The sequence below is a fragment of the Mycobacterium sp. genome (genome assembly GCF_049608025.1).
Lineage (GTDB): Bacteria > Actinomycetota > Actinomycetes > Mycobacteriales > Mycobacteriaceae > Mycobacterium.
The window spans coordinates 108639-165963 of record NZ_JBMYXC010000001.1 but is presented as its reverse complement, the minus strand read 5'-3'; the positions used below and the strand labels follow the sequence as shown (position 1 = coordinate 165963).

At 66.1% G+C, this 57325-nt stretch carries 55 protein-coding genes (1 of these 55 running past the window's edge); 15 read left to right on the top strand and 40 right to left on the bottom strand.

The window, feature by feature from the left end; translation table 11 throughout:
• Positions 1–118 carry the 3' portion of a haloalkane dehalogenase gene (locus tag ACPGXI_RS00770; RefSeq protein ID WP_526648782.1) on the top strand. It extends 743 nt beyond the left edge of the window, so 118 of the gene's 861 nt are visible here — the last part of the coding sequence; its start codon lies off the left edge, out of view; its stop codon occupies positions 116–118.
• 161 nt (positions 119–279) lie between these two features.
• Here the strand turns inward: ACPGXI_RS00770 and ACPGXI_RS00765 are convergent, their stop codons facing one another.
• The 6 genes from ACPGXI_RS00765 to rplS all read right to left on the bottom strand — a co-directional run bounded on the left by ACPGXI_RS00765 (position 280) and on the right by rplS (position 4783).
• Positions 280–1101 carry an acyl-CoA thioesterase gene (locus tag ACPGXI_RS00765; protein WP_526648780.1) on the bottom strand — a complete coding sequence of 274 codons (822 nt, stop codon included), beginning with the start codon at positions 1099–1101 and terminating at the stop codon, positions 280–282.
• Complete coding sequence (locus ACPGXI_RS00760) at positions 1098–2303, bottom strand: CoA transferase (RefSeq protein WP_526648778.1); 1206 nt, start codon at positions 2301–2303, stop codon at positions 1098–1100. The genes ACPGXI_RS00765 and ACPGXI_RS00760 overlap by 4 nt, the downstream gene beginning before the upstream one ends.
• 77 nt (positions 2304–2380) lie before the next feature.
• Positions 2381–2686 carry a DUF2469 family protein gene (locus ACPGXI_RS00755; protein WP_526648776.1) on the bottom strand — a complete coding sequence of 102 codons (306 nt, stop codon included), beginning with the start codon at positions 2684–2686 and terminating at the stop codon, positions 2381–2383.
• Positions 2683–3429, bottom strand: a complete 747-nt coding sequence (locus tag ACPGXI_RS00750; RefSeq protein WP_526648775.1) for a ribonuclease HII — start codon at positions 3427–3429, stop codon at positions 2683–2685. The genes ACPGXI_RS00755 and ACPGXI_RS00750 overlap by 4 nt, the downstream gene beginning before the upstream one ends.
• 16 nt (positions 3430–3445) lie before the next feature.
• Positions 3446–4393, bottom strand: coding sequence for a signal peptidase I (gene lepB, locus ACPGXI_RS00745; protein ID WP_526648773.1), 948 nt, complete (start codon positions 4391–4393; stop codon positions 3446–3448).
• Between the two features lie 48 nt (positions 4394–4441).
• Positions 4442–4783, bottom strand: a complete 342-nt coding sequence (rplS, locus tag ACPGXI_RS00740; RefSeq protein WP_526648771.1) for a 50S ribosomal protein L19 — start codon at positions 4781–4783, stop codon at positions 4442–4444.
• Between the two features lie 329 nt (positions 4784–5112).
• Here rplS and ACPGXI_RS00735 point away from each other — a divergent pair, with 329 nt between their 5' ends.
• A complete protein-coding gene (locus ACPGXI_RS00735) occupies positions 5113–6054 on the top strand; it encodes a serine hydrolase (RefSeq protein WP_526648769.1) in 942 nt (313 codons plus the stop codon).
• Here the strand turns inward: ACPGXI_RS00735 and trmD are convergent.
• The 5 genes from trmD to ACPGXI_RS00710 all read right to left on the bottom strand — a co-directional run bounded on the left by trmD (position 6051) and on the right by ACPGXI_RS00710 (position 8829).
• Entirely contained in the window at positions 6051–6737 is a 687-nt protein-coding gene (gene trmD / locus ACPGXI_RS00730; RefSeq protein ID WP_526648767.1) for a tRNA (guanosine(37)-N1)-methyltransferase TrmD, read from the bottom strand. The genes ACPGXI_RS00735 and trmD overlap by 4 nt on opposite strands.
• Positions 6738–6749: 12 nt before the next feature.
• Complete coding sequence (rimM, locus tag ACPGXI_RS00725; RefSeq protein WP_526648765.1) at positions 6750–7283, bottom strand: ribosome maturation factor RimM; 534 nt, start codon at positions 7281–7283, stop codon at positions 6750–6752.
• Between the two features lie 39 nt (positions 7284–7322).
• Entirely contained in the window at positions 7323–7565 is a 243-nt protein-coding gene (locus ACPGXI_RS00720; protein WP_526648763.1) for an RNA-binding protein, read from the bottom strand.
• An 8-nt stretch (positions 7566–7573) separates the two neighbouring features.
• Positions 7574–8155 carry a 30S ribosomal protein S16 gene (rpsP, locus tag ACPGXI_RS00715; protein WP_526648761.1) on the bottom strand — a complete coding sequence of 194 codons (582 nt, stop codon included), beginning with the start codon at positions 8153–8155 and terminating at the stop codon, positions 7574–7576.
• Between the two features lie 230 nt (positions 8156–8385).
• Positions 8386–8829 carry a nuclear transport factor 2 family protein gene (locus ACPGXI_RS00710; protein ID WP_526648759.1) on the bottom strand — a complete coding sequence of 148 codons (444 nt, stop codon included), beginning with the start codon at positions 8827–8829 and terminating at the stop codon, positions 8386–8388.
• A 60-nt stretch (positions 8830–8889) separates the two neighbouring features.
• Here ACPGXI_RS00710 and ACPGXI_RS00705 point away from each other — a divergent pair, with 60 nt between their 5' ends.
• The gene (locus ACPGXI_RS00705; RefSeq protein WP_526648757.1) at positions 8890–9783 is read left to right on the top strand and encodes a D-alanyl-D-alanine carboxypeptidase family protein; all 894 of its coding nucleotides are present in this window, start codon (positions 8890–8892) and stop codon (positions 9781–9783) included.
• 139 nt (positions 9784–9922) lie between these two features.
• Positions 9923–10699: a D-alanyl-D-alanine carboxypeptidase family protein gene (locus ACPGXI_RS00700; RefSeq protein ID WP_526648826.1), complete on the top strand. Its 777-nt coding sequence runs from the start codon at positions 9923–9925 to the stop codon at positions 10697–10699.
• Between the two features lie 18 nt (positions 10700–10717).
• Here the strand turns inward: ACPGXI_RS00700 and ACPGXI_RS00695 are convergent, their stop codons facing one another.
• The 19 genes from ACPGXI_RS00695 to ACPGXI_RS00605 form a co-directional block, all read right to left on the bottom strand.
• Positions 10718–11821, bottom strand: coding sequence for a metal-dependent hydrolase family protein (locus ACPGXI_RS00695; protein WP_526648755.1), 1104 nt, complete (start codon positions 11819–11821; stop codon positions 10718–10720).
• Positions 11821–13392 carry a signal recognition particle protein gene (gene ffh / locus ACPGXI_RS00690; RefSeq protein ID WP_526648753.1) on the bottom strand — a complete coding sequence of 524 codons (1572 nt, stop codon included), beginning with the start codon at positions 13390–13392 and terminating at the stop codon, positions 11821–11823. Before ffh ends, ACPGXI_RS00695 begins: the two co-directional genes overlap by 1 nt.
• 80 nt (positions 13393–13472) lie before the next feature.
• A complete protein-coding gene (locus ACPGXI_RS00685) occupies positions 13473–15902 on the bottom strand; it encodes a [protein-PII] uridylyltransferase (RefSeq protein WP_526648751.1) in 2430 nt (809 codons plus the stop codon).
• Positions 15903–15943: 41 nt separating this feature from the next.
• A complete protein-coding gene (locus tag ACPGXI_RS00680; RefSeq protein WP_099025406.1) occupies positions 15944–16282 on the bottom strand; it encodes a P-II family nitrogen regulator in 339 nt (112 codons plus the stop codon).
• 33 nt (positions 16283–16315) lie between these two features.
• Complete coding sequence (locus ACPGXI_RS00675) at positions 16316–17668, bottom strand: ammonium transporter (RefSeq protein WP_526648750.1); 1353 nt, start codon at positions 17666–17668, stop codon at positions 16316–16318.
• A gap of 241 nt (positions 17669–17909) precedes the next feature.
• Positions 17910–19247: a signal recognition particle-docking protein FtsY gene (gene ftsY / locus ACPGXI_RS00670; RefSeq protein WP_526648748.1), complete on the bottom strand. Its 1338-nt coding sequence runs from the start codon at positions 19245–19247 to the stop codon at positions 17910–17912.
• Positions 19248–19306: 59 nt separating this feature from the next.
• Positions 19307–22894 (bottom strand): chromosome segregation protein SMC, encoded by a 3588-nt coding sequence (gene smc / locus ACPGXI_RS00665; protein ID WP_526648746.1) that lies wholly within the window; start codon positions 22892–22894, stop codon positions 19307–19309.
• Between the two features lie 26 nt (positions 22895–22920).
• Positions 22921–23202 (bottom strand): acylphosphatase, encoded by a 282-nt coding sequence (locus ACPGXI_RS00660; RefSeq protein WP_526648744.1) that lies wholly within the window; start codon positions 23200–23202, stop codon positions 22921–22923.
• Positions 23189–23605 carry an OsmC family protein gene (locus ACPGXI_RS00655; protein WP_526648742.1) on the bottom strand — a complete coding sequence of 139 codons (417 nt, stop codon included), beginning with the start codon at positions 23603–23605 and terminating at the stop codon, positions 23189–23191. Before ACPGXI_RS00655 ends, ACPGXI_RS00660 begins: the two co-directional genes overlap by 14 nt.
• Positions 23606–23614: 9 nt before the next feature.
• On the bottom strand, positions 23615–24472 hold the full coding sequence (gene mutM, locus ACPGXI_RS00650) for a bifunctional DNA-formamidopyrimidine glycosylase/DNA-(apurinic or apyrimidinic site) lyase (protein ID WP_526648740.1): 858 nt from the start codon (positions 24470–24472) through the stop codon (positions 23615–23617).
• Between the two features lie 32 nt (positions 24473–24504).
• A complete protein-coding gene (rnc, locus tag ACPGXI_RS00645; RefSeq protein WP_526648738.1) occupies positions 24505–25197 on the bottom strand; it encodes a ribonuclease III in 693 nt (230 codons plus the stop codon).
• The gene (locus ACPGXI_RS00640; protein ID WP_526648736.1) at positions 25194–25832 is read right to left on the bottom strand and encodes a YceD family protein; all 639 of its coding nucleotides are present in this window, start codon (positions 25830–25832) and stop codon (positions 25194–25196) included. Before ACPGXI_RS00640 ends, rnc begins: the two co-directional genes overlap by 4 nt.
• Before the next feature lie 49 nt (positions 25833–25881).
• Positions 25882–26619, bottom strand: a complete 738-nt coding sequence (gene sepIVA, locus ACPGXI_RS00635; protein ID WP_526648734.1) for a cell division protein SepIVA — start codon at positions 26617–26619, stop codon at positions 25882–25884.
• Positions 26620–26812: 193 nt separating this feature from the next.
• The gene (gene coaD, locus ACPGXI_RS00630; RefSeq protein ID WP_526648732.1) at positions 26813–27295 is read right to left on the bottom strand and encodes a pantetheine-phosphate adenylyltransferase; all 483 of its coding nucleotides are present in this window, start codon (positions 27293–27295) and stop codon (positions 26813–26815) included.
• A gap of 54 nt (positions 27296–27349) precedes the next feature.
• Positions 27350–27916 (bottom strand): 16S rRNA (guanine(966)-N(2))-methyltransferase RsmD, encoded by a 567-nt coding sequence (gene rsmD, locus ACPGXI_RS00625; protein WP_526648824.1) that lies wholly within the window; start codon positions 27914–27916, stop codon positions 27350–27352.
• Complete coding sequence (locus ACPGXI_RS00620; RefSeq protein WP_526648822.1) at positions 27913–31365, bottom strand: pyruvate carboxylase; 3453 nt, start codon at positions 31363–31365, stop codon at positions 27913–27915. Before ACPGXI_RS00620 ends, rsmD begins: the two co-directional genes overlap by 4 nt.
• Positions 31366–31427: 62 nt before the next feature.
• On the bottom strand, positions 31428–32066 hold the full coding sequence (locus ACPGXI_RS00615; RefSeq protein WP_526648820.1) for a vitamin K epoxide reductase family protein: 639 nt from the start codon (positions 32064–32066) through the stop codon (positions 31428–31430).
• Between the two features lie 2 nt (positions 32067–32068).
• Positions 32069–32836 (bottom strand): DsbA family protein, encoded by a 768-nt coding sequence (locus tag ACPGXI_RS00610; protein WP_526648730.1) that lies wholly within the window; start codon positions 32834–32836, stop codon positions 32069–32071.
• 32 nt (positions 32837–32868) lie between these two features.
• Positions 32869–33951 (bottom strand): alpha/beta hydrolase, encoded by a 1083-nt coding sequence (locus ACPGXI_RS00605; protein ID WP_526648728.1) that lies wholly within the window; start codon positions 33949–33951, stop codon positions 32869–32871.
• Between the two features lie 189 nt (positions 33952–34140).
• Here ACPGXI_RS00605 and ACPGXI_RS00600 point away from each other — a divergent pair, with 189 nt between their 5' ends.
• The gene (locus ACPGXI_RS00600; protein WP_526648726.1) at positions 34141–34980 is read left to right on the top strand and encodes an aldo/keto reductase; all 840 of its coding nucleotides are present in this window, start codon (positions 34141–34143) and stop codon (positions 34978–34980) included.
• Between the two features lie 11 nt (positions 34981–34991).
• On the opposite strand, the gene ACPGXI_RS00595 is transcribed toward ACPGXI_RS00600, so the two are convergent.
• Positions 34992–35798: an enoyl-CoA hydratase/isomerase family protein gene (locus ACPGXI_RS00595; RefSeq protein ID WP_526648724.1), complete on the bottom strand. Its 807-nt coding sequence runs from the start codon at positions 35796–35798 to the stop codon at positions 34992–34994.
• Positions 35799–35901: 103 nt separating this feature from the next.
• On the opposite strand from ACPGXI_RS00595, the gene ACPGXI_RS00590 reads away from it, so the two are divergent.
• The 4 genes from ACPGXI_RS00590 to ACPGXI_RS00575 all read left to right on the top strand — a co-directional run bounded on the left by ACPGXI_RS00590 (position 35902) and on the right by ACPGXI_RS00575 (position 39908).
• Positions 35902–37209, top strand: a complete 1308-nt coding sequence (locus ACPGXI_RS00590) for a TIGR03086 family metal-binding protein (RefSeq protein WP_526648818.1) — start codon at positions 35902–35904, stop codon at positions 37207–37209.
• 186 nt (positions 37210–37395) lie between these two features.
• Positions 37396–37971 (top strand): hypothetical protein, encoded by a 576-nt coding sequence (locus tag ACPGXI_RS00585; protein ID WP_526648722.1) that lies wholly within the window; start codon positions 37396–37398, stop codon positions 37969–37971.
• Between the two features lie 187 nt (positions 37972–38158).
• The gene (locus ACPGXI_RS00580; protein ID WP_526648720.1) at positions 38159–38698 is read left to right on the top strand and encodes a copper chaperone PCu(A)C; all 540 of its coding nucleotides are present in this window, start codon (positions 38159–38161) and stop codon (positions 38696–38698) included.
• Complete coding sequence (locus tag ACPGXI_RS00575) at positions 38691–39908, top strand: Dyp-type peroxidase (RefSeq protein WP_526648718.1); 1218 nt, start codon at positions 38691–38693, stop codon at positions 39906–39908. Before ACPGXI_RS00580 ends, ACPGXI_RS00575 begins: the two co-directional genes overlap by 8 nt.
• A gap of 14 nt (positions 39909–39922) precedes the next feature.
• Here the strand turns inward: ACPGXI_RS00575 and ACPGXI_RS00570 are convergent, their stop codons facing one another.
• Positions 39923–41560, bottom strand: a complete 1638-nt coding sequence (locus tag ACPGXI_RS00570) for a PepSY domain-containing protein (protein ID WP_526648716.1) — start codon at positions 41558–41560, stop codon at positions 39923–39925.
• A 166-nt stretch (positions 41561–41726) separates the two neighbouring features.
• Here ACPGXI_RS00570 and ACPGXI_RS00565 point away from each other — a divergent pair, with 166 nt between their 5' ends.
• A complete protein-coding gene (locus ACPGXI_RS00565) occupies positions 41727–42092 on the top strand; it encodes a carboxymuconolactone decarboxylase family protein (protein WP_526648714.1) in 366 nt (121 codons plus the stop codon).
• Between the two features lie 28 nt (positions 42093–42120).
• On the opposite strand, the gene ACPGXI_RS00560 is transcribed toward ACPGXI_RS00565, so the two are convergent.
• Genes ACPGXI_RS00560 through fakA form a run of 3 tightly spaced genes read right to left on the bottom strand, consistent with a single transcriptional unit; the run spans position 42121 to position 46717 of the window.
• Positions 42121–42828 carry a GmrSD restriction endonuclease domain-containing protein gene (locus ACPGXI_RS00560; RefSeq protein WP_526648712.1) on the bottom strand — a complete coding sequence of 236 codons (708 nt, stop codon included), beginning with the start codon at positions 42826–42828 and terminating at the stop codon, positions 42121–42123.
• Complete coding sequence (gene recG, locus ACPGXI_RS00555; protein ID WP_526648711.1) at positions 42825–45065, bottom strand: ATP-dependent DNA helicase RecG; 2241 nt, start codon at positions 45063–45065, stop codon at positions 42825–42827. Before recG ends, ACPGXI_RS00560 begins: the two co-directional genes overlap by 4 nt.
• 2 nt (positions 45066–45067) lie before the next feature.
• A complete protein-coding gene (gene fakA / locus ACPGXI_RS00550; RefSeq protein ID WP_526648709.1) occupies positions 45068–46717 on the bottom strand; it encodes a fatty acid kinase ATP-binding subunit FakA in 1650 nt (549 codons plus the stop codon).
• A 291-nt stretch (positions 46718–47008) separates the two neighbouring features.
• Between fakA and rpmB the strand changes: the two genes are divergently transcribed.
• The gene (gene rpmB / locus ACPGXI_RS00545) at positions 47009–47203 is read left to right on the top strand and encodes a 50S ribosomal protein L28 (RefSeq protein WP_163889381.1); all 195 of its coding nucleotides are present in this window, start codon (positions 47009–47011) and stop codon (positions 47201–47203) included.
• 76 nt (positions 47204–47279) lie between these two features.
• Here the strand turns inward: rpmB and ACPGXI_RS00540 are convergent, their stop codons facing one another.
• Both ACPGXI_RS00540 and ACPGXI_RS00535 read right to left on the bottom strand, forming a co-directional pair.
• Complete coding sequence (locus ACPGXI_RS00540; RefSeq protein WP_526648707.1) at positions 47280–47957, bottom strand: uracil-DNA glycosylase; 678 nt, start codon at positions 47955–47957, stop codon at positions 47280–47282.
• Between the two features lie 28 nt (positions 47958–47985).
• A complete protein-coding gene (locus ACPGXI_RS00535; protein WP_526648816.1) occupies positions 47986–49008 on the bottom strand; it encodes a thiamine-phosphate kinase in 1023 nt (340 codons plus the stop codon).
• A gap of 156 nt (positions 49009–49164) precedes the next feature.
• On the opposite strand from ACPGXI_RS00535, the gene ACPGXI_RS00530 reads away from it, so the two are divergent.
• On the top strand, positions 49165–49713 hold the full coding sequence (locus ACPGXI_RS00530; protein WP_526648705.1) for a DUF3515 family protein: 549 nt from the start codon (positions 49165–49167) through the stop codon (positions 49711–49713).
• A 10-nt stretch (positions 49714–49723) separates the two neighbouring features.
• Here ACPGXI_RS00530 and ACPGXI_RS00525 read toward each other — a convergent pair whose 3' ends face one another.
• The 3 genes from ACPGXI_RS00525 to ACPGXI_RS00515 are packed head-to-tail and all read right to left on the bottom strand — an operon-like array spanning position 49724 to position 52988.
• The gene (locus ACPGXI_RS00525; RefSeq protein WP_526648703.1) at positions 49724–50827 is read right to left on the bottom strand and encodes a D-alanine--D-alanine ligase family protein; all 1104 of its coding nucleotides are present in this window, start codon (positions 50825–50827) and stop codon (positions 49724–49726) included.
• 60 nt (positions 50828–50887) lie between these two features.
• Positions 50888–52006: a cystathionine gamma-lyase gene (locus ACPGXI_RS00520; protein WP_526648701.1), complete on the bottom strand. Its 1119-nt coding sequence runs from the start codon at positions 52004–52006 to the stop codon at positions 50888–50890.
• Positions 52007–52010: 4 nt separating this feature from the next.
• Positions 52011–52988: an NAD(P)H-dependent glycerol-3-phosphate dehydrogenase gene (locus tag ACPGXI_RS00515; RefSeq protein WP_526648814.1), complete on the bottom strand. Its 978-nt coding sequence runs from the start codon at positions 52986–52988 to the stop codon at positions 52011–52013.
• Positions 52989–53163: 175 nt separating this feature from the next.
• Between ACPGXI_RS00515 and cofC the strand changes: the two genes are divergently transcribed.
• The 3 genes from cofC (at position 53164) to mutT1 (ending at position 57108) form a co-directional block, all read left to right on the top strand.
• Positions 53164–53847, top strand: a complete 684-nt coding sequence (cofC, locus tag ACPGXI_RS00510; RefSeq protein ID WP_526648699.1) for a 2-phospho-L-lactate guanylyltransferase — start codon at positions 53164–53166, stop codon at positions 53845–53847.
• A gap of 76 nt (positions 53848–53923) precedes the next feature.
• Positions 53924–56110 (top strand): RNA degradosome polyphosphate kinase, encoded by a 2187-nt coding sequence (locus ACPGXI_RS00505; protein WP_526648697.1) that lies wholly within the window; start codon positions 53924–53926, stop codon positions 56108–56110.
• Between the two features lie 68 nt (positions 56111–56178).
• On the top strand, positions 56179–57108 hold the full coding sequence (mutT1, locus tag ACPGXI_RS00500) for an 8-oxo-(d)GTP phosphatase MutT1 (RefSeq protein ID WP_526648695.1): 930 nt from the start codon (positions 56179–56181) through the stop codon (positions 57106–57108).
• The last annotated feature ends 217 nt before the right edge of the window (positions 57109–57325 follow it).

Genomic DNA, 57325 nt, shown 5'->3' with positions numbered 1-57325 from the left:
GCGAATGCAGGCCACGTTCCCCGATAACGTCCTGGTCGAATTGCCAGATGCCAAGCATTACATCCAGGAAGACGGACCGGACCGGATCGCCGAAGCGATCATCGACCGCTTCGGCTGATTTTCGACCGGCCCACATCGCGATACACCCACCTTCCCACTATCAGGTATATCCGCTGTTCGGCGACCACCGGCTCGCCGGCATGGCTACCTCGATCGCCATCGGCGTGGCGCTGACCCCGGCGGTGACGCTGCTGCGCAACCAGTTTCGCGAACGCAGGATCACTCGGAAGGTTTCGGCGCAGGCTCCCGCTCTGCGATGAGCCCCTCCTGGGCCAGGGTCGCGGCGACGATGCCGTCGTGGCGAATCAGGCTGGCGGTGACCACACCGCGGCCCCGCGCTGCCGCCGGTGAGCGGCATTCGAGCAGATTCCACCGATCAGCGCGCACGGCACGATGGAACCACATCGAGGATTCCGTGGTACCGCTGCGATGGTCTCGCGACCGCATCGAGTGCCCGTGCACCTGCAGTGCCGGATCAATCAGGTACACGTCCGTGACGTATACGGCTATGAGCGTGTGCAGCAGCGCATCGTCGGGAAGGTCGACCGTCGCCCGCCACCACATCCTCCGCACGAACTTCTCGCCCGCACCGTCGTCGGTGATCCTGATGTCGAGTTCGCCAAGCGGCATCGACGGCGCGGGACCGGCGGGACCGGTGCGGGCCAAGTCCTTCGGGTCGTCCGGCATCGTGTACCGGCGTCCGTGCTCAGGGCCGGCCAATGCAGCGGCGAAAGCGATTGTCGCCGTGGCGAGTAGGCGTTCACCCTGGATGACGTCGACTCGCCGGGATGCGGCCGTCCGGCCGTCGAACACCCGCTCCACCCGATAGTCGATGGATTGTCCGGCGTCTCCCCCGCGCAGGAACTGTAGATGCATATTCGTCGGCGCCTTGGCCGCCTCCACCGTGCGGGAGCCCGCGGCCAGAGCCTGGGCCATCAACTGGCCGCCGTACGCGCGCTTGCCCGTGGGTCCGCTGCCGCGTCCCTGCCACGTGCCCGCCGGTCCCGCGGTCACATCGAGGAGATCCAGCAGCGTGCTCATGCCACGATGCCCGAATTGATCAGTCCATCGATCTCGTCGACGGGCAGAGACAGCCACTCGGCCAGCACAGCGGTGGTGTCATCGCCGAGTGCGGGTGCAGAAACCGGCTGTGGGTAGGCGCCGTCGATCGACATGGGCAGTCCCGGTGCAAGGTAGCGCCCCACCCGCGGTTGATCGAGTTCGGCGAACATTGGGTTGGCAGTGACCCTATCGGCGGCAGCGGTCTCGGCGAAGGTCTGGTATCGCTCCCACAACACCGACGTCGACGACAGGCCGGCAATGATCTCCTCGCCGGTGTGAGCTGCGAACCATTCTGCGAACATCGCACTCAACGCGTCGCGATGGCGATAGCGCTGGCCCTCGTCGCTGAAGTCAGCACCCAGTGAATCAGCCAGTGCTGCCACAGCATTGGTCGTTGCGGTCAATGCAGTCAGGTCGCGGAAGTGGCGGCCGGTCAGCACGACGATCATGAACGCGACGCCGTCGGCGCTGACGAAGTCCTGGCCATAGGTGCCGTACACAGCATTGCCGATACGCTGCCGCGAGGCGCCATTGACCATTGCCTCGGTGAGCAGGCTGAGGTTTCCGGCCGTCGCCAACGCGACGTTCTCCAGTGGGATGCTGATGTGCTGGCCGAGGCCGGTCGCATCGCGGTGGCGCAGTGCGGTGGCCACCGCTAGTGCTACATAGATCCCGCAGGTGACGTCCCAGGCCGGCAGCACATGGTTGACCGGCTTGGCGAACTCGGCCGGCCCCGTGACCAGTGGAAACCCGATCGCGGCGTTGACTGTGTAATCGACTCCGGTGCCGCCGTCTACGCGACCCGACACCTCCACGTGGATCAGGTCCGATCGGATTCGGGATAGCTCCTCGTAGGAATGCCACTGTCGGCCAATGATATTGGTGATGAACACGCCACTGTCGGCGATCAGTCGAGCGACCAGCTCCTGGCCCCGTCCGGAACGCATGTCAACGGCCAGCGATCGTTTGCCCTTGTTCAGGCCCGCCCAGTAGATGCTCTCGCCTTCGTCGGTGAGTGGCCAACGATGGTAGTCAGCCGCGCCACCGATGGGATCCACCCTGATCACCTCGGCGCCGAGCTGGGCCAACGTCATCCCCGCCAATGGAACGGCGACGAAGCTGGAAATCTCGACGACCCGCACTCCGGCGAGCGGTTTGGTCGGGTCGGTTCGGACGGTCATCGGCTCTCCTTACGCGCGATTTGGGTGCACTTGGTCAACCTCAGGGTGACCAACTGCACCCAAATCACGGGGGGTGACTACTCGGGCAGCCGCAGCTCGGGCTTTTCGACCTCTTCGATGTTGACGTCCTTGAACGTGATCACCCGGACCTGCTTGACGAAACGGGCGGGCCGATACATGTCCCACACCCACGCGTCGGCCAAGCGCAGTTCGAAGTAGACCTCGCCATCGGCGTTGTGGGGCACCATCTCCACCTTGTTGGCCAGGTAGAACCGTCGCTCCGTCTCCACCACGTAGCTGAACTGCCCGACGATGTCCTTGTACTCGCGGTAGAGCGAGAGCTCCATCTCGGTTTCGTACTTCTCGAGATCTTCGGCACTCATCGGCTCAGCTGTCCTTCATATAGGTCGGAGTCCATCGGGTCCGATGGCCCAATCTTTCCGCACGCGAGTTCTGCATCCTCCCCGGGCTCCCCTTCCACCAGACGACGCACGTTGATGAACGAGTACCGGTGCTGGCGAGAGGGTCCGAGGCGGGCCAACGCAACGCTGTGGGCGCGGGTGCTGTAGCCCTTGTGGTCGGCGAAGCCGTAGCCGGGGTGGTCGTCCTCCATGGCGACCATCAGCCGATCCCGGCTGACTTTGGCCAGCACACTGGCCGCCGCAATGCATGCCGCCGCCGCATCACCGCCCACCACGGGCAGCGACGGCATCGGCAGGCCAGGTACCCGGAACCCATCGGACAACACATACCCGGGCCGCGACGGCAGGCCGGCCACGGCTCGCCGCATACCCTCGATGTTGGCGACATGAACCCCTCGGCGATCGACCTCGACCGACGGGATGAACACCACGTGGTGCGCGAGCGCATACCGCCGGATCAGGGGGTAGAGCCGCTCTCGTTCGTTCTTGTTCAGCTTCTTGGAATCATCAAGCGCCGCCAGACTTTCCCTCCGGTTGGGACCGAGCACACACGCCGCCACCACCAGCGGCCCCGCGCATGCCCCCCGACCGACCTCGTCGACGCCGGCTACCGGGCCCAGACCGGCGCGATACAAAGCGGATTCCAGCGTGCGCAGTCCCGAAGATCTGCGAATCACCACCCTGGGCGGCCACGCTGCGGGCAAGTGTCAGCGCCTCCTGTTAACTCTGCGGATCCACCGAGCTCACGCCGCCCCACCGCGATGGTGGCCAGGCGATGAACCGAGCCTTTCCAATGACATTCTCCACCGGAATCGTCCCGGCGACTGGATCACCGGTACACAGCAGACCCCGTTGAGCGTCCTCCGGCAGGTTGCTGCAATGGCTGCGGGAATCCGCGGAGTGGGTGCGGTTGTCGCCCATCACCCAGACCCGATCCTCGGGCACCTTGACCGGACCGAACTCATTACCCAGGCACGGGTACACCGCGGGGTCGGCCATCATCGTGTCCGCACTGAGGTACGGCTCGTCCACCGGTTTTCCATTAACGGTGAGCCCGGTATCTGCACGGCACTGAACCGTCTGGCCCCCGACCGCGATGATGCGTTTCACCAGGTCGTTTTCATCGGGAGGGACGAATCCGACGAACGACAGCGCGTTCTGCACCCACCTGATGGCGGGGTTGTCCGAGCGGATCGACTTGTAACCGATGCTCCAGTTCGGCGGACCCTTGAAGACGACGACGTCGCCGGGCTCAGGGGACGAAAACCGATAGGTGACTTTGTCGACCATTATGCGATCGCCGATACAGCCGTTGCACCCGTGCAACGTTGGCTCCATCGACTCGGACGGAATCAGGTACGGCCGAGCGATGAACGTCAGCGTCACGTAATAGATGACCAGGGCGACGGTGATCAGAATCGCGGCCTCGCGGACCGCACCGCGCTTCTTCTTGCCAGGCTCCTGCTCTTCGTCGGTGTCCGCGACTTCGGTGTCGGAAGCAGCGGCGCCGGAACCCGCGGTGTCGGAAGCCGCGGTGTCGGAAGCCGCTCCACCGGCAGCGGCTCCGCCGGCTGGGATATCAGTATCGGAGCTCTCGAGCGGGCGCTCGGCAGGCGACGGGTCGCCGGATGCCGAGCGGCCTTCTGGGCCTTCTGTGGGTCCGGTCACGAGATCAGCGTAGCCAGCACGCGGACGACCGCGACTCGACCTCGGAGGTCAGCGCTTTTCCTTGATCTTCGCCTTCTTACCGCGTAGCTCCCGTAGGTAGTAGAGCTTGGCGCGACGGACGTCACCGCGGGTAACGATGTCGATGTGGTCGACATTGGGAGAGTGCACCGGGAAAGTGCGCTCGACACCGACGCCATAGCTCTCCTTGCGCACGGTGAACGTCTCGCGGACCCCACCACCCTGCCGGCGGATTACCACACCCTTGAAGACCTGAATGCGCTCCTTGGAGCCCTCGATGACCTTCACGTGAACGTTCACGGTGTCTCCGGGGCCGAAGTCCGGGACATCATCGCGCAACGACGTCTGGTCGATGAAATCAAGAGTGTTCATCGGTGACACTTCCTTGCTGTTCGCGGCAGCTGGCAGGCGTCGCGAGGGCGCATGCAGAGCCGATATCTGTGATTCGGGCGTCTGGGGCGAGTCGTGCGGCGTTTCCGGCCGTGCACAGACAACTGCTCGATTGTGCCAGATGGAGTCCGATTCCCCGAAATCCGGTCCCGCGGCGCTGCGGTCCGGAGTTATCACTGCGACGTCGAACTTTCCCGGCCCGGGGGGGCTCGCGGGCAGCTGCCACGGACTACGCTGATTATCGGGCTACCCAGCGTTCGCCAACCTTTTCGGTTGACAACGCAGACCTAGCACTCACGGGAGGCTAACCGATGCGACGACACCCGTGGAGGCTGGTCAGGACCGCCGCCGCCGTTGTTGTCGGCGTACTGGCCTTGGTCGGGTGCGAGGCGCAGGTGCACGGTTCACCCCCTGCGCCGTCGAGTCCGCCGTTGACGGTGGTCGCCCCGCTGGGAGCGATGGCACCGCTCCCCGAAACACCTCCTGACGAGCCTGCTGCCGGGTTCAGCGGTCTGGAGGACCGCGAACGTCAGGCCACCGCCGAAGCCGCCGGGGCCGGCGCCGTCATCACCGTGGCGATCCTCGACCGAAACACGGGTCAGCTGGTGACCAACGGCAACGGCATGACGATGGCAATCGCCTCGGTGGCCAAGCTCTTCATCGCCGATGACCTGCTGATGCAGGTGGCCAGGGGGGACACCACGCTTTCGCCGGAAGACCGCCAGTCACTTGACGTGATGCTTCGTTCCTCCGATGACGGCGCCGCCGAGGTCCTGTGGAATCGAAGTGGAGGCAGTGCGACCATCGACCGAGTGGTTGCCCGCTACGGACTGGGTTCGACACAACCGCCGGCCGACGGGCGCTGGTTCAACACCACCAGCACGGCGACTGATCTGGTGCGCTATTACGACATGCTGCTGGCGGGCACCGGCGGATTGCCTGCCGAACAAGCCAACATCATCCTGTCCAACCTGGCGACATCGACACCGACGGCGCCCGACGGGATGGTGCCCGGCGGCGTCTATCCGCAACGGTTCGGCATCCCGGACGGCCTGTTCGCCGAACCTGTGGCAGTCAAGCAGGGCTGGATGTGCTGCATCGGTGCCGACTGGATGCACCTCTCGACTGGCGTCATCGGCCCCAACCGCCGCTACGTGATGGTCATCGGGTCGATGCAGTCGGCCAACAACGACACGGCCCGGCAGACCGTTACCCAGGCCGTCAAGACCATGTTCCCGGGCGGGCGAATCTAGCCCAGGAGATCCGGGCGGTTCTGCTGCGTGCGCTCAACCCCCTGCTCGAGGCGCCATGCCGCGATCCGGGCGTGGTCGCCTGAGAGCAGCACGTCCGGCACATCGAGTCCCCGCCAACTGGCCGGCCGGGTGTAACTGGGACCTTCCAGCAGTCCCCCCACCAGATCAGAATGTGAATCGTCGCGATGGGACTCGGGATTTCCGAGCACATCGGGCATGAGTCGGACCACGGCCTCGATCATCACCAGTGCCGCCGACTCCCCTCCGGGCAGCACGTAATCGCCGATCGACACTTCCTCGACCCGCATCCGTCGCTCTGCATCCTGTGCGACGCGCTGGTCGATACCCTCGTAGCGGCCACACGCGAAGACCAGATGACTTTCTCCGGTCCAGCGCGCCGCATCAGCTTGCGTGAACAGTCGGCCTGCTGGCGTCGGAATTACCAGAAGTGTCTCCTCAGAGCAGATCTCGTCCAGCGCCGCACCCCACACCGGCGCCTTCATGACCATCCCCGGGCCACCACCGTAAGGCGAATCGTCGACCGCCCGATGGACATCGTGGGTCCAGCCCCGCAGATCGTGCACAGCGAGTTCGATGACGCCGGCCTCGATGGCTTTGCCCGGCAGGGACTGCCGCAGTGGTTCGAGGTATGCGGGAAAGATGCTCACCACGTCGATACGCACGACTTCGCGTCCCTAATCCAGCTCTAGAAGGCCGTCGGGCGGGTCGATCTCGATGGCCTGATCCGCCAGCGACACCGACAGCACGATGGCCGACACGAATGGAATCAGTACCTCGGTGCCTGCCGCATCGCGCACCGCGAGGAGTTCGCCTGCTGCGGTGTGCAATACCTCGGACACGGCGCCGAGTTGCCGTCCGTCAGTCGTGGCGACGGTCATGCCCTCGAGTTGGTGATCGTAGAACTCGTCGGGGTCCTCAATGGGCGGCAGATCGGACGAGTCGACGACGAACACCGTTCCTCGGAGGCCCTCTGCCGAGTCGCGATCGGCGACTCCGGACAACCGCAACAACAGCCTGTCGCCGTGTGCACGTACCGACTCGATGACGTACTCCGTCTCGGCGGCAGTCTCGACTCCGCCCTGCCGCGCACGGCCCCGAAGCCTGGCGCCGGGGGTGAACCTGCCTGCGGGATCGTCGGTCCGGATGTCGACGGCAACCTCGCCAGTGACGCCGTGCGCCTTGACGATCCGCCCGACTACCAGGTCCATTCGGCTCCGCCCAAACCCGGTCGCTGCGCTCCTGCGCCCCTACTGGTCGGTGTCAACCACGTCAACGCGGATACCCCGGCCGCCGATACCTGACACCAGGGTGCGCAACGCAGTCGCAGTGCGACCCCCACGGCCGATGACCTTGCCGAGGTCCTCGGGATGGACGTGTACCTCAACTGTGCGTCCACGACGGTTGGTCACCATGTCGACCCGGACATCTTCGGGGTTGTCAACGATCCCGCGAACCAGATGCTCGACGGCGTCGACGACGACTGAACTCACGATGGTGCTCAGCTCTCGCTTGCGGCGTCGGTGTTCTCGGCCTTCTCCGCAGCAGGCTCGGCCTTCTCAGCCTTTTCTGCGGCGGGCTCAGCCTTCTCGGCCTTTTCTGCGGCGGGCTCGGCCTTCTCGGCCTTTTCTGCGGCGGGCTCGGCCTTCTCGGCCTTCTCGGCCTTCTCGGCAGCAGGCTCGGCCTTCTTGGCCGGCGTCTTCTTCTTCTTGGCCTGGGTGGCCTCGCCGGAGGGGGCTCCGTCTGCCTCGGCCAAGGCAGCGTTGAACAGGTCGAGCTTGCTGGCCTTGGGGTCCTTGACCTTCAGCGTGCCCTCGGCTCCGGGCAGACCCTTGAATTTCTGCCAGTCGCCGGTGATCTTCAGCAGCTGCAGTACGGGCTCGGTGGGCTGAGCGCCCACGCCCAGCCAGTATTGCGCGCGCTCCGAGTCGATCTCGATGAGGCTGGGGTCGTCCTTCGGATGGTACCGGCCGATGACTTCGATGGCGCGGCCGTCGCGGCGGTTCCGCGCGTCGGCCACCGAGATGCGGTACTGGGGATTGCGGATCTTGCCGAAGCGGGCGAGCTTGATCTTGACAGCCATGCTGGTGCGAATTCTCCTGTGGTTGCCACGTTGGCAATTCAAGCGACGCGGGCGGGCTGCCCGGTCCGGTTTTGCCTTACGTGTGTGACCACCGCAGGAGCGCCCAGTGAGGAGCGAAACAGATCGCTTCGGACGGGTCCCGCGGCAGACAGCCGCTCATTGTGCCAGAACGGGCCACACGGGAGGAAATCCTGCTGCCGGCACGCCCACTGGCGCCCTGGGCCTCCCGGCTAGACGAGTTTGTCGAAGCACTTCTCCTCGACCCGCCTGCTCATCCGCCAGCCCTGCGCGGTCCTGATGAACTCGTCCAGATACCAGATGCCGACAAAATAGACCTGCGAACCGCTCTGGGCGGAGTTCTGATCCAGGTCACCACCCATCACAATCGGGTTCAAGCAGATCGCCCGGGAGGTCGCGCTGTCGCCGATGACGCGGACGTCGACATTGCCCAGCATGTGGAAGTAGGCCGGAAAGTTCGGCAGCACCTCCTTCAGCCACGCCTTGACCTCTGGATAGCGGCCGTCAACCCCGCCGCTGACCCGGTAGTCGATGTAGGCATCAGCGGTGAACACCGAGTCGAGGTCGTCGAATCGCTTCTGGTCGATCGCCGTCGAGTAGTCGATCAGCAGCTGCTGTATCTCCAACCGATCGGAGATCTCCTGGATGCTCAACATGGGATGCCCGACATGGCTCGATTGAACACGATCGCCCCAGCGACGATAGGGTCAACCGTCATGACGAGGCTTCTCACGTCCCTAGGGGTCACGCTGTGCCTGTTCGCAGCGGGCCTTGGCGCTGCCGGACCGACTGCTCTGGCCGAACCCGTGTCCGGAATCATCCAGCCCATCGGCTCGCTACCCATCCCGGACGGGCCCGCCCAAGCCTGGATCGTCGCCGACATGGACACCGGCGAGGTACTCGCCGCGCGCGACGAGTACGGGCAGTACGCGCCGGCGAGCACCATCAAGGTGCTGCTCGCGATGACAGTTCTCGGCGAGTTGCCGCTTGATGCGACGATCGTCGCCAACGAGGCGGACACCAAGGTCGAATGCAACTGCGCCGGTGTAGCACCCGGTCGGACCTACACCACCCGCCAACTGCTGGAGGCACTGCTGCTCGTATCGGGCAATGACGCCGCCAACACGCTGGCCACCATGCTGGGCGGATACGACGTCGCGGTGATGAAGATGAACGGCACGGCGGCCCTGATGGGTGCTTACGGAACCAACGCGGGCTCGCCCTCAGGAATCGACGGACCCGGCATCGACATGTGGTCCTCGCCGCACGATCTGGCGGTCATGTTCCGTGCCGCGATGGCCAACCCGGTTTTCGCAGAGATCATCGCCATGCCCACCGCCGTCTTCCCCACCAAGACCGGCGACACCGTCCTGGTGAACCAGAATGAACTGCTCAAGCTCTATCCGGGTACCTTCGGCGGCAAGACCGGGTACACCGACCTCGCCCGCAAGACATTCGTCGGTGGCGCCCAGCGCAACGGCCAGCGGCTCGTGGTGGCGCTGATGTTCGGGCTCAACAAAGAGGGCGCCCCCAGCTACTGGGATCAGGCGGCCAGCCTGCTCGACTGGGGCTTCGCCCTCGGCCCCAACGCCGGCGTCAGTCGGCTCTGAACTGGGGTTGCGCACCCGACACCCGATGGAGACCTGATCGCACGCGCAACGAGTCCTGGCGCCACTAGCCTGGCCAACCGTGCGAAGAAGATTCGTGGGTCCGGCGCTCGTGCTGAGCCTGCTGCTGCCGGGCGCCTCAATGGCCGGCACATCCCCTGCGATCGCGCAACCTGAGCTCGGAACCGCTGCTGCACAGGGAATTCCGGATGGCCCCGCCAAGGCGTGGCTGCTCGCAGACCTCGACACCGGTCAGGTACTCGCCAGCCGCGACCCGTACGGAACCTACGCCCCGGCCAGCACAATCAAAGTGCTGCTCGCCACCGTCGTCCTCGATCACCTCCGGCCCGAGAGCTTCGCCAGGGCCAACAAGTCCCACACCGAGGTCGAGTGTTCCTGCGTCGGACTGAAACCGGGCCAGGCGTACACCACCCGTCAACTGCTCGAGGCACTGCTCATGGTGTCGGGCAACGACGCAGCCAACATGCTTGCCGACATGCTCGGGGGGCAACCAAGGGCGCTGGCCGCGATGAACCGAAAAGCCGCCCTGGTCGGAGCCCGCAGCACCAAGGCATCATCGCCTTCCGGACTGGACGGGCCAGGCTGGGAATCGGTCTCCACACCCCACGATCTGGCGGTCATTCTGCGCGCGGCCCTGAAATATCCGCTGATCGCCCACATCATGCGTCAGCCCTCTGCCCAGTTCCCCGGCAAGACGATCACCAACCAGAACGAGCTGCTCACTCGCTACCCCGGCGACCTCGCCGGAAAGACCGGCTACACAAACCTTGCCCGCAAGACCTACCTCGGCGCCGCCCAGCGCGGGAACCGGCGCCTCGTGGTGGTCCAGATGTATGGCACCGGTGATCTGTACGGACAAGCCATCAGCCTGCTGGACTGGGGTTTCAACCAACGCTGAGAATGCCTCGCCACCGGGTCAGTACACACAGCCACGCAGGATCACCAGCGTCGGGTCGGCCAGTACTGCCGCGCCGCCGCGTGGATCCTCGGCGTAGCACACCAGGTCCGCCGACGCCCCGTGCTCAAGCGCGGGACGGCCCAACCATTGCCGGGCATCCCAGCACGCAGCTCCGAGTGCCTGTGTCGGCGTCATACCGATGCCTTCGAGCGCTTCGACCTCGTCGCCGATGCGCCCGTGCGCGACGGCGCTACCTGCGTCGGTGCCCGCGTAGATGGGCACCCCGGCCTCCCGCGCGGCACCAATCCTGGCTGCGCAGGTCTCGTGGAGTGCCCGCATGTGGCGTTGGTAGCGGGGGTATCGATCGGCGGCCGCAGCGATGTTCGGGAAGTTCTCGATGTTGATCAGCGTGGGCACCAGCGCGGTGCCGTGCTCGACCATCAGCTCGACGGATTCGTCGGTGAGCCCGGTGCCATGCTCGATGCAGTCGATACCCGCCTTGATCAGACCCGGCAGCGCATCTTCGCCGAACACGTGCGCGGTGACGCGGGCTCCGTTGGCGTGTGCGGCATCGATGGCCGCCCTGAGCACGTCGTCGGACCACAGCGGTGTCAGATCACCGACTTCGCGATCGATCCAGTCCCCCACGAGTTTGACCCAACCGTCACCCCAACGCGCCTGCTCGGCCACCGCGTCGGGCAGCTGCCATTCGTCGTCGAGGTCGACGGCCAAACCACGCTGGTATCGCTTGGGCCGCGCAAGGTGCCGCCCGGCGCGGATGATTCGCGGCAAGTCATGACGATCGTCGAAGCTCCGGGTATCGGTGGGCGACCCCGCGTCCCGCAGCAGCAGCGCACCGACGCCCCGTTCGGTCTCGGCCTGGGCGACGGCCTCGTCCACGCCGATGGGTCCGCGAGCCCCGAGCCCGACGTGGCAGTGGGCGTCGACCAGGCCGGGGATGATCCATCCGCCGTCGAACACCGTGACCGCATCGGCGACCGGTTCGGCGCACAAGCGCCCTTGCCGCCCGTGCTCTTCGGGCTCATCGACGATCCACCACTCAACCGGCTCGCCATCGGGTAGGCCCCGGCCCCTGATGTGAAGAGCCGTGCGGTCAGCCATCAGTTCCCTTTGGGGAACTTCAGTTTCGACAGATCGATATCCGCGAGTCCGGGTGGGAGCTCGTCGAGTCCTTTGGGCATATTGGTCAGGTCGGGGAATCCCGTCGGCATTCCCGTCATCCCGGCGCCGAGTGGGTTGCGCACCTTCGGCGGAGTCGGGCCCCTACCCTTCTTGCCCTTCTGCTTCTTCTTGCCCTTACCGGCCTTCCGCGACGAGGACTTGCGGCTGAACGGCATACCCATCTGGCCGGCCATCTGCGACATCATCTTGCGCGCTTCGAAGAAACGGTCGACCAGTTGATTGACTTCCGACACCGTGACGCCGGAACCGTTGGCGATGCGCAGCCGGCGCGACGCGTTGATGATCTTCGGGTCGGTACGCTCCTGCGGCGTCATCCCTCGGATGATCGCCTGCACGCGGTCGAGTTGGCTGTCGTCGACGGCGGCCAGCGCGTCCTTCATCTGACCTGCGCCCGGCAGCATCCCCAGCAGGTTGCCGATCGGGCCCATCTTGCGGATCGAGAGCATCTGCTCGAGGAAATCCTCCAGCGTGAGCTCACCGCTGCCGATCTTCGCCGCGGTCGCTTCTGCCTGCTCGGCGTCGAAGTGCTGCTCGGCCTGCTCGATGAGTGACAGCACATCGCCCATACCGAGGATGCGACTGGCCATCCGGTCGGGGTGGAAGACGTCGAAGTCCTCGAGCTTCTCTCCACTCGACGCGAAAAGGATCGGCACGCCCGTGACCTCGCGCACAGACAGCGCTGCACCACCGCGCGCGTCGCCGTCGAGCTTGGTGAGCACGACGCCGGTGAAACCGACCCCCTCGCGGAACGCATCGGCGGTGCTGACGGCGTCCTGGCCGATCATCGCGTCGAGAACGAACAGCACCTCGTCGGGGTCCACGGCAGCACGAATCGCCGCGGCCTGACCCATGAGTTCCTCGTCGATACCCAGGCGGCCCGCTGTATCGACGATGACGACGTCGTAATGCCTGGCCTTTGCCTCGGCCAGCCCCGCCGACGCCACGGCCACCGGGTCGCCGTCGGTCATCTGCTCGAGGGTGGCGCCGCCCGGTGAAACCCCGGGATGCGGGGCGAAGACGTGCACGCCTGCCCGCTCGCCGACGATCTGCAGCTGGTTCACTGCTCCTGGACGCTGCAGGTCGCACGCCACCAGCAGTGGTGTATGCCCTTGTTCCTTAAGCCATTTCGCGAGTTTGCCGGCCAGGGTGGTCTTGCCCGACCCCTGAAGGCCGGCCAGCATGATGACCGTGGGAGGGGTCTTGGCGAAGACCAGCTGGCGGGTCTGGCCGCCGAGGATCCCCACAAGTTCCTCGTTGACGATCTTGACAACCTGCTGTGCGGGGTTCAGCGCGGCCGAGACCTCGGTCCCCTTGGCGCGGTCCTTGACGCGAGCCACGAACTCGCGCACCACCGGCAGCGACACGTCGGCTTCCAAGAGCGCCAGCCGGATCTCCCGGCCGGTGGCATCGATGTCTGCGCCGGTGAGCCGGCCCTTCCCGCGCAGACCCGAGAGCGCACCGGTCAACCGGTCGGAGAGGGATTCAAACACGGCCCAAGACTACTTGTCCGTCCGCTGGCACTCGACCTGCCCACCGAGCAAGCCTCGGCCGATCCCGATGATCTACCCGCTCAGCCGGCTTCCTCTGCTCGCTTGACCGGCGGAGTCGGCAGTACCGAGAACAGCTCGCGTTCCAGCGTCTGCCGCGCCGTGCTCTGCGCGCCGTCAAGGGGCAACACGATTCCGAAAACGTCGATCACCGAGGAACCCAATGTTGTGACCTTGGCCCACACGATGTCCACGCCGGCGCGCTCGAACACCGCCGTGAGCACTGATAGGAGCCCGGCGCGGTCGGTGGCCCGAATCTCGGCGACCCACTGCCCCCGCTCGCCGCCGTCATGCCAGAGAACCCGCGGACGGGCGGCCGGGGGGGTGATCGGAACCGAGGAGCGCACCTCACCGGCCCGGCCCGTCGCCGAACTCTCAGCCGCCCGCTGCTCCAGAGCTCCCATCACGTCGAACTCGCCCTCGACGGCAAGGATCAGCTGCTGACGCAGCAACTCCGCCGCCGGCGGCGTACCGAAAAGCGGCGAGACGACAAAGGTATTGATCGCCGAACCCTCATGCGAGTTGACCGACGCCGAGTGCACGCGCAGCGAGTTGAGCGCCAGCACGCCCGCCGCCTTCGACAGCAGACCCCGGCGATCCGGCACGATCATCGTGACGCGGTAGATGTGTACTGCTTCGGCGGGCGTGAGCTCGACGTGCACCCGTGCCTGCGCAGCCAGCGACAGGAATCGAGGATCAACGGGATCTGGCCTGGGCAGTGCGTCACCGGCCATCACCAACCGGCAGCGACGAACCAGATCACCGATCAACGAGGCCTTCCAGTCACCCCACACGCCAGGTCCGGTGGCCAGGGAGTCGGCTTCGGCGAGCACCTGAAGAAGTTCCAGCACCACCGAGTCGCCGCCCAGGCTGTCCACGACCGCAGCGATCGTCTGGGGGTCCTGCAAGTCCCGCCTGGTGGCGATTTTCGGCAGCAGCAGATGATGGCGCACCACCGCGGACAGAATCTCGATGTCACAGGGCCACAGACCCAGCCGGTTGCCGATCTGGGTAGCCAGCTCGGCTCCGATGACGCTGTGGTCCCCGCCGCGACCCTTGCCGATGTCATGGACCAGTGCCCCGAGTAGGAGAAGATCGGGCCGAGACACCCTCGTAGTGAAAGCACTTGCCCGAGAGGCGGTTTCGACCAGATGCCGATCTACCGTCCAGATGTGGACGACATCGCGCGGCGGCAGGTCACGGACTGCTCCCCACTCGGGAAACAGCCTGCCCCACAGTCCGGTGCGGTCGAGAGCTTCGATCGTGGCCACCGCAGACGGTCCCGCCGCCAACATCACCAGCAGATCCTTGAGTGCGTTGTCCGGCCAGGGCGTGCGCAATTCCGGCGCCGACTCCACCAGTCGGCCCAGGGTCGAGACGGCTATCGGCAGGCCGGTGGTCGCCGATGCGGCGGCCACCCGCAATATCAGGCCGGGGTCACGCTTGGGGCGGGCATCGCGGGCCAGGATCACCTCGCCGTTGAACTCGATGACGCCTTCGTCGATCGGACGGCGTACCGGCCGGCGGAGCGCGGACAGACCCCGACGGGGCAACGAATTGGCCGCTGTGCGAATGCCCGCGTCGACGTAATAGCTGACGGTGCGGGCCGCATCAGAGAGCATGCGGGCAAGGTCGAATCGATCTCCGATGCGCAGCGAGGCACCGATCTCGTCAGCATGCTGGGCCAGCAGTAGTTCACGGCCGCGTCCCGCCACTCTGTGCAACTCGGTACGAACATCGAGCAGGGAGAGATGCGCCTCTCCGAGGGTTTCGGTCGGCGAGGCCAATGACCGGCTGGGATACACGTCGGCCAGTTGCGCGATCGCCAGGGCGTTGAGCAGTTGAACATCACGCAGGCCGCCCCTGCCACACTTGAGGTCCGGCTCCGCGCGGTGAGCGATCTGACCGCTGCGTTGCCATCTCGCTCGGGTGTGTTCGATGAGTTCGTCGAAGCGCGCACCTACTCCGGTGCGCCACTGGCTGCGGGCTCCACTGATCAGTGATGCGGACAGGTCGGGGTCACCGGCGATGTGACGGGCCTCCAGCATCGCCATACCGGCAGAGATGTCGTCCCCGGCGACTTTGAGCGCTTGCGGCACGGTCCGGACGCTGTGGTCGAGCCGGATGTTGGCGTCCCACAACGGATACCACAAGAGCTCGGCCACTTCACCGACGGTCTCGGAGGGCATGTCGTCGTGCAACAGCATCAGGTCCAGATCGGAGTGGGGCAGGATCTCTCCTCGGCCCAGGCCTCCTGTTGCGACGATCGCGAAGCCACTGGCTGCGGTGATCCCTATCTCGGTGGCTTTTGTGTTGAGCCAGAAGTCGTAGAGGTCCAGCAGCGCACCGCGCAGTGCGGCAGCATCGAGTTGCCGCGGACTACCTGTGAACAGCTGTTCGGCGGCTGCGACGAGATCGGTTGCAGGGCGCGCAGACCCCGCCGCCGGGCGCACCCATCGAGGGGCTTCGGCGGCAGGGTCTGGTAAACGTCCCGTCAAAGGGCGTCGGTCCCCCGCTCGCCGGTGCGCACCCGAACCACGGTCTCAACCGGGCTGACCCACACCTTCCCATCACCGATCTTCCCGGTACGCGCGGCCTGGACGATCACGTCCACCACCTTGTCGACGGCGGAATCGTCGACGACGACCTCCACGCGCACCTTCGGGACGAAGTCCACCGAATACTCGGCGCCGCGATAGACCTCAGTGTGTCCCTTTTGGCGACCGTAGCCCTGAACTTCGCTGACGGTCATCCCGAGAATTCCCGTCTGCTCCAGACCGGTCTTGACATCCTCCAGCGTGAACGGCTTGACGATCGCAGTAATCAGCTTCATGTAGTCGATCCCTTCCGATGAAATTGTCGCCGATCAGGCGAGCTCGTAAGCCGTTTCGGCATGTTCAGTCTCATCGATACCAGTGTCCTCATCCTCCTTGGACACTCGCCAGCCCAGCGGCTTGACGATGAACGCGATGATCACGGTCATGATCGCGGTGAAGAGCATGGCCACCGTCGCGATAACCAACTGCACGACGAGCTGCTGGATGCCGCCGCCGTAGAAGAGGCCGGTTTCCACAGCCAGGAATCCGATAGCGATGGTGCCCCACAACCCGGCTACGAGGTGGACGCCCACAACGTCGAGCGAATCGTCATAGCCGAGCTTGTACTTCAGCCCGATGGCGAGCGCGGAGAGCACACCGGCGATAGCACCGAGGATCAGCGAACCGATAGCGCTGAGCGAACCGCAGGCCGGCGTGATCGCGACCAAGCCCGCGACGATGCCCGACGCAGCGCCGACGCTGGTGGCGTGGCCGTCACGGATGCGCTCCACCAGCAACCACGCCAGCATCGCCGCCGCGGTAGCAGCGGTGGTGTTCACCCATACCGCACCGGCGAGCATGTCCGCCGCACCCTCGGAGCCCACGTTGAAGCCGAACCAGCCGAACCACAGGATGGATGCGCCGAGCAGAACGAACGGAACATTGTGTGGGCGGAAGGCGACCTTGCCGAAGCTGTTTCGCTTACCGAGCAGAAGTGCCAGCACGAGAGCGGCCATACCGGCGTTGATGTGCACCACGGTGCCACCGGCGAAGTCGATGGGTTCGACGTTGGCGCCACCTTCCTCGTCGACGCCGAACAGCTTGGCGGCGATACCCGACTCCGACGCCGAAAGCAGGCCTCCGCCCCAGACCATATGGGCCAGAGGGAAATACACCAGCGTGACCCAAATGCCGCCGAACAGCAGCCAGGTGCCGAACTTCATCCGCTCGGCCACCGCGCCACTGATCAGCGCGACGGTGATCACGGCGAAGGTGAGCTGGAAGGCCACCCAGACGATGGCGGGCACCGTTCCGAATCCGCCGAGGACGAAGGTATCGACACCGTCGATCACCCGAACCTCTGTCAGCTGGCTCAGCCCGAACAGGGAGAAGGGGTTGTCGAAGACGCCGAAGAAGTTGCTGCCCCCGGTGTGTGCTGATGCAAAGGACATCGAGTAGCCCCACAGCACGTAGATGACGCTGACGACGCCCATCGAGCCGAACGACATCATCAACATGTTGAGGACGGACTTCTGGCGTGACAGACCACCGTAGAAGAACGCCAGGCCCGGTGTCATGAACAACACCAGCGCGGCAGCGGTGAGCACCCACGCCGTGTCACCGGCGCTCAGACCTCCGGGCCCGAACGGCAGGAACGCATCGTCTGGTAAGGCAAAAACCACTTTGTGTGAACCTCCTTGGAATGACGGCCGACAGGATCGGCCTCGGAGAAGAGACTCTGTGGCTCGCGTTTCACCGGTGCTTCTGTTGTGTTTCGGATATGTGAACGGACAAACCCAAGTCGTTACGCTCGTGTTTCCGTCGCCGGGATCAGCAGAAGTTCGTGCCGCGTGGAAGAATCATTGGCTTTTCGCGCCGCATCAGGGCTGCCAGCCTGCAGCCTGCCAGCCGAGATGAGCGCTGCTAGCCGAGAAGCGCGTCGACGAACGCCGCCGGCTCGAAAGGCGCGAGATCGTCGGGGCCCTCGCCCAGACCGACGAGTTTGACCGGTACCCCGAGTTCCTGCTGAACGCGGAAGACGATGCCGCCCTTGGCCGTGCCGTCCAGCTTGGTCAACACGACACCGGTGATGTTGACGACTTCGGCGAAGACGCGTGCCTGCGGCAGGCTGTTCTGGCCGATCGTCGCGTCCAGGACGAGGAGTACTTCGTCGACGACCGCACGGCGACCCACCACCCGCTTGACCTTGCCGAGTTCGTCCATCAGGCCGGTCTTGGTGTGCAGGCGGCCGGCTGTGTCGATGACGACGACGTCGGCTCCCGAGGCTATCCCGGTGTCGACGGCGTCGAACGCCACCGAGGCCGGGTCGGCGCCTTCGGAGCCGCGCACGACCTCGGCGCCGACGCGCGAGGCCCATGCCTGGAGCTGATCGGCTGCCGCGGCGCGGAACGTGTCCGCGGCGCCGAGAACGACGCGCCGGCCGTCGGCAACCAGGACGCGCGCGAGTTTGCCGACTGTCGTGGTCTTGCCGGTTCCGTTGACCCCCACCACCAGGAGCACTGACGGCTTGTCATCGTGGGGCAGGGCCTTGATGGAGCGGTCCAGGTCGGGTTGCAATTCCGAGATCAACACCTCGCGCAGCACCCCCCGAGCGTCGGCCTCGGTACGCACCCGGCTACTGGCCATCTGCGAGCGCAGCGCCTTCACCACCGACTCAGTGACGACCGGCCCGAGGTCGGCGATCAACAGAGTGTCCTCGACCTCTTCCCATGAGCCCTCGTCCAGATCGCCGCCGCCCAACAGGCCCAGCATGCTTCGGCCGAAGGTGCTCTGAGATTTCGCCAGCCGGCCGCGCAGGCGGCCCAGCCTGCCTTCGGGCGGCTCGATGGCGCCGACGTCGGGCTCGGCGGGCGCAACGGCGTCGACCTCAGGCGCGGCTGCCGGCGCAGAGGACAGATCAGGTGGTGGGAAATCTGGGAGCTTGACGTCGGCAATCGGACGTTTCGGGGCGTCGCGGGGAATGCTGGCGTCGTCGCCGACGGCGGGCAGACCGCTGGTGTCCAGCGGCTCCGGAGCGGGCTCGCGCCGACGCGTCGGCGTCTCCGGGGATTCGGGGGGCGCCGACGCGCTGAACGTGATGCCCGACGAGGCGGCATAGCCGCCCGAGCGGTCAACCGGAGTCGCGGTGTCTGGCGCCGCCAGGCTGATCCGGCGACGGCGATAGCGCACTAGGCCGACGACGAGCACAGCTACCAACAGAACGGCGATGACCGCGATCGCGATCCAAAGACCCTCAGACACGACGCCCATTGTCGCAGGGGTCGCCGCCGGCGCCGTTGGAGCCTACGAGCAGGTGGCCGTCAGGCCGGACTGGTCACCAGCTCCTGGCCCCGCATGCGCTGCGAGATGACCGTGGTGATGCCGTCGTTGCGCATGGTCACGCCGTACAGGGCGTCCGCGATCTCCATCGTCGGCTTCTGGTGGGTGATCACGATGAGCTGTGACACCTCGCGCAGCTGCTCGAACAGGCCGATCAGGCGGCGCAGGTTCACATCGTCGAGCGCGGCCTCCACCTCGTCCATCACGTAGAACGGCGATGGACGGGCGCGGAAGATCGCCACCAGCATCGCCACCGCCGTCAGCGACTTCTCCCCGCCGGAGAGCAGCGACAACCGCTTGATCTTCTTGCCCGGCGGTCGAGCCTCCACCTCAATGCCCGTGGTGAGCATGTCGCCCGGGTCGGTCAGCAGCAGCCTGCCCTCGCCGCCCGGGAACAACGTCGCGAACACCTGGGAGAACTCGCGTTCGACGTCTGCATACGCTTCCGCGAAGACCTGCAGAATTCGGGTGTCGACATCGGCGATCACGTCGAGAAGGTCCTTGCGGGCCGATTTGACATCCTCGAGCTGGGTGGAGAGGAAGTTGTAGCGCTCCTCCAGCGCGGCGAATTCCTCGAGAGCGAGCGGGTTGACCCTGCCGAGCTCATTGAGCTCGCGTTCAGCGCGCTTGGCTCGCTTCTCCTGGGTGGGCCGGTCGAACGGCAGCGGCGCGGGCACGGTGACCTGATCACCGCGTTCGCGCGCCAGGTCGTATTCCGCCATCTCGAGTTCCGTCGGGGGCAACGGGACGGTGGGCCCGTACTCGGCAACAAGGTCGGCGATCGCCATACCGAACTGTTCGAGCACCTGCTCCTCGAGTTGCTCGATACGCAATGCGGCTTGCGCTTTGGCGACCTCGTCACGGTGCAGCGAGTCGGTGAGCACGGTGATCCGGGTGGTGAGCTCGTTGACCTCCTCGCGCGTCTTCGCGCAAGCAGCGGCTCGGACCTGACGGTCGGCGGCGATGTGATCGCGGACACCGGAAGCGACGCTGACTGCCGAGCTCAACCGTGTCGCGACGAGTCGTCCAGCCTCGGCAACGGCGGCCGAAACCGCCGCGGCATGGACCCGTGCCTCACGTGCCCGCCTCGCGCGCATTCGAGCCTCACGTTCTGCGGTCGCCGCCCGGCGGAGCGAATCAGCCTGCCCACGAACGGCATTCGCACGTTCCTCAGCGGTGCGAACGGTCAGCCGGGCCTCGACCTCCGCCGAGCGCGCCGCTTCGGCCGCAACCGTCGATTCGTGGCGGTCGACGGGCTCGGCCTCGAACATCGGCTCCTGCTGGGCGTTGTGCAGCCGTTGCTCCAGTTGGGCCAGTTCCTCGACGGTGCGATTCCGGCCGGCCTCCAACTCGTCCCGCTGGCTGATCAGTCGCTGCCACTCGTCATCGGCACTGCGGGCCTCCTGACCCAGCCGTCCCAACTGCTCGTAAAGCGCTGAGATCGCGGCGTCGGACTCGTTGAGAGCCGCCAGCGCATGTTCGGCGGCGTCCTGACGGGAGGCCTGTTCAGCCAGCGCACCGGCGAGCGCTGCCGACAACTCACCGGTCTGTCGCTCAGCATCGACGAGGGCTGCCCGCGCCTTGCCGACCTCGGAGGCGATCTCCAGTGTGCTGGGCCTGCGGTCTGATCCACCACTGACCCAGCCGGCGCCGACGAGGTCGCCGTCGGAGGTCACCGCGCGCAGTTGTGGCTGTGCTGCAACGAGTTCCAGACCCGATGCCAGATCATCGACTACCGCCACCCCGGCGAGCATCGCGGTCACGGCGCCCTGTATCCGCGGCGCGGCATCGACCACGTCCACCGCCCACACCGCACCCGAGGGCAGCTGACCCGGCACCGGCATCGGCTGCGCGGGCCAGTCCCCCAGCACGATGGCTGCGCGCCCACCGTCGGACTTCTTCAGTGCGGCCACCGCCTCACGAGCGGCGCCGAAGTTCTCGGCGGCCACAGCGTCGGCAGCAGCACCCAGAACGACGGCGATCGCCGCCTCGTGACCGGAACGCACCTTGACCAGATGCGCGATGGAACCGAAAAGCCCTGATCCACTTCGGTTTTCCTGAAGCCAGGCGGCCCCGTCCTTGCGGTCCAACCCGACCGACAACGCATCGATACGCGCCTGAAGAGACGCCACCTCGCGTTCGGCAGCCCGTTCGCCTGCTTGCAGCTCGGCGACGCGTTCGTCAGCCAGACGCAGCGCCGACACCGTGCGGTCGTGCTGCTCATCGAGTCCCACCTCGCCTTCGTCGAGCTCGCCGACGCGGCTCTGCACCATCTCGAACTCGACCTGGGTGTGCTGAGCGCGCCCGGCAGCCTCCTCGATGCCTCCGGTAAGCCTCCCGACGGTCTCGTCGATCGACTCGACACGGGTGCGCATGGTGTCGACCTGGCCGGCCAGACGAGCCAGCCCCTCCCTGCGGTCGGCCTCGGCTCGCGCGGCTTCCAGGTGGGCCCGCTCGGCTTCGGCGGCGGCCTTCTCCCGCTCGGCCAGCTCGGCTCGAGTCTCATCGAGACGGGCCCGGGAGCGGGCCAATTCCCCCAGCAGCTGGCTCTCCTGTTCGGCAACCTCCTCGGCCTGCGCCTCGAGCGCGTCGGGGTCGGGGCCGCCCGACACGTCGGGTTCGGTATCAAGGTGCTGGGCACGTTCGCCGGCGATGCGGACCGTCGCGCCAACCCGCTCAGCCAGCGCCGAGAGCCGGAACCACCGCTGCTGCGCGGAGTCGGCCCGCTCGCCGAGATCCTCGACAGCGGATTCGTGGGAGGCCAACTCGACCACCCGGGCCGCCAACCGTTCGGCGAGGTCGTCGTGCTCGCGGCGCAGCGCCATCTCGGCCTGGTTGGTGTCATCGAACTCGGCCTTGCGGGCCACCAGGTCGTCGGCGGCCAATCGCAGCCGGGCGTCGCGCAGGTCGGCCTGGATCGTCTGGGCCCGGCGGGCCATTTCGGCCTGCCTGCCCAGCGGCTTGAGCTGTCGGCGCAGTTCCGACGTCAGGTCGGCCAGGCGGGCCAGATTCGCCGACATCGAGTCGAGCTTGCGTACCGCCTTTTCTTTGCGTTTTCGGTGCTTGAGAACGCCCGCGGCCTCCTCGATAAACGCCCGCCGGTCTTCGGGACGCGATTCGAGGATCTCGGCCAGCTTGCCCTGCCCGACCACCACGTGCATCTCACGGCCGATACCGGAATCACTGAGCAATTCCTGTACATCCATCAAACGGCAACTGGCGCCGTTGATCTCGTACTCGCCGGCACCGTCTCGGAACATCCGTCGGGTGATCGACACCTCGGAGTATTCGATGGGAAGCGCGTTGTCGGAGTTGTCGATCGTCAGGGTCACCTCGGCGCGGCCGAGTGGGGCGCGCGACGACGTCCCGGCGAAGATGACGTCTTCCATCTTGCCGCCCCGCAGCGTCTTGGCGCCTTGCTCCCCCATGACCCAGGTGAGCGCGTCGACCACGTTGGATTTACCCGAACCGTTGGGCCCCACGACACAGGTGATGCCGGGTTCGAAGCGCAGAGTCGTCGGCGAAGCGAAGGACTTGAAGCCCTTCAGCGTCAGACTCTTCAGATGCATGCCGCGTTACCCTACCGCTGAGCCGATCAGCGCTCGCTGAAGCCCACGACCGAGTCGGCCGGTTCGGACCAGTCCCAGATCACCTTGTCGACGTGGCCGGGTGTGTTCGGGCCCTGTAGCTGATCAAGGAGCCGCTCACACGCGTCGCGCGGGCCCTGGGCAACGACCTGGACGCGCCCGTCCGGCCGGTTCGACGCGAAGCCGGCCAGGCCGAGCTCAAGTGCCCGCGATCGCGTCCACCAGCGGAAACCCACACCCTGGACGTACCCGTGCACCCAGGCGGTGAGCCGGACGTCACCCTCTGCCAAGGTCTTTCACCTCAAGAGTCACTTTGGCCCCCGATTTCAACGTCCGTCCCACCGTGCACACCTGGTCGATCGCGCGTTCCACGACGGTCAACACGCGCGTGCGCTCGTCCTCGGACATCCCGGACAGGTCGACCTCGAGGGACTCCTCCAACAGCGGATAACGCTCCTGCTCGCGGTCGGCGGGCCCCGACACCCTGATCGTGGCCTGGTAATCGTCGCCGAGGCGCCGCCGTAGCGGCTGGTCACTGCTCAGGCCGCTGCACGCGGCCAGGGCAATCTTCATCAACTCCCCGGGGGTGAACACACCCTCGACGTCCTCGGATCCAACCAGGACCTCCGCACCCCGCGTGCTGCGCCCGGTGTAACGACGTACGCCGGTGCGCTGCACCCATAGTTCAGTCATGGCTCATTTCTACCGTGCCCGCAGGCGCGGTCGTGGTTGGCACCGCGGACAGTACGAGGACGAGCGGTTCATGAACTTCTCCCGCCGCATCACCGCTCCGCAGCGCTTGCACGGCTCACCCTCGCGGCCGTACGCATCCAGCGATCGGTCGAAGTAACCCGACTCCCCGTTGACGTTGACGTAGAGCGAATCGAACGAAGTGCCACCCTGTCCGAGCGCGTCGGTCATCACCTCGGCGGCCGAATCGAGCAACTCGGCCAGCTTGCGCCTGGACAGGCTCGAGGCCAGCCGGGCACCGTTGACCTGTGCTCGCCACAGCGCCTCGTCGGCGTAGATATTGCCGATCCCCGACACCACAGACTGGTCCAGCAGCTGACGCTTGACTTCAGAGTGCTTGTGCCGCAACACGGCAACGACGGCATCGCGGTCGAACTCCGGGTCCAGGGGATCACGAGCGATGTGCGCGACCGGCACCGGCACATCGGTTCCGTCGACGGTGACCACATCGGCGATCATCCATCCGCCGAATGTGCGCTGGTCGACGAAACTCAGCATGGTGCCGTCGTCGAGCTCCGCTGCGATGCGCAGGTGCTTCTCCTCGGGCTGGTCACCCAGCAGCATCTGACCGCTCATGCCCAGGTGAACGACCAGCGCCGCCTCCTCACCCAGCAGCAGCCACAGATACTTTCCGCGGCGACCCGTACCGGTGATGGTGGCGCCGACCAGTCGGGCGGTGAGGTCGGCAGACCCGGGCTCATGGCGCCGCACTGCGCGAGGATGGTGTACGCAGACGGCGGTGACAGTCCTGCCGGTAACGAATTCCTGCAACCCGCGCCGGACGACCTCGACCTCGGGAAGTTCAGGCATCCTGCTCGATCACCGGGATCACAGTGCCGGAATCAATCACTGTTGAGGGCGTTCCACGCTGCCGCGGCGGCCTTGAGTTCGGCCTCTTTCTTGGTGCGGCCGAGACCTTTTCCGTACTCGCTGGCGCCGACCGTCACGGTCGCCGTGAACTCCTTGTCGTGGTCGGGCCCAGTGGACGTCACGGCATAGGTCGGTGGGCCCATACCTCGCGAGGCAGTCAGCTCCTGCAGGCTGCTCTTCCAGTCCAGACCCGCGCCCAGCGTCGGGGCGGTATCCAGGAGGTCGTTGAACAGTCGCAGGATCACCTCCCGCGCCACTGAGACACCATGCTCCAGATAGATTGCGCCGAGTAGGGATTCGACGCCGTCGGCCAGGATGCTCGACTTGCCGGCGCCGCCGGAGTGCTCCTCGCCCTTGCCCAGCAACAGATAAGCGCCCAATCCATCCTCGGATAGCTGACGGCCGACGTCGGCCAGCGCGTGGGTGTTGACGATGCTGGCCCGCAACTTGGCCAGATCACCTTCGGAACAGTCGGGATGCCGGTGATAAAGCTCCTCGGTGATGGTCAGACCGAGCACTGAATCTCCGAGGAACTCCAGCCGTTCGTTGGTGGGCAGCCCGCCGTGCTCGTAGGAGTAGCTGCGGTGGGTGAGCGCCATCGTCAACAGCTGATCGGGCAGTTCGACACCCAGGGCTTTGCTCAGCAGCGCGCGGTCGACCGTCACGACTCGTCTCCGGTCTGCTCGCGAAGCCCATCTGCACTCTGCTCGCGAAGCTCATCTGCACTCTGCTCGCGAAGCTCGGCCAGCTTGGCCCATCGCGGGTCGATCTGCTCGTGATGATGCCCGGGCTCTGCACCGGCCAACGGGATACCGCAGTGCTGACACAGCCCAGCGCAGTCCGAACTGCACACCGGCGACAACGGCAGTGCCAGCCCGGCGGCGTCGATGATCGGCTGCTCGAGGTCCACGGCTTCGGCATTACCCTCACAGGTGACGCGCGCGACCTCGTCGGCATCGGTGGTCTCGTCGGTCGTACTGTCGGGGTAGGCGAACAGTTCGGTGAGATCAATCTCAACCTCGCCGGTAATCGGCTGCAGACACCGGGAACACTCGCCCGATGTTGGCGCCGCCACGGTCCCGGTGACCAGAACCCCCTCGGAAACCGATTCCAGGCGGAGGTTCAATTCCAGCGGCGCGCCTTGGTCGACGGCGACCAGATCCAGCCCTAGTCGCGACGGACTCTGGACAGTCATCTCGAGGGGCATCATCGAACCGGGCCGCCGACCGAGCCCGGAGATGTCGATCACCAGCGGCGACCGTGATGCCCGGCGCGCCGCTGCGTTCCCATGCCTGGCCATCGCCTTATCGTACGTTCAGCCCCACTCGTAGGTTCAGCCCCACGTGGGGTCAGCGGGACGCGTAGTCGTGGGTTCCCGCAGCGGTCCGCAGCTGATGACGTCCGCGGCCGACGGAACGCAGCGTTCCGTTGAGGAAGTCCTCGAACTCGGCCAGTTTGCTGTCGACATAGATGTCACACTCACCGCGCAGGCGGTCCGCTTCCGCGTGCGCTGAGTCCGCCAATCGGGTGGCCTCGGCAGTGGCCGTGGCCACGATCTCCGTCTCGGACACCAGTCGCTGCTGCTCCTTGATGCCTTCCTGCACTGCCTTCTCGTAGGTCACGTTGCCGCTTTCGATCATCCGGTCGGCTTCGGACTTGGCCCGTCCAGTAGTCGCCTCGTACTCGCGTTTGGCAGTAGCGGCGATCCGGCCGGCTTCCTCGCGGGCCTCGCCCACCACGCGTTCACTGTGCTGGCGCGCTTCAGCGACCATTCGGTCGGCCTGCGACTTCGCGTCGGCGAGCAGTCGGTCGGCCTCCGCGCGGGCGTGGTTGACCATCGAATCGGCCTCCGCGTTGGCGGTCGACACGGTGGAGTCGCAGTGATCCTTGGCCTCGCGGAGCAATGAGTCGCGGGCGTCGAGTACGTCCTGCGCATCGTCGAGTTCGCCAGGGATCGCGTCCTTGATGTCGTCGATCAACTCCAGGACGTCTCCGCGGGGCACTACACAGCCTGCGGTCATCGGCACGCCGCGCGCTTCTTCGACGATCGCACCCATTTCATCGAGCGCTTCAAAAACTCGGTACACGGCGACACCCTCCAGGCGTAGTTGGCTGTCACCAGTGTGCCTGGTGTTACGCCTGTGACTCAGTTATCGGCACCGGTGTGTCGTTACCAATTGCTTCTCGAAGGCTTGCTCATCCAGGGCTGCAGTGTGCGACCAGATCGCGATTCGGGCCGATGCGACGATCTGACCGCACATCAGCGTGCGCCGGCGTGGGTCAGGCCCGGGCGCTGAGCTTGGCCCGCAGGCGGGCGTTCACCGGTTCGGGCAGCAGACCTGACACGTCACCGCCCATCATCGCGACCTCTTTGGCCAGCGAGGACGACACGAAGGAGTACTGCGGGGTCGTTGCGACGAAGAAGGTGTCGACACCGGCGATGTGCTTGTTCATCTGGGCCATCTGTAGCTCGTATTCGAAGTCGGTGCCCGTACGCAGACCTTTCACGATCGCTGTCAGACCCCGCGCCTTGACGAAGTCGACGACGAGACCCTGCCCCGACTCCACCCGCAGGTTCGGCAGATGAGCCGTCGACTCCTCGATCAGGGCGATCCGCTCCTCGAGGTTGAACATGCCCTGCTTGCTCGGGTTCACGAGCACCGCGATGATCAACTCGTCGAACTGCGCCGCGGCCCGCTCGAAGATGTCTATGTGACCGAGGGTCACCGGGTCGAAGGATCCCGGGCACACAGCTCCGCTCATGGGGGTCGACGCTAGCAGCGGCGAACCCGCACGGCGAGGAAACAGCCCCCAAGGTCAACTGCGTTCGGCAAGCTCGATGCGGGTGTCCCCGTATCGCCGGGCGCTCCACGCCGACCATCCATCCGGCCACCCGAGCTCGGGGCCCGAGGTCGGGCGCTCCACCAACGCAACGGTGCCCGGAACGGTCCAGCCGCCCGAGACTAGAGCCGCGAGCACATCGCCTACCTGCGCGTCATCGACCTCGTATGGCGGGTCGGCCAGCACCAGGTCCACCGGCCGGGCGGCGCCTGCGCCCAGTACTGCCCCCACCGTGCCGCGACGCACCGACGCGGCGGGCACGCCCAGGGCCGCGATGTTCTGGGTGATCACCGCCGCCGCCCTGGCATCGGACTCCACGAATAGCGCCGATGCCGCGCCCCTGGAGAGCGCCTCCAGGCCCAGCGCGCCCGACCCGGCGTACAGGTCCAGCACGTGCAGCCCTGCGAAGTCGATCCGTGCCGCCAGGAGGTTGAACACCGCCTCGCGCACCCGGTCGGTGGTCGGACGGGTACCTCGTCCGGACTTGTGCTGCGGCACCGCGATTCGGCGCCCTCCCAGCGCGCCGGCAACGATCCGGGTCAGTGTGATCCCCCGGTCGTCCCCTGCGCTTCGCGCGTGGGCCCATCGCTTCCGCTGGCCGAACCGACCACCACCAGCAGATCGCCGCCTTCGACCTGCGCGGTGGCCGACACCGCGACTCGTTCGACGGTGCCCGGCCTGGGCGCGGTGATCGCCGCCTCCATCTTCATCGCCTCGATGGTGGCGATGGTCTGGCCGGCCTCCACCGCATCCCCGGCGGAGACGCCGACGGTGACCACACCGGCGAACGGGGCCGCGACGTGGTCGGGATTGTTGCGATCGGCCTTCTCGGCGGTGGGCACCTCGCTGGCCACACTGCGGTCGCGGACAACAACCGGCCGCAACTGGCCGTTGATGATGCACATCACCGTGCGCATCCCACGCTCGTCGGGGTCGGAGATCGCCTCGAGGCCGATCAGCAGCTCGACACCGCGCTCCAGGGTGACCCGATGCTCGTCGGCGTGCCGCAGCCCATAGAAGAATTGGTTGGCCGACAGGCTGGAGGTATCACCATAGAGCTCGTGATGGGCTTCGAATTCCGTTGTCGGGCCGGGGAACAGCAGCCTGTTCAACGCGCCCTGACGCGGGATGCCGGCTTGGGTCAGGGCCGCTTCGTCAGCCGCGCTGAGTACGGCCTGCTGCTTGGCGGGGGCGCGGCCGACCAGCGCCTTGCTGCGCAGCGGCTCCGGCCAGCCGCCCGGGGGGTCGCCCAGCTCGCCGCGCAGGAACCCGATGACCGAGTCCGGAATGTCGAACCGCGCTGGATCCGAGGCGAATTCGTCCGCGGTGACACCCGCGCCGACCAGAGCCAGAGCAAGGTCGCCGACGACCTTTGAGGAAGGCGTCACCTTGACCAGTCGGCCCAAGATCCGATCGGCGCCGGCGTAGCTGACCTCGATTTCTTCAAAACGGTCACCCAGCCCCAACGCGATGGCCTGCTGGCGCAGGTTCGACAGCTGGCCACCGGGAATCTCGTGGTCGTAGACCCGGCCCGTGGGGGCCGGAATGGCAGAGGCCGCAACATCAAAAGGTGCGTAGACCTTTCGCAGCGCTTCCCAGTAGGGCTCGAGTTCGCAGACCGCCGACAGTGACAACCCGGTGTCGTACTCGGTGTGCGCCGTCGCCGCGACGATGGAACTCAGCGCAGGCTGGCTCGTCGTGCCGGCCAACGGCGCCGAGGCGCCGTCGACGGCGTTGGCACCCGCCTGCCAGGCCGCCAGGTAGGTCGCCAACTGACCCCCTGGAGTGTCGTGGGTGTGCACGTGCACGGGCAGGTCGAACCGGCTCCGCAGCGCGCTGACCAGCATGGCGGCTGCCTGCGGGCGTAGCAGACCCGCCATGTCCTTGATAGCCAGCACATGCGCGCCGGCGTCCACGATCTGCTCGGCGAGCTTGAGGTAATAGTCCAGCGTGTAGAGGTTCTCGGCGGGGTCGGACAGGTCCCCGGTGTAGGACATCGCGACTTCGGCGACGGCCGTGCCGGTGTCGCGCACGGCGTCGATCGCGGGCCGCATCGAATCCACGTTGTTGAGCGCGTCGAAGATGCGGAAAATGTCAACGCCCACCGCGGTCGCTTCGTCAACGAACGCGTGGGTGACCGACTCCGGGTAGGGCGTGTAGCCGACGGTGTTTCGTCCGCGAAGCAGCATCTGAAGACAAATGTTGGGAATGGCCTCGCGCAGCGCGGCCAGCCTCTCCCAGGGATCCTCCTTGAGGAATCGGAGCGCGACGTCATAGGTCGCACCGCCCCAACATTCCAGGGACAACAATTGCGGAGTCATCCGCGCAATGTAGGGAGCCACCATCACCAGGCTCGAGGTGCGGATTCGGGTCGCCAACAGAGACTGGTGCGCGTCGCGGAACGTTGTGTCGGTGACGCCGACGGATTTCGATTCGCGCATCCACCGGGCGAACGCCTCGGGCCCCACCTCGCTGAGCAGATGTTTACTGCCGCGCGGCGGCATCGCATTGAGGTCGATCTCGGGCAACTTGTCCTGGGGGTAGACAGTGGACGGGCGCGGCCCGTGTGGTTGGTTGACCGTCACGTCGGCCAGGTAGCTGAGGATCTTGCTGCCGCGGTCGGCCGGCGAACGTGCGGTCAGCAGATAGGGCCGCTCTTCGATGAACGAGGTCGTGACCCGGCCGGCCCGGAAGTCGGGATCGTCGATGACGGCCTGCAGGAACGGGATGTTCGTCGATACCCCCCGAACGCGGAATTCGGCCAGCGCCCGATGCGCACGCGCCACCGCCGCGTCGAAGTCCCGGCCTCGGCAGGTGAGTTTGACGAGCATCGAATCGAAATGCGCGCCGATCTCGGCGCCCAGATGCGCGCCGCCGTCGAGCCGGATGCCCGCTCCGCCCGGCGACCGGTAGGCGGTGATACGTCCGGCGTCGGGACGGAAGCCGTTGGCCGGGTCTTCGGTGGTGATCCGGCACTGCAAGGCGAAACCCCTTGGTGCCGTGAACATGTCCTGAGACAGACCGAGGCCGGCGAGCGTCTCCCCGGAGGCAAGGCGCAGCTGACTGCCAACCAGGTCCACGTCGGTGATTTCCTCGGTGACGGTGTGCTCGACCTGGATTCGCGGATTGCATTCGATGAACACGTGACGCCCACGCTCATCAAGCAGGAACTCGACGGTGCCGGCACACGAGTAGTCGATCTCGCGGGCGAACGCGACGGCGTCGCCGCAGATCTTCTCCCGTAACTCCTCGGGCAGGTTCGGCGCCGGCGCGAGCTCGATCACCTTCTGGTGCCGGCGCTGTACGCTGCAGTCGCGTTCGAAAAGATGCATGACGTTGCCGGCGGTGTCGGCAAGGATCTGCACCTCGATGTGGCGCGGGTTGAGAACCGCCTGCTCGAGATAAACGATCGGGTCGCCGAACGCGGATTCGGCCTCCCGACTGGCGGCCTCGACCGCCTCGGCCAGCGCCGCAGGATCGGTGACCCGGCGCATACCGCGACCGCCACCGCCCGATACCGCTTTGACGAACAGCGGGAACTCCATGTCGCGTGCGGCTTCGAGAAGTTCGTCGACCGATGCCGAGGGGGCCGACGAGGCCAGCACCGGAAGCCCGGCGGCACGCGCCGCGGCGATCGCCCTGGCCTTGTTTCCCGTCAACTCCAGCACACCGGCGCTGGGGCCTACGAACGTGATGCCGGTGGCCGCGCACGCCGCGGCCAGTTCCGGGTTCTCCGAGAGGAAGCCGTAACCCGGGTAGACCGCATCGGCGCCGGCCTGGGTGGCCACCCGGATGATCTCGTCGACCGACAGGTAGGCCCGAACAGGATGTCCGATCTCGCCGATCTGGTAGGACTCGTCAGCCTTCAACCGGTGCTGGGAATTACGATCCTCATACGGGTAGACCGCGACCGTCGCGATGCCCATCTCGTAGGCGGCGCGAAACGCGCGGATTGCGATCTCGCCGCGATTCGCGACGAGAACTTTGGAGATCCGACCAGCCACGGTTCACTCTAACCCTCACAAAACCTCCCGCCCCCGAGGTTCGGTGACAATCAGATGAGAGTCGACCAGTAGTTCCAGAAGCGCACCAGAATCAGCAGGGTCACCGCGGTGAACCACAACGCCACCAGCGACCAACGCCAGTCATAGAGGGCCCTGACCAGGCCCGAGCCGCTGTTCTGGGGCGCTAGCGCGATCGACGCGGCCACCACCAGGAGCGGGATCGTCACGGCCCAGACCACCATGCAATAGGGGCACAGCGCGCCGATCCGGTAGAGGCTCTGGAAGATCAGCCAATGCACGAATACCGTGCCCAACAGCGCGCCGGTGGCCAGACCCGCCCAATACCAGCGCGGCAGCCTCACCCCGGCCACAGCGAGCACTCCCGTCACGAGCGCAACGGAAAAGGCGACGACTCCGATCAACGGGTTGGGGAAACCGAATAATGACGCCTGCGGTGTGATCATCACCGAACCGCACGACAGAACCGGGTTGATGCTGCAGGTCGGCACGTAGTCGGGGTTGATGAGGATTTCGATCTTCTCGATCGTCAGGGTCATGGCCGCCAGGAGCCCGACGGCACCGGCGACGAGCACCCACAACGCGCTGCTTCGGCCGACCTCGACCCCCGGGCGGTCGGCGTCCGACGGTTCGGCCGCCGACGATATCGGGCTAGGCGCCGAGTCGGTCACCGTCACGATGCCGGAGCGGGTGCGGGCTCGGGCGCCACCGCATCGAGGGCCGGCACATCACCGACGATCTCCTTGATCTTCGCGACCAGCGCATCCGGGGTGCTGTATTCGTACTCCTCGCCGTTGATGCGAATCGACGGCGTGGATTTGATTCCGGTGGCGGCGGCCAGGCCGCCGACCATGTCGACGTAGGTGCCCTTGTCGATGCACTCTGGAACGGTTCCTCCTGCACCGGCCTGGCGCGCGATCTCGATGAGGCGATCGTTGTCCGGATACTGAGTGCCCACTTCGCTGGGCTGCTGCGAGAACAGCGCGGCATGGAACCGTCGGAACGCGTCGACCGATTCGTCGGCCACGCAGTAGGCCGCGGCACCGGCGCGCGCCGGATAGTTCTGGTTCTGCGGATGGTCCAGGATGGCGACCATGTAGTAGTCGGCGGCGATCGCGCCGGAGTCGATCAGCTTGCCGATAGTAGGGCCGAACTGCTCCTCCATGGTGGCGCAGTGCGGGCACAGGAAGTCTTCGTACATCGACACCACAGCCTTGGGCTCCTCGGTGCCTTCCTTCTTGATCAGGCTGCTCGACTCCACCCGGACGGATCTTTCCTCACCTGCGGTGGGCTTTTCGTCGGCGGACATCACGATATAGAGCACCAGGGCGACCGCAAAGATCACCACTATGGCGGTCAGACCGATCTGCACGAAGATGTTGCGCTTACGGTCGGCTGCCTTCAGGTCGTAGCGCGCGTTTTTCTTGGGTTTGGAAGCCACGGCACACAGAGTACCGGCGTGGCCTGCCGCAGTTAGCGGGCGCGGGTCAGATGCGCGCGCATGGCCGAGATGACCTCGGCGGTGGCGGTGGCGCTGGCACCGCCCAGCGGGAAGAAGTTGGCGAAGCCGTGCACCAGAGAGCCGTACTCCCGATAGTCGACGGGCACCCCCGCCCGGCGCATGGCGTCGGCGTATTGCCGGCCCTCGTCGCGCAGCGGATCGAAGCCGGCGGTGACGACCAGCGCCGGCGGCAACCCCGACAGATCGTCGGCCAGTAGCGGTGACACCCGCGGGTCGGCACCTTCGACCTGCGCGTCATCGAGGTAGCGTCCGGCGAACCACTCGATATCGCGCCTGGTGAGGAAGAAACCGCGGGCGAACAGTGTGCGCGAGCGGGTCTGCCCGCCGATGTTGGTCATCGGATAGAACAACAGCTGCAGCGCCGGTAGCGGCGCCTTCTCGGCGCGGGCCCGAAGCGACACCACTGCAGCCAGGTTCCCGCCTGCACTGTCGCCACCGACCGCCACGCGCTGCCGATCGGCGCCCAATTCGGCGGCGTGCTCGCAGGCCCACACATAGGCGGCATAGGCGTCCTCGGAGGCGGCGGGGGCCGGGTGCTCGGGCGCCAGCCGGTAGTCCACCGACAGCACGTGGGTGCGTCCCTCCCGGCAGATCTGGCGGCACAGGTCATCGTGGGTGTCGATGCTCCCGATCACGTGGCCGCCGCCGTGGTAGAAGACCAGCAGCGGTGCCTCGGGTTCGTCGGTGCGGTAGTGCCGAGCCCTGATCGGGCCCACCGCACCCGCCACTGTGAGATCGGTGATCGCGGAGACCGGTATGTGCTTCTTGAAGCTGCCCGCCAGCAGTTCCAGATGAACGCGCGCGGTGGCGACGTCATCGTCGGCGACGAGCCCGTCGAGGCCGAGTGCCTGCTGACCGGCCAGCATCAACTGCATTGTCGTATCCAGGGTGTTGCCGTCGAAGGTGATCGAACGCCCCCCCAGTAGTAACCGCTTGACGCGATCCGGGAGGTGCGGCAGGCCCCGCAACGTCACCGCTGCGACCTTGTTGATCACCGCGTCCCTGGCGCTGACCCCGGTCGCGTTCTGCGTCATGTCTGCTCCATCGTTTGGCCGGACCTTACCGCCGGTGAAACGGGGCAAAACTCCCGGGCAGCCCAATGATTAGGCGACTTACCCACACGGCAATATAGTCATCGACAGAACCGGCTTCGGAACCGCACTGCCAGTGCTGAACGCCGGGATCCGACCGGACGAGCGTTCCACTCCAGCAGGGAAGGTGACATGAGTTCCGCGGCAGCAATTCCCTCCGTCACGCTCAATGACGACAACACGATGCCGGTGATCGGCCTCGGCGTGGGCGGCCTGTCGGATTCCCACACTGAAGCCGCCGTCCTGGCCGCGCTGGAGGCAGGCTACCGACTGATCGACACGGCTGCTGCTGACGGTAACGAGGAGGCGGTCGGACGTGCGATCGCCGGGTCCGGGGTGCCGCGCAGTGAATTGTTCGTCACGACGAAGCTGGCCACTGCCGATCAGGGCTTTCAGGCCTCCCAGGACTCCGTCAAGGCCAGCCTCACCCGGCTTGGGCTCGATTACGTGGATCTCTACCTCATCGAGTGGCCTGCCACCGAGCTCGGCAAGTACGTCGACAGCTGGGGCGGCATGATGAAGTCCCAGTCGGTCGGCGACATCCGGTCGATCGGCCTCAGCAACTTCCACGCCTCGGCGATCGACGACATCATCAGCCTGTCGTACTTCACCCCCGCCGTGAACCAGATCGAACTGCATCCGCTGCTGAACCAGGCCGAGCTGCGTGGGATCAACGCCGAGCACAGCATCATCACCGAGGCCTACGGCCCGTTGGGCGCCGGCAACCTGCTGGACCACGCGGCGGTCACCGCCATCGCCGAGGAATACGGCAAAACGTCGGCTCAGGTACTTATTCGGTGGAGCCTGCAGCTGGGCAATGTCGTTATCCCGCGCTCTTCCTCGCCGGAGCGGATCACGTCCAACCTCGACGTGTTCGGGTTCGAATTGACCGATGATCAGCTGTCCACCCTCAACGGACTGAACGATGGCACCCGGTTCCACCCGGATCCCGAGACCTACCCCGGAAGCTGATCCCGGGAGTTTCACCGTCCCTCGAATACCGCTGGTCGACGTTCCAAGAACGCGCCTAAGCCCTCGGCGGCGTCGCGGCTGCTCAGCACTCTCTGATTCCAGCTGTACAGGACCGCGGCGGCGGCATCGCGGGACGCACGCTCAGCGGCCCGTGCGGATTCCAACGCCGCCTGAACGGCAAGCGGGGCGTTCGCGGCAATCAGCCCGGCGACCTCAACCGCCCGTTCCAGATGCCGGCCTTCGGGTACCACCTCGCTGATGAGGCCTGCCGCCAGCGCTTCGTCGGCATCGAAGCGCTCAGCAGTGAGCAGAAATCGCATTCCGGCGGCGCCGAGTCGGTCCGGCAGCCGAAATGTCGCCCCGCCCAGCGGAAAGATACCCCGCGCCACCTCGAGCTGAGCGAAACGGGTGCCCTCGGCGGCTACGGCAACCTGCGAGGCCAGTGCCAACTCGATGCCCAGCGTGTTGCACGACCCGTGGACCGCGACGACGACCGGCTTCGGGCAGGGCTCGCCGAAAAAGTTCCACGGATCGTAGCCGTCTGCGGGAAGTACCGCTTTGGGGTCGCCCGTGGCCACCATCGGCGCCACCGACGCCAGATCCAGCCCGGCGGTGAACAGCCGGCCATGTCCATAGATCACCCCGACGCGAAGGTGATCGGAGTCGGCCAATCGCCGTAGCGCCCGACTCACCGTCGCGATCACCTCGAGGTTCCACAGATTGTGCTCATCCGGGCGGTTCACCCCGATGAGCAGCAGCGGCCCATCTTCATCGAGGGTGACCGGACCCCGGGTGTTCTCGGTGTTCTCGTCAGACATGGCTTCACCGTCGCACGCCCGGGTGGCTGTCGAATCCAATCCGGCAAACCCAGCCTGTCGACCGATGCGTTAGCAACTGCTAACGTATCGAAGTGTGCCCGACATGCTGGAAGTCGCAGCCGAGCCGACTCGGCGACGGTTGTTGCAGCTACTGGCCTCCGGCGAACAAACTGTCAGCCAATTGGCCTCGCAATTTCCGGTCACCCGCTCGGCAATATCGCAACACCTCGCCATCCTTGCCGAGGTGGGCCTGGTTTCGGCCCGCAAGCAGGGGCGGGAACGGTACTACCGGCTCGTGGAACGCGGGGTGGCGCGGCTGCGCATCCTTTTCGAGACATTCTGGAGCGACGAACTCGACCGGCTCGTCGCCGACGCCACCCAGCCCACATCACTGCAAGGAGACAAAGCCATGACGTTCACCAAATCAGTTCTCGTACAACTGAATCCGGCCGACACATTCGCGCTCATCACCGAGCCCGACAGACTCCGGCGCTGGATGGCAATCGCCGCGCGGGTGGAGCTACGCGCCGGCGGAGAATACCGGTGGACGGTGACCCCGGGTCACGCCGTGGCGGGCGAGTTCATCGAGGTGGACCCGGGCCGACGGGTGGTCTTCACCTGGGGCTGGGAGGACGGCGGCGATCCGTTGCCCGGCGGGTCCGCGGTAACGGTGACGCTCACGCCGGTCGACGGTGGCACCGAGGTGCACCTGGTCCACGACGGACTGACCGATGACCAGGCAGCGCGCCACGCCGAGGGGTGGAACCACTTTCTCGACCGGTTGGTGGCTGCCGGTCGAGAGGGCGACGCCGGTCCCGACGACTGGGCGGCGGTGCCCGACACGATCGACGAACTCAACAGCGCCGAAGCCACGCTGGCGGTCCTGCAGCATGTCCTGCGCGATTTAGATGCGGCCGCACTCCGCAGCCAGACGCCGTGCACGCAGTTCGACGTCTCGCAGTTGGCCGACCACCTCATCGGATCGATCACCTCCATCGGCACCGCGGCAGACGCACAGATGCCGACCCGGGACACCCGCGCACCGCTGGAGACCCAGGTAGCCGACGCCGCCGAGGTGGCACTCGAGGCCTGGCGGCGCCGGGGGGTGGACGGAACGGTTCCGTTGGGTTCCTCCGAGATTCCGGCCGCCATCATGGCCGGGGTCATGTCCATTGAATTCCTGGTCCACGCCTGGGATTTCGCACAGGCGACCGGACGCGATGTGGTGGTTTCCGAGCCGGTGTCCGAATACGTTCTGGGGCTGGCCCCCAAGGTCATCACACCGCAAGCGCGCGGCTTCGCCGGCTTCTCCGAGGCCGTGCACACCGCACCCGACGCCGGTGTCCTTGATCAGCTCATCGCCTTCACCGGCCGCCAACCGGCTGTCGTCGCTCGAGAATCCGCCAACTAAACGGTGTGGGAGGTTGAGTCACGTCGCCGCGTTACCGCTCGACGCCCCGTCAGTGGGTCGCAAGGCGGTGTTGACAGACCCGCAGGATGCGGTGTTCAGCGTGCTCGAGCCTGCCCCCCGGGGGCGGTAAACCGTCCCCCCGGGTCCTGAATGTGGGTATGGGGCGCAGCCGGTAAGATCCCTGCCGTGGGAACACCGACGTCACGTGCGCGCTGGTTGCGCGGCGCTCTGGTCGGTATGACGTCAGCCGTGCTGACGGTAGGTGCTCACGCCACTGCCGGCGGCGGTATTCCCAACGGCAGCGCGTTGATCATTGTGCTGTTGGTCTGCGCCGCCCTGGGCTCGATGGCGGGCTGCCTGCGGCTGGAGGGCCGGGGCGCTAGATGGCTGGGAACCGCCGCTGCGCTGTTAGCTGCACAGTTCCTGGGACACGTCACCCTGATGGCGGCCGGCCACCAACACCACAGCTACCAACACCACGGCTACCAACACCACGGTGCCGCCGAACTCGCGCTCAGCCCCACGATGATCGCCACTCACACCGGCGCGGCCGTGATCCTCGCCGTCGCGATCACCGCGGCGGAATACCTGTACGTGGTGTGCTCGTCGGTGCTGTGCTGGCTACGCCTGTTCGCGCTGGCCGAGGGCGCCCGCGCCACCCAGGCGCCGCGCGCAGTTGCACGAGACTTCGTCGCACAGTCGGTGTTGCGCTGTCGGGGTGTGGGAATGCGCGCCCCGCCACTGGGCCTCGCCGCCGTCTAGCTTCGACCCCCCGGTAGCTTCTGCCCGTGTAACTGCCGCAGCGCCTGAACGTTGCGGTTTTCGGGACGCCGCCGTTATCTGGACGCCGCACAGTCCTTGACCCGACTCCGCACTGGAGCAAATCACACATCGGCGAGAACGATGTCGACTGATTTTCAACTTTTCAACACCGAGCCGAGAGAATCCCATGTCTGACAAAGGAATCCGGACCACAGTCGGCGCCGCCCTGGCCGCCGCCGCGCTGATCAGTTCCGGTTGCACCTCATCACCAGGGCATAAAGAAGAATCTATGGCCTCCACCGTGACCATCAACGACCAGTGGGCCAGCTCGACCGACATGGAGATGGCCGCGGTATTCGGCACGCTCACCAACACCGGACATCACGAAGCTCGAATCGTGGCCGGCGAATCACCGCAGGCGGGGCGCGTCGAAATCCACGAAGTCACGCCCAACGCCACCGGAACCAACGTGATGCTTCCCAAAGAAGGCGGGATCGCCTTGCCCGCCGAAGGCTCGCATGACCTCGTTCCCGGCGGCGATCACATCATGCTCATGGACCTCACTGAGCCGCTGAAACCTGGAGCAGACGTCGATTTCACGGTGATCTTCGAGGATGGGTCCACCCTGCCGGCCACTGCGCAGATCCGCGATTTCGCGGGCGCGGGCGAGGATTATCAGCCGAACTCTGAAATGCCTGCCGGGGTGCCGCACCACGATCATGGCTGACGATTCAGAACGCCGCGGCATCACGGTCAAGCGGCGGCGCCTCCTCACAGGTGGAGCCGCCGCGTTGGCCGCGGGCGCCGCAATCAGCCAGTGCGGCGCCGCCCAGTCAGCGGGTTCGGCAAGTGAATCGCGCAGTACCCCAGAACCATTCCACGGTGCGCACCAGGCCGGCATCATCACTCCGCCGCAGTCCCACGCGCTGTTCGTGGCGATGGATCTCAAGCCGCTGCCCGATCGCAGCCCGCGCGACATCCTCTCGGCAATCCTCAAGCTGTGGACCTCCGATGCGTCGCGGCTCACTCAGGGCCGGCCCGCGCTGGCCGACACCGAGCCCGAGCTTGCCTTGCATCCAGCGCGGCTCACAGTCACTGTCGGGCTGGGAGCGAGCCTTTTCGAACGCATCGGGCTGACACAGCTGAAACCGCCGACTGCCGTTGAACAACCAGCGTTCTCGACAGACCGCCTCGACCCCAGGTGGTGCGGCGGCGATCTTCTGCTGCAGATCTGCGCCGACGATCCCGTCGTCGTCTCACATGCCAGTCGCGTTCTACTCAAGAACGTGCACAGCATGACTCGACAACGTTGGCGACAGTCAGGTTTTCGTCACCCGAGCGGATCTGATCGCTCCGGTGGCAGCATGCGCAATCTGATGGGTCAGGTCGACGGGACGGTGAACCCGCACGATGCGGCAGCGTTTGACAGCCAGGTCTGGGATGACGGCTCCGCGCAGGGATGGTTCTCCGGCGGCACCGTCCTGGTTCTACGGCGCATCCGTGCCGAGATGGACACCTGGGACGAACTCGACCGTACGAGTAAGGAATTGACCATGGGTCGCCGGCTCGACAATGGCGCCCCGCTGACCGGCGAACGCGAAACCGACGAACCTGACTTCACCGCCCGCCGCAACGGCATCCCGGTGATTCCGCCCAACTCCCACATAGCATTAGCCCGGCACCACCATGCCGGAGAGCAGTTCCTGCGCAGGCCGTACAACTACGACGACCCTCCAGCGGGCGACCAAACCACTGATAGCGGACTGATTTTCGCCGCATTTCAGCAGGACCCGAGACGACAGTTCGTCCCGGTCCAGCGCCGACTCGCCGAAGCCGATGCCCTCAATCCCTGGGTGACGACGATCGGCTCGGCGACGTTCGCGATACTGCCGGGCACCGCTGAAGACGGCTACCTGGGAGAAACGCTGCTCGCTTAGCACGCACTACCGGCTCACCGCAGAGCGCCCACGGGAAGCTCCTCATCGCCATCATCGCCCTCATCGCCGACGTGGCCGACGGGAACTGGGGCGCCCACCTGCGCTGTCTGGGCGTTGCCACCACGGCGTCGCCGAAGCGTGAGCAACGCCTCCACTGCCAGCACGGCGAGCAGCGATAGGCCGAACACCGGATAGATCACCCCGAGCGTCACTGCGATCACGACCACTGCGATCTTCGCGCGCTTCGGGGTCTGGGCGCGGGTCGCCTCGCTGGCGGGCCCCGGTAATCCGGTGCGGCCGGCGGGTCGCCGCTTCCACCACATCAACAGCGCCGTCGAAACCATCGTCAACACGCCAAGACAGGCGATGGTGGCCATGATGCGGGTCAGCACACCAAATTGGTTGCCCATGTGCATGGCGATGCCGAAACTCGTCGCCTTCGACAGCGCGCCGTCCTGGGCGGACGTCGCGTTGGCGACGGTTTCCCCGGTGAACTGGTTGAGATAGAGCGTGCGCTGCTCGGACAGCCTCTGGGGCCACGCGTTGACCACCACGTAGCTGCCGTAGACCGTTTCGCCTTCCGCGGTCGAGTCCGACGGTGGAATGATCGCGTAGCCCGGCACCATCTGCTCGTCTTTGGCGATCCGATCGATGTCGTCCAAGGACAGCCGGGCCGCAATCGAACCACCGGGCGCGGAGGCATACACCGGATCGCCGACGGCAGCCCAGGCGATCCGGCGGCCGAGACGGTCGTAGTCACCCATCGTCGCCGGCGTCGACGGGGCCTCGACGCCCACCGACGGTGCGACCGTGGAGGAGAAAGCTCGCCAATTCTCGCCCCAGTACCGCGACCATGTGAGTCCGGAAAGGATGTAACCGATGAGGATCACCGCGATCACCACCCCGGTCAGCGCGTGCAGGTCGCGCCAGCGAATTCGGCCGCCCCTGCTCCAGCGGACCCTCAACAGCGGTTTGGCACTTTCAATCGCCCTCGGCCACCACAGGTAAAGCCCGCAAGCCATCAGGACCAGGATCCACGTGGCGGTGAGCTCCATCCAGAGATTTCCCACCCCGACCGGGATAGTGGCCTCGGGATACTCCGACGGGTTGATCAGGTGCCCCAGCGACGGCAGCGCGATTTTCGGTCCGTCATTGCCGAACATCCGATGCACCTGATTGGCGAAACCCACCAAACCCGACAGTTGGCTGCGCTGCCCGAGATACTCCCCCGTGTACGGATCGACAAAGACCTGCGTCGCGTCAGCCTCCCCGTTGGGGTATTCCGGAGCTTGCGGCGCGAGGAAATCGATCCGTGTCGAGCTGGCCGGGCTGTCAGGAGGCGTAACGGCGTCGAACACAAAGTCAGGTCCGACGTGTTGTCGGGCCACCGCGACCTGATCACCCAGCGGAACCGTCTCGGACGCCTGAGCAACTACGAACAGATCGCGGTCCAGCCAGTGGTCGATGGGCTGGCTGTACAAGATGATTAACCCGGAGCAGGCGAGGACGACCAATACCGGCGCCGCGAACAATCCGATCCAGAAGTGCAGTCGCCAGATGCGACGCAGGACAGCGGCGTCAGCGCGCCGCGCCGACGTCGTCGATGTTCCAGTCCTCGAATTTCCAGTCGGCGAAGTTCCAGTCGTGCTCATTACTTCCCTTCAGGTCCGGGGATCGCGCTACCGGGCCGGCTCAGCGTATACATGCCAGGAGTCGGCCCGCGCGGGCGTGGAATGCGACCGGGGTGTAGCCGGGCGGCCTTTGGCGATGTCCGACATGCCTTCCCGAGGACGATCTGAAGCGCGTAGAAATGGACGCATGACAAATCACGACCACCACGCCGGCGTGCTCGGCGATCTCAAGTCCCAACATCGCGCATTGCGAGACATGATTCCCGAGGTGTATCGGGGTTTCGGCGAGTTGAGCCGGGCTGCGATGGGTGCCGGCGCCATCGAACCCAAGATCAAGGAGTTGATGGCGATGGTGATCGGAGTCGTCCAAGGCTGCGACGGCTGCATCGCCTCGCACGCCCGCGGCGCAGTCCGAGCCGGCGCAACCAAGCAGGAGGCGGCCGAAGTCATCGGGGTGAGCATCATGATGCATGGCGGACCGGCCACGGTCTACGGCGCACGCGCCTATACCGCCTTCTGCGAGTTCTCTGATAGCGCAGGCGGTTCGGGATAGCGGCTGGACCACCATGCCGCGGGCAGACTCAGCCCTGCGGGCACGTTGCTGCCGCTTTTCGCAACACCGCCGCCGACGGCGCATCCACGGGAAGCCGGTAGCCACGCAGCACCTCGATGAACTGCACGGCGTACTGGCAGTGGAACGCAGTGTTCGGCGGCATCCATTCCGAAGGCCCGCCGGCCCCCTTGTCTTGATTGGTCGGACCGTCCACGGCCAGTAGGTTGGCCGGGTCGTTGGCGAATCGCGCGCGCATCTCGTCGGTCCAGTCCCGCGCGCCGAGGTCCCAGCCCAGCGCCAACGGCACGAGATGGTCGATCTGCACCGAGGCGCCGGTCCGGTTCCCACGCACAAACGGCACCACCGCACTGGTGTAAGGGTCAAGCAGGGTGCCGGTGCCAACAGCGTTGGGACACCTCTTGATCGACACATAGGTCTTATCGACCAGATCTCGGTCAAGGATGTCGTTTCGAGTGTCACAGCCGTTGTGGCTGCCGGGCGCGGTGGTGTCGTCGGTCCAGGACTTACCGAACGCGTCTCTTCGGTAGTCGTAGGCCGGGACACGCGCTGGAATTTCGGCGACTCCGGCGAGCACGTCGACACCGGGTGCGACGGTGGGTATGTCGGCTTTCGCGATGAGCCGGGATGGACTCTGAGACACCGACACGACCTGGTAGGCGACGATTACCGCAAGCGTGGTGAGGACCGCCAGCCACAGGATTCGGTTGCGGCTCAAGACTTGTCCAGGAACTCGACGCGGTCAGTGTCGGTGAACGGCGCAGACAACACCGACATTCCCGGGTCCAGCGGGTCGGCTTCGTACACCGACTCGCACAGCTTCCGCGCAGCTCGAATGATCTCGTAATGTTCGGCGAGCGAGAGGAATCGCAACGTGATCGGCCGGCCGGACTGATGGAGCCCCAAAACGTCTCCCTCACTGCGCTCGCTCAGGTCGAGATCGGCGAGGGCGAAGCCGTCCTGGGTACTCGCTACCGCTTTGAGGCGCTGTCCCGCTTTGGACTCCTCGGGCAGTTGGGTGGCCAGCAGGCACAGGCTTGGATGCTCGCCGCGGCCGATACGCCCGCGAAGCTGGTGGAGCTGACTGATGCCGAACCGGTCGGCGTCCATGACAACCATCACGGTCGCGTTCGGCACGTCGACACCGACCTCGATGACCGTCGTGGACACCAGCACGTCGATCTCTCCGGCGCGGAACGCGGTCATCACCGCATCCTTCTCTTCGCTGGGCAACCGTCCGTGCATCAGGGCCAACCGCAGACCGGCCAGCGGACCGCTCTGCAGTCGTGCGAACAACTCCACCACGGTAATCGGCGGGGGCCCAGCCTCCTCTTTGCCCTTCGTGCCCTTGGTGGCAGTTCCCGGCCTGTCGTCGCCATCGATACGCGAAGCGACCACGTACGCCTGGCGCCCGGCGTGGACTTCCTCGATGACCCGCGCCCATGCCCGGTCGAGCCAGGCCGGCTTCTGATTGATGAAGATCGTGTTTGTGGAGATGGGCTGTCGGCCGCAGGGCAACTCCCGCAGCGTGGATATCTCGAGGTCGCCGTAGACCGCCAAGGCAACCGTTCTGGGGATCGGCGTTGCCGTCATCACCAATAGATGCGGAGTAATTCCCTCAGGAGCCTTGGCGCGCAACCGATCTCGCTGTTCCACTCCGAACCGGTGCTGCTCGTCGACGACCACCATGCCGAGTCTTTCGAATTCCACCGCGTCCTGCAGCAGCGCGTGGGTGCCGATGACGATACCGGCTGCGCCGGAGGCGACCTCGTCACGCACCTCGCGCTTCTGTTGAGCCGACATCGATCCGGTCAGCAGCGCGACCCTGGTGGCGCAATCCGCCCCGCCGAGTTGCCCAGCCATCGCCAGGGGTCCAAGCATGGTTCGGATTGACAGAGCGTGCTGCGCGGCCAGGACTTCCGTCGGCGCGAGCAGGGCACATTGGTAACCGGAGTCAATCAGCTGCAACATCGCCAGTAACGACACTATCGTCTTGCCCGATCCGACCTCGCCCTGAAGCATGCGGTTCATCGGGCGGGTCTTGGTGATCTCGGCAGAAATCTCCCCTAGAACGTCGCCCTGTTCGGCGGTCAGCTCGAACGGCAATTGCGCCCTCATCGCGGCGGCCAGTCCATCGTCGCGAAGTTCCGCGGCCGGACCCGAGTCGCTCAACTCGCTGTACCTGCGAACCACCAGGCCCCACTGCAGACCGACTGCTTCATCGTAGGTCAGTCGCTCAGCGGCGCGGGCGCGTTCGGCCTCGTCTTCGGCCAGGTGAATAGCACGAAGAGCACGATCCTCGGAGATCAGATCATGTTGGCGCACAAACCAATCCGGCATGGTCTCGGCAACCGGATCCAGCATGCCGAGCGCCTGGCGTACGCAGGCGTAGATCTCCCAGGTCTGCATCTTGGAGTTCGCCCCGTAGATCGGGAAGAAGTCCTTCTCGAACTCGGCGAGCAGATCTTCGCCGGAGCTGTCCGATATCGCCGCGATGGAGGTCAGTGATTTTGTGCCGACGTTCTTGCCGCCGGATGAGTTCAGAACCATGAACGCCGGGTGGGTCAACTGCAGGACGCTCCGGTAGTAACCGACCTCCCCCGAGAGCATCACCCGGGCTCCCTGGATCAGTGTCTTCTTGAGGTACTTGGCGTTGAAGAAGGTGGCGGTGACCTTCGGCTGCCGATTTCCGAGCGTGACAACGAGGAATTCCCGCTTGGGCGTGCGGTTGGTCCACTTCGGCTCGGCTTTGGTGATGGTGTCGACGAACGTGACGTGCTCGCCCTCCTCGAGGTCAAGGGTCTCCCCCTCCCCGCGCACCGTCATCGCGTCGCTGTATTTGCGCGGGAAGTAGCGCACCAAGTCGTTGACGGTGTGCAGGCCGAAGTGCTCCTTGAGCTGATCCGCGGCCTTCTTGCCGAGCACGAAATCCAGCCGATCATCCAGCTTTGCCATGCTTACTCGACCCCGATCAGCAGCGCGTCGCCCCGGTGACCGGTGTGAAAGGTCACCATCTCCGTCCCAAGATGATGATGGTGCACGTGGTCTACCAGCGCTTCCCCCACACCCGGGTCGACTCCGCGGCCCATCAGCAGCGTCACCAACTCGCCACCCGCCGCCAGGAGCAGGTCAACGAGTCCGGTCGCGGCGGCCAGCAGGTCCTGCCCCACGATGACCACCTCGTCACCTGAAATCGCCAGCCCGTCCCCTGGCTTGCAGGGGCCCGCCCACGTGAGTGCCTTCTCAGCGGCCGTGCGCACTGACCCATGCCTGGCGCTCGCCGCGGCCCTGGCCATGGCGTAGCCGTCGTCGGCCGCTCGCCGTTGGGGGTCGTGGACGGCCAGCGCAGCCAGGCCCTGCACCATCGAGCCTGCCGGCACCGGCACCATGTCGATCCCCCAGTCCGACGCGACGGTGTACCCGGCGACGATCTCCTCGGCGGCCACATACCCATTCGGCAACACGATCACCTGTGCGGCTCCGGTGTTGACCAGCGCGTGCAAGAGTCGCTGCGCGCTGACCGGCGCGTCTGGCTCGGAACGCAGGATCTGGGCACCCTCCCCGGTGAAGAGGCCTTCCGCGCCGTCACCGTCGACGACGGCCAGCACCGCCCGTTCGCGGCACCAGCCTCCGGCCGGATGGCGGTCGGCGCCTCCGACCAGCGACGTGATCTGGATCCGGCTGGGTGTCCCCGCCTCAAGTCCGGCTTCCACGGCGGCGCCGGCGTCATCGGCGTGGACGTGAACCGAATAGTGGCCCACCCCGAGCCGTTCCGGAGTGCCGAGACCCGATGCCGCGATCGCGACGGATTCTCCCAGCTCATCGAGCCTGGCCCGCAGCTTCTCCACGCCATCGGCAGCGCAATCGCGAAGTAGGTACATCACCTCGAACTGAGGAACTGACGAGGCTGCAGCCACCGGCTCTGCCTGCTTGGGCGACGGGAGGTAGACCTCCCGCTGCGGGGCTCGCCCGGTCAGAGTTTTGGTCAGGCTGTCGAGCAGCACCAGCAGGCCACGGCCGCCCGCGTCCACCACGCCGGCCTCGGCCAACACGGTGAGTTGACCCGGCGTACGGTCCAACGCCACCACCGCAGCCTCCGCGCACCCGGTGACGACGTCGGCCAACTCGGCCCCATCGGCGACAGCCCGCTCGGCCGCGGTGCCAGCCTCCTCTAGGACCGACAGAATCGTGCCTGGTACCGCTCCACCCATCGACGTTATGACCAGCGCGGCCGCCCGCCGCAGCGACCCACTGAAGACGGCGGCGTCGATGTGGGCCAGCGCGCCCGGGTCGTCGGCCGCCTCGGCGGTCACCTCGGCGAGGCCCCGCAGGATCTGGGACAGAATCACCCCGGAATTGCCCCGCGCGCCCCGCAGCGCACCCTCGGCCAACGCAGCAGCGAGCTGGGCCGCGTCGCCCCCGGCGGCCTGCTCGTCGGCCCGGGCCCAGGCAGCACGCATGGTGAACAGCATGTTCGTGCCGGTGTCGGAGTCAGCGACCGGGAAGACGTTGAGTCGGTTGATCTCATCGGTGTGAATGATGAGGTCGGCGACGGCCGTGTGTGCCCAATCCCGCAGGGCAGGGGCATCGAGCCGCCGAGCCGACATCCTCACCTCCGAACTCATGTGGCGCCGGCCTCGCAGAGTACTGCTGTGGGCGTCGGCGCCAGCCTATCCAGTGGTGGCGACACCACCGAAGGCCAATGGGTCTGGCCTGTGCAGGCCGCGACTGCATGACCCGCGGCAGACCATGAGTTCATGCACTGCGGGAGCACGGAGGCGACCAGGTTTTTGGCGATACCTGCGACGGCCGGTATTCTGATCAGGTTGTCGGGTCGAACCACGGGCGCTCTGCGAGCGGGACCCAGACCCCCAGTACTGATTCGAGGAGTTCTACATATGGCTGCCGTGTGCGATATCTGCGGGAAGGGCCCCGGCTTTGGCAAGTCGGTGTCGCACTCCCATCGCCGGACCAGCCGCCGCTGGAACCCGAACATCCAGCCCGTGCGCGCTGTGACGCGCCCGGGCGGCAACAAACAGCGCGTCAACGTCTGCACCTCGTGCCTGAAGGCAGGCAAGGTCTCCCGCGGTTAACGAGCCGCGAGCAGACACCAACTCGCCTGATAGGGCCCTGAAGCGTGCGATCTTGCGTCTGCTCGGCGGGTCGATGTCAGGGCAGGCGCCAGTCGACCGGCTCGGCACCCATCTTCTCCAGCAACTCGTTGGCGCGGCTGAACGGACGTGACCCGAAGAACCCCCGCGATGCCGACAACGGTGACGGGTGCGGGGACTCTATGGTCGCGGTGTCGCCGAGCAGGGGTTTGAGCGTGGAGGCATCACGGCCCCACAGCACCGCCACCAACGGCTGTCGCCGGCCCACCAAAGCGCGGATCGCGCAGTCGGTGACGGCCTCCCACCCCTTACCGCGGTGCGATGCAGGGCTTCCAGGGCGCACCGTCAGGACTCTGTTGAGCAGCATCACGCCCTGCTGAGCCCACGGCGTCAGGTCACCATTGGACGGTGCGGGGGCGCCAAGATCGTCGCGGTACTCGGTGAAGATGTTGGCCAGGCTGCGGGGCAAAGGACGCACGTCGGCTGCGACCGAGAAGCTCATCCCGACCGCATGCCCGGGCGTCGGGTAGGGATCCTGACCGACGATCAGCACCCGCACCCGGTCAAATGGAAAGGTGAAAGCGCGCAACACGTTCGGGCCAGCCGGCAGATACCCGTGGCCATCGGCCAATTCGGAGCGCAGGAACTCCCCCATCTGCGCCACCTGGGATTCGACTGGAACGAGTGCGCGGGCCCAAGCCTCGTCGACCAACTCGCTGAGAGGACGTGCTGTCACGAGACGTCAACATAGCGGGCCGTGCGATTCAGAACGACTGCCAGCCCCGGTTGCCCCCCCACGCAGCGCCGTCCACTGTCACCCGCGTTGGCCCATCGCCGCCGCCGGACTCGGCATCGGCTTCCTCGTGGGCTTCGCCGTCGGCGTGGGCGGCGACGACCGTGCCAATCGACCGCCAACCCGGCGGCGGCACCGCCGGGAATGTGGCTACCAGCGCGTGATCTTCCCCGCCGGCCAGCACCCACTGCCACGGATCGGCCCCCACCCCGGCCGCCACATCGGCCAACGCGTCGACGTCGTCGCGCAGGCCGGCACCGGACAAGTCGACGCGCACTTTCGAAGCGGACGCGATGTGCCCCAGGTCGGCGAGCAGCCCGTCGGAGACATCGGTCATCGAGGTCGCGCCGGCGCGCGCAGCGACGACGCCGTGACCGTAGGGCGGTTCGGGCACCAGATGGCGCCGACGCAACTCCCCGATTCTGCCTGGCCCACTGATTTCGTTGTGCCACAGAGCAAACCCTGCTGCTGAACAGCCGAGATCGCCGATCACCGCCACGGTATCGCCGAGTTTTGCTCCGCTGCGACGCACCGCGTCCAGCCCACCGAGGTCCCCGAGAGCCGCCACCGAGATGACCCACTGAGGGGCCCGCACCATGTCGCCACCGACGATGCCCGCGCCCATCAGCCCAGCCTCGTGCCACATTCCATCCGACAGCTCGATCGCACGGGCCGTCGCGGTGTCACCGGGGGCGCCGAACGCGACGACGAAAGCCGTGGCGCGACCGCCCATCGCCTCGATGTCAGCGGCGTTCTGCGCAATGGCTTTTCGGCCGATATCGTGCGGGCTGGACCAGTCAAGCCGGAAGTGGCGGCCTTCGACCAACATGTCGGTGCTGACCGCGGTCCTGCCGTCCACCGATGCGACCACCGCCGCATCATCTCCAGGGCCGAGCAGCACCAGCGGGGGCTGCTGCCGCCCGGCCACCACCCTGTCGATGACCGCGAACTCACCCACCCCGGCCAGCGAATCGTCGGGGTGATCGCACGGCATGTCAGGTCCGTCTGCCATTCTTCCGGCTCCTCCCGGTGTATTCCGGTGCATTCCGGTGCCTGGACGCGCGGCCTGCCTGCGGTACGTTTGGTCCCGCGGCGTGGAGTCTATGCAGCCAGATGGAGGGATTGCGGGCGTGGTCGGGACTTTCGCGTGATGGACAGCCGGCCCGGCGACGGCCCGCACCGGTATTTCCTGATCGCAGCACTGGTCGTCGCCGTTGGCGCCGTCGGGGTGGTCCTGGCCCTCGCCACTGTCCTGCAGCGCCCACCGGCACAGACTCCGGTCGTGATCGCCTCTGCGCCCGCTCCACAGGCCGAGGGCCCGGAGTGCCACGCGCTGACCGCTGCGCTGCCTGAACAGCTCGGCGAATATTCTCGCGCGACCGTGATGGAGCCGGCTCCGCCGGGAGCCGCGGCGTGGCAGACCGAGGGTGGGAGCGAGCCGCTCATTCTGCGCTGCGGGCTTGACCGTCCCCTGGAGTTCGTTGTGGGCGCGCCGGTTCAGATGGTCGACGCCGTCCAATGGTTCAAGGTGGCCGATGGGGCAGGCGAAGGACGGAGCACCTGGTTCGCCGTCGACCGGCCCGTCTACGTAGCGCTGACTTTGCCTGCCGGCTCGGGCCCGACTCCCATCCAGATCATCTCGACGGTGATCGCGAACGAACTCCCCGCGAGCAAGGTCGATCCCGCACCTGCACGCTGACCGCCGGCAGCTAACGTAACCCGGTCCCGCGGGCAATCGCCGTGTCAATCATCGTCGCGAGCAGCGTCGGATAGGTTACGCCGCTGGCTGCCCACATCCGCGGGTACATCGAGATGGTGGTGAACCCCGGCATCGTGTTGATCTCGTTGATGACGGGCCCATTCTCGGTCAGGAAGAAGTCCACCCGGGCCAACCCCTGACAATCGATGGCGCGGAAAGCGCGGATCGCGAGCCCCCGGACCTGGGCTGCGACGACGTCGTCGACCTTCGCCGGCACGTCGAGTTCCGCGGCGTCATCGAGGTACTTGGTCTCGAAGTCGTAGAACCCGTCCTCGCGCCCGCGTACTCCGGCGACCCGGATCTCGCCGACGGTGCTGGCCTCGATCCGACCGTCGGGGAACTCCAGGACACCGCATTCCAGCTCTCGCCCGGGCACTGCGGCCTCGACGATGACCTTGGGGTCGTGCTCACGGGCCATTTCGATGGCGCCGGCAACGAATTCCCAGTCGGCCACCCGGCTCACCCCGATGGACGAGCCTCCGCGCGCAGGCTTGACGAACACCGGCAACCCAAGACGTTCCCGATCCTCCGGCGTCAGGGTGGCCTGCTGGGGACGTAACACCACCTGGTCGCCGATCGGCAAACCGTCGGCGGCGAGCAACTTCTTGGTGAACTCCTTATCCATCCCGGCCGCGCTGGCCAGCACTCCCGCGCCGACGTACGGGACGCCGGCGAGCTCCAGCAGGCCCTGGATCGTCCCGTCTTCGCCGTAAGGTCCGTGAAGTACCGGGAAGACCACGTCGACGGTGGCCAGCAGGTCTTGTGCCCCCTCACCCAGTGACAGCAACTGGCCACGCCTGGTCGGATCGGCAGCCAGCGAAAGTGCGGTACCCGACGATTCGCCGACCTCGGGCAAGACGCCGTCGGTGATGGCCAGCGTCTCGGGCCGCCCATCGGTGAGAACCCAAGAGCCCCGCGACGACATCCCCACCGCGACCACCTCGAAACGGGCCGGGTCCAGGTTGCGCAAGATGCTGCCTGCCGAGACACACGAGATCGCGTGTTCAGAACTGCGTCCGCCATAAACGACGCCAACGCGGATGCGGGCACTCACAGCCTAGAGAGATTACCGTCCGTGCGCCGATTCGCCGGCGGGGAGCGTGTCAGCGCGTGGTCAAGCGGGCTCCAGCGCTTGCTCGATGTCGCTGAGCAGGTCGTCGGTGTCCTCGATGCCCAGCGAGAGCCGGGCGAATCCGTCCGGCACCGGATCTCCCCACCTGGCCCTACGGTCCACCGAGGAGTGGATTCCGCCGAAGCTCGTCGCTGCGACCAGCAATGCGCTTCTGCTGACCAGTTCGTGCACCGCCGTCGCGCTGACCAACTCAACAGCGACCACGCCGCCGAATCGACGCATCTGTGTCGAGGCGATCGCGTGCGACGGATCCCCGGGCAGACCGGGGTAGCGGACGGCCCGCACCGCCGGGTGGGAGCGCAACATGAGAGCTACCGCAGCGGCATTCTGACATTGCCGTTCGAAACGCAGTCCGAGGCTTCCGAGGCTGCGCAACACCAGCCACGCCTCGAAGGCACCCAGGATGGGTCCCGAGAGCAGTCGTTCGCGCTGCAGCCGCCCCATCATTTCGGGCTGGCTGCCCGCGACGTAGCCGGCCAGCACGTCGTGGTGTCCGGCCAGGGCCTTGGTCGCACTGGCCACCACAAGGTCGGCGCCCAGCGACAGCGGTTGCTGCCCCAGTGGAGTGGCGGTGGTGTTGTCGACGACCAGAATCGAGCCGCGGGAGCGGCACGCCATCGCCAGTCGATGCAGATCGACCACGTCGAGCCCCGGATTCGACGGCGATTCGGCCAGCACCACATCGTCGGGGCCAATGTGTCCAGCGGCAGAGCACATCTCGGCGCATCTCGCCTCGACCACCGTCACGCCTCTGGGTGCGAGATATTCGTTCGCGTAGGCACGCACCTGGTAGTAGCCGTCGGCGGGTACGACGACCTTGCGGCCAGGTGTGGCGACGGTCCGCAAGACCGACGTGATAGCGGCCATGCCGGAGCCGAACGTCAGTGCCGCGGCAGCCCCCTCGAGCTGAGCGAGCGCCGATTCCAGTTGGCGCCACGTCGGATTCGACCTGCGACCGTAGCTGTCCAGTGAATCGTCTTCGTCGGGCGGAAGGTGGTAGGCGGCCGCCGGCACTGGCGCCGAGGCGACGGGGCCACCCGGGATCGGTTCTACACCAACGGCTTTGACACTGCGTGTGGAGTCTCCGTAAGTGCCGGCCATGCGCCTATTCCGGCTTGGTGGTACGGCCGAGCAACAGCGCCACCGCATCGTCGACGGACAGGGCGCGGTGGCATACGCCGTGCACCGCCTCGGTGAGTGGCATCTCGACGTCGTAGCTGGATGCCAGCGCCAGCACCGATTCGCACGACGTGACCCCTTCGGCGACGTGGCCGCCCGTCGCCGCGAGCGCGGCCGACATGGTGCCTCCGCTGCCCAGCCGTTCACCGAAGGAACGATTGCGCGAATGGGACGACATGCACGTGGCGACGAGATCTCCGATGCCGGCGAGCCCAGCCAGGGTGGCGGGCTTGGCTCCCAACGCGATGCCGAACCGCATGATTTCAGCCAGACCCCGGGTGATGATGGCCGCCGCAGTGTTCTCGCCGAGCCCGCAACCCGCGGCCATCCCACATGCCAGAGCGATGACGTTCTTGCAGGCGCCGCCGACTTCAGCGCCGATGACGTCGGCGTTGGTGTAGGGCCGGAAGTAGCCGGTCGCAAGCGCCCGCTGGATCGTGACTGCTCTCCCCGAGTCGCTGCACGCCACGACGGTTGCGGTGGGCTGCTTCTGTGCGACCTCACTGGCCAGGTTCGGCCCCGAGACGACCGCGACTCGCTGCGAGTCGGCGCCGGCTACTTGCCCGATGACTTGACTCATTCGCAACAGCGTCTCCAACTCGATGCCTTTGGCCAAGCTCACCAGGGTGGCGTCGGCGCCGATCGCATCCTTCCACTGAGTGAGATTGGCGCGCAGGGTCTGCGAGGGCACGGCCAGCAGCACCGTGCACGCACCCTGGAGCGCATCGGTGTGGTCGCTGGTGGCGCGGATGGACTCGGAAAGCGGCGCCTCGAGATAGCCGGCATTTCGATGAGTGCGGTTGATCTCGTCGGCCAGTTCGGGCCGGCGGGCCCACAGCCTGACGTCGTTACCGGCATCGGCCAGCACCTTCGCCAAGGCCGTCCCCCATGCCCCCGCACCCATCACTGCCGCCGTAACCACGGTTTCAGATTAGCCGGGCGACGATCAAGCGGCGAGGCACGAGCCGCGTTGAGGAGCGCGGCCATCCCACCCCGCCGGGCGACGATCAAGCGGCGAGGCACGAGCCGCGTTGAGGAGCGCGGCCATCCCACCCGATCCGGACAAGCCGGCTGGCAGGATGGCACTTGTGAGCGGTATGACCGACGGCACGGCCGAGCTACCGCATGCTGCGTGCGCCGACATCGGCCTGGTGATCGCGGTGAAGCGGCTCACAGCGGCCAAGACGCGATTGGCGCCATTGTTCTCGACGGCGAATCGAGAACACATCGTGCTCGCGATGCTGGTCGACACGATCCACGCAGCCTCAGCCGTGACGGCGTTGCAGTCGGTGACCGTCGTCACCCCCGACAGGACGGCCGCCGCAGCCGCGGAAAAGCTGGGCGCTCTGGTGCTCACCGACCCGACACCGGAGGGCCATCGCGATCCGCTCAACAACGCTCTGCTCGCGGCCGATGCCATGGTGCGCAGGCGAACGGCGAACATCGTTGTGCTGCAGGGGGACCTACCGGCGCTGCGGGCCGAGGAACTCGCTGAGGCGATCGCCGCAGCGCGGGGTCGACCACGTAGCTTCGTGGCTGATCGCCACGGCACCGGCACCTCGGCACTGCTGTCCTTCGGGGCCGCACTCGACCCGAGCTTCGGTGCAGATTCCGCAGAGCGCCATCGTCGTTCAGGGGCGATCGAGCTGACCGGTGCATGGCCGGGGCTGCGCTGCGACATCGACACGCCCGAGGACTTGATCGCCGCTCAAGTGCTCGGCATCGGGTCAGCAACAACCCATGCCATCGGACGGAGCAAATGACCATGAAGAATTGGCGGGGTTATCGATCAACCACACCTGTGGCAAGAGCACCCTCCGATAGGGAATCATCACAGACATGACCGAAACCCGGACCCGGCCCAACAGCTCGGAAACATCGGAGACAACCGCCGCTCAGCCGGTGCTGGCCGGTCCGGCCGACTCGGCACCCGAAGCCCCGCCGGCCGCGACGTCGCCCACCGTCGATAACCCGCTGCCCGATGACCGCTACCTCAACCGCGAGCTGAGCTGGCTCGACTTCAACGCCCGGGTACTCGCACTCGCTGCCGACCCATCGCTGGCTCTGCTGGAACGCGCGAAGTTCCTCGCGATCTTCGCCTCGAATCTCGACGAGTTCTATATGGTCCGCGTCGCCGGCCTCAAGCGACGAGACGAGATGGGACTTTCTGTCCGGTCCGCCGACGGACTCTCGCCCCGTGAGCAGCTGCGGCAGATCAGCGAACTGACCCAGCAGATCGCCAGCCGCCATGCGCACGTGTTCCTCGACGGGGTTCGGCCCGCGCTGGCCAATGAGGGCATCTTCATCGTGACCTGGGCCGAACTCGATGAGGCAGAACGTCGCCGGCTTTCGACCTATTTTCATGAGCAGGTGTTCCCGGTGCTGACACCGCTGGCAGTCGACCCCGCGCACCCGTTCCCGTTCGTCAGCGGTCTGAGCCTGAACCTGGCCATCACGGTCAAACACCCCCATGACGGCGGCCAGCACTTCGCCCGAATCAAGGTTCCCGACAACGTCGACCGATTCGTGGAGTTGTTCAGCCGCAAAGACACACCGAATGTCGTTCGCTTCCTTCCGATGGAAGAGTTGATCGCTGCGTTCCTGTCGGTGCTGTTCCCCGGCCTGGAGATCGTCGAGCATCACGCATTCCGCATCACCCGCAACGCGGATTTCGAGGTGGAGGAAGATCGCGATGAGGATCTGCTGCAGGCACTGGAGCGTGAATTAGCGCGTCGGCGCTTCGGCTCCCCCGTGCGGCTTGAAGTCTCCGACGACATGACCGAGGGCATGCTCGAGTTGTTGTTGCGTGAACTCGACGTCGCGCCGGGCGATGTCGTCGAAGTCCCGGGCTTGTTGGACCTCTCGTCGCTCTGGCAGGTCTACGGTGTCGATCGGCCGGCGCTCAAAGATCCGCCGTTCGTGCCGGCCACTCCGCCGGCGTTCGGTGAACGTGAAACGCCCAAGAGCATCTTCTCTACTCTGCGTGAAGGAGATGTTCTGGTCCACCACCCGTACGACTCCTTCTCAACCACCGTGCAGCGCTTCCTCGAGCAGGCCGCCGCCGATCCCAACGTGCTGGCGATCAAGCAGACCCTGTACCGCACATCGGGCGACTCACCGATCATCAACGCGCTCATCGACGCTGCCGAAGCCGGCAAGCAGGTCGTCGCGCTCGTCGAGATCAAGGCCAGGTTTGACGAGCAAGCCAACATCAAGTGGGCGCGCGCGCTCGAACAGGCCGGCGTACATGTGGTGTACGGACTCGTCGGCTTGAAGACGCACTGCAAGACATGCCTGGTGGTCCGTCGCGACGGCTCCACGATCCGTCGGTACTGCCATATCGGCACCGGTAACTACAACCCCAAAACTGCGCGACTGTACGAGGACATCGGCCTGCTGACCGCCGCACCCGACATCGGCGCCGACCTCACCGACCTCTTCAACTCGCTCACCGGATACTCCCGCAAGGAGTCCTACCGCAACCTGCTGGTCGCTCCGTACGGCGTACGCAAAGGGATAGTCGAGCGAATCGAGCGCGAGATCGCAGCCACCCGTGACGGTGCCGAGGGCCGAATACGAATGAAAGCCAACGCGTTGGTCGACGAGCAGGTCATTGATTCGCTCTACCGCGCATCGCAGGCCGGCGTGCATGTGGATGTGGTGGTTCGGGGAATCTGCGCGCTGCGTCCCGGAGCGACCGGCTACTCGGAGAACATCAGAGTGCGCTCGATTCTCGGCCAATTCCTTGAACATTCGCGGATCATCAACTTCAACGCCATCGATGAATACTGGATCGGTAGCGCCGACATGATGCATCGTAATCTCGACCGGCGGGTGGAAGTGATGGCTCAAGTCAAGGATCCGCGTTTGACCGCGCAACTGAATGACCTCTTCGATTCGGCAACGGACCCACAGACCCGCTGTTGGGAGCTCGGCGCAGACGGACACTGGACGGCATCGCCTCACGAGGGTAAGACCGTTCGCGACCACCAGGTGTCGTTGATGGAAAGCCATCGCCATCGGTAGCCAGGGAGGAAGTGGGGCGAGCACAGCGCCCAGCGGAATCTTCCCGCGTCGGATGCTTAGGAGCCGAGGTGCCTAAACAGAACCAACCGGCTACGGCCTTGGCCAAGAATCCGCTGCTCGCCGCCGGCGCTGTGTTGTGGCGGCCTCGCGAACCCCTCGGCACGCCCGAAGTCGCCATCATCCACCGCCCGCGGTACGGAGACTGGTCGTTACCCAAAGGCAAGGTCGATCCCGGTGAGACGGAACCGGTGACCGCCGTCCGCGAGATCAAGGAAGAAACAGGCTTTCATGCTCATCTCGGTCGGCGCTTGGCCACCGTGAGTTATCCCGTCGATCAAGGCGTCAAAACTGTGCGCTATTGGGCAGCACATTGCGTCAGCGGGCAGTTCAGCGTCAATGACGAGGTCGACGACCTCCAATGGCTCCCGGCTGAGGAAGCGATGACGGCGTTAACCTATCGGCTCGATCGCAAAGTGCTGCGCCGCTTCGTGAAGTCGCCCGCCGATACCCAGACAGTGATGATCGTTCGCCATGCCACCGCGGGAAGGAAAGCCAGATACAACGGGGACGACCGGAGGCGTCCCCTGGATAAGCACGGTCGGGCGCAGGCTGAGTCGCTGGTCGGGCAGCTCCTCTCATTCGGGGCGGGCGAATTGTTCGCGGCAGACCGCGTGAGGTGCCGGCAGACGTTGGATCCGCTGGCGGAGGAACTAGGGGCGACGATCCGCATGGAACCAAAGCTCACCGAGGAGGCGTATGCGGACAACCGCAAGGCGACCCGACAGCGCATTCTGAAGATCGCGGCGACGTCGGCCAACCCGGTGATCTGCACTCAGGGGAAGGTGATTCCCGATCTCATCGCATGGTGGTGTGAACGCGATGGTGTCCGGCCGGACAAATCACGCAACCGCAAGGGCAGCACGTGGGTCATGTCGCTCTCCGGTGGCCGGCTGATAGCCGCTGACCACATCGGCAGCCCGCTGGCTCCGAAGAAGTGACGCGGCAGAGGAATTCACCCTTCCGGGCCCGCTGAGCTGAGTTCTAGCGACCGCCGGACACACAAACACGCCGCGGGTCCTGTGGATCCGCGGCGTGTTTGATGCGTTGACTACTTGCGACCGCGCTTGGCCGGAGCCTTCTTGGCAGCCTTCTTCACCGCAGCCTTCTTGGCCGGAGCCTTCTTGGCAGCCTTCTTCACCGCAGCCTTCTTGGCCG

What these genes read in the sequence shown, in the direction of transcription:
- ACPGXI_RS00765 (WP_526648780.1), bottom strand. Translation starts at nt 1,101, where the DNA reads ATGAGCACGCTGCTGGATCTCCTCGATGTGACCGCGGGACCGGCGGGC.
- ACPGXI_RS00760 (WP_526648778.1), bottom strand. Translation starts at nt 2,303, where the DNA reads ATGACCGTCCGAACCGACCCGACCAAACCGCTCGCCGGAGTGCGGGTC.
- ACPGXI_RS00755 (WP_526648776.1), bottom strand. Translation starts at nt 2,686, where the DNA reads ATGAGTGCCGAAGATCTCGAGAAGTACGAAACCGAGATGGAGCTCTCG.
- rplS (WP_526648771.1), bottom strand. Translation starts at nt 4,783, where the DNA reads ATGAACACTCTTGATTTCATCGACCAGACGTCGTTGCGCGATGATGTC.
- ACPGXI_RS00735 (WP_526648769.1), top strand. Translation starts at nt 5,113, where the DNA reads ATGCGACGACACCCGTGGAGGCTGGTCAGGACCGCCGCCGCCGTTGTT.
- rimM (WP_526648765.1), bottom strand. Translation starts at nt 7,283, where the DNA reads ATGGACCTGGTAGTCGGGCGGATCGTCAAGGCGCACGGCGTCACTGGC.
- rpsP (WP_526648761.1), bottom strand. Translation starts at nt 8,155, where the DNA reads ATGGCTGTCAAGATCAAGCTCGCCCGCTTCGGCAAGATCCGCAATCCC.
- ACPGXI_RS00710 (WP_526648759.1), bottom strand. Translation starts at nt 8,829, where the DNA reads ATGTTGAGCATCCAGGAGATCTCCGATCGGTTGGAGATACAGCAGCTG.
- ACPGXI_RS00705 (WP_526648757.1), top strand. Translation starts at nt 8,890, where the DNA reads ATGACGAGGCTTCTCACGTCCCTAGGGGTCACGCTGTGCCTGTTCGCA.
- ACPGXI_RS00700 (WP_526648826.1), top strand. Translation starts at nt 9,923, where the DNA reads ATGGCCGGCACATCCCCTGCGATCGCGCAACCTGAGCTCGGAACCGCT.
- ACPGXI_RS00695 (WP_526648755.1), bottom strand. Translation starts at nt 11,821, where the DNA reads ATGGCTGACCGCACGGCTCTTCACATCAGGGGCCGGGGCCTACCCGAT.
- ACPGXI_RS00680 (WP_099025406.1), bottom strand. Translation starts at nt 16,282, where the DNA reads ATGAAGCTGATTACTGCGATCGTCAAGCCGTTCACGCTGGAGGATGTC.
- smc (WP_526648746.1), bottom strand. Translation starts at nt 22,894, where the DNA reads ATGCATCTGAAGAGTCTGACGCTGAAGGGCTTCAAGTCCTTCGCTTCG.
- ACPGXI_RS00655 (WP_526648742.1), bottom strand. Translation starts at nt 23,605, where the DNA reads ATGACTGAACTATGGGTGCAGCGCACCGGCGTACGTCGTTACACCGGG.
- mutM (WP_526648740.1), bottom strand. Translation starts at nt 24,472, where the DNA reads ATGCCTGAACTTCCCGAGGTCGAGGTCGTCCGGCGCGGGTTGCAGGAA.
- ACPGXI_RS00640 (WP_526648736.1), bottom strand. Translation starts at nt 25,832, where the DNA reads ATGGCCAGGCATGGGAACGCAGCGGCGCGCCGGGCATCACGGTCGCCG.
- coaD (WP_526648732.1), bottom strand. Translation starts at nt 27,295, where the DNA reads ATGAGCGGAGCTGTGTGCCCGGGATCCTTCGACCCGGTGACCCTCGGT.
- ACPGXI_RS00605 (WP_526648728.1), bottom strand. Translation starts at nt 33,951, where the DNA reads ATGACGCAGAACGCGACCGGGGTCAGCGCCAGGGACGCGGTGATCAAC.
- ACPGXI_RS00600 (WP_526648726.1), top strand. Translation starts at nt 34,141, where the DNA reads ATGAGTTCCGCGGCAGCAATTCCCTCCGTCACGCTCAATGACGACAAC.
- ACPGXI_RS00595 (WP_526648724.1), bottom strand. Translation starts at nt 35,798, where the DNA reads ATGTCTGACGAGAACACCGAGAACACCCGGGGTCCGGTCACCCTCGAT.
- ACPGXI_RS00590 (WP_526648818.1), top strand. Translation starts at nt 35,902, where the DNA reads ATGCTGGAAGTCGCAGCCGAGCCGACTCGGCGACGGTTGTTGCAGCTA.
- ACPGXI_RS00580 (WP_526648720.1), top strand. Translation starts at nt 38,159, where the DNA reads ATGTCTGACAAAGGAATCCGGACCACAGTCGGCGCCGCCCTGGCCGCC.
- ACPGXI_RS00575 (WP_526648718.1), top strand. Translation starts at nt 38,691, where the DNA reads ATGGCTGACGATTCAGAACGCCGCGGCATCACGGTCAAGCGGCGGCGC.
- ACPGXI_RS00570 (WP_526648716.1), bottom strand. Translation starts at nt 41,560, where the DNA reads ATGAGCACGACTGGAACTTCGCCGACTGGAAATTCGAGGACTGGAACA.
- ACPGXI_RS00565 (WP_526648714.1), top strand. Translation starts at nt 41,727, where the DNA reads ATGACAAATCACGACCACCACGCCGGCGTGCTCGGCGATCTCAAGTCC.
- recG (WP_526648711.1), bottom strand. Translation starts at nt 45,065, where the DNA reads ATGGCAAAGCTGGATGATCGGCTGGATTTCGTGCTCGGCAAGAAGGCC.
- fakA (WP_526648709.1), bottom strand. Translation starts at nt 46,717, where the DNA reads ATGTCGGCTCGGCGGCTCGATGCCCCTGCCCTGCGGGATTGGGCACAC.
- rpmB (WP_163889381.1), top strand. Translation starts at nt 47,009, where the DNA reads ATGGCTGCCGTGTGCGATATCTGCGGGAAGGGCCCCGGCTTTGGCAAG.
- ACPGXI_RS00535 (WP_526648816.1), bottom strand. Translation starts at nt 49,008, where the DNA reads ATGCCGTGCGATCACCCCGACGATTCGCTGGCCGGGGTGGGTGAGTTC.
- ACPGXI_RS00530 (WP_526648705.1), top strand. Translation starts at nt 49,165, where the DNA reads ATGGACAGCCGGCCCGGCGACGGCCCGCACCGGTATTTCCTGATCGCA.
- ACPGXI_RS00520 (WP_526648701.1), bottom strand. Translation starts at nt 52,006, where the DNA reads ATGGCCGGCACTTACGGAGACTCCACACGCAGTGTCAAAGCCGTTGGT.
- ACPGXI_RS00515 (WP_526648814.1), bottom strand. Translation starts at nt 52,988, where the DNA reads ATGGGTGCGGGGGCATGGGGGACGGCCTTGGCGAAGGTGCTGGCCGAT.
- cofC (WP_526648699.1), top strand. Translation starts at nt 53,164, where the DNA reads ATGGCACTTGTGAGCGGTATGACCGACGGCACGGCCGAGCTACCGCAT.
- ACPGXI_RS00505 (WP_526648697.1), top strand. Translation starts at nt 53,924, where the DNA reads ATGACCGAAACCCGGACCCGGCCCAACAGCTCGGAAACATCGGAGACA.